At 68.7% G+C, this 45053-nt stretch carries 28 protein-coding genes and 10 pseudogenes; 9 read left to right on the top strand and 29 right to left on the bottom strand.

What is annotated here, in order from left to right; all coding sequences use genetic code 11:
* Window positions 1-232: 232 nt before the first annotated feature.
* The 9 genes and pseudogenes from RBJ77_RS21430 to RBJ77_RS21390 form a co-directional block, all read right to left on the bottom strand.
* Window positions 233-340: pseudogene (locus RBJ77_RS21430) on the bottom strand (transposase); the annotation flags it as partial.
* Between the two features lie 230 nt (window positions 341-570).
* Window positions 571-726 (bottom strand): hypothetical protein, encoded by a 156-nt coding sequence (locus tag RBJ77_RS21425; RefSeq protein WP_372346517.1) that lies wholly within the window; start codon window positions 724-726, stop codon window positions 571-573.
* 890 nt (window positions 727-1616) lie between these two features.
* Window positions 1617-2291, bottom strand: a complete 675-nt coding sequence (locus RBJ77_RS21420; RefSeq protein WP_372346516.1) for a hypothetical protein — start codon at window positions 2289-2291, stop codon at window positions 1617-1619.
* Between the two features lie 53 nt (window positions 2292-2344).
* Window positions 2345-2581, bottom strand: coding sequence for a hypothetical protein (locus RBJ77_RS21415; protein WP_372346515.1), 237 nt, complete (start codon window positions 2579-2581; stop codon window positions 2345-2347).
* Between the two features lie 1165 nt (window positions 2582-3746).
* Window positions 3747-4201: pseudogene (locus RBJ77_RS21410) on the bottom strand (DNA starvation/stationary phase protection protein); the annotation flags it as partial.
* Between the two features lie 309 nt (window positions 4202-4510).
* Window positions 4511-5974, bottom strand: a complete 1464-nt coding sequence (locus tag RBJ77_RS21405; protein ID WP_372346521.1) for an alpha/beta fold hydrolase — start codon at window positions 5972-5974, stop codon at window positions 4511-4513.
* Window positions 5975-6031: 57 nt separating this feature from the next.
* Window positions 6032-6790, bottom strand: a complete 759-nt coding sequence (locus RBJ77_RS21400; protein ID WP_372346514.1) for an alpha/beta fold hydrolase — start codon at window positions 6788-6790, stop codon at window positions 6032-6034.
* Window positions 6791-8634: 1844 nt separating this feature from the next.
* Window positions 8635-9321 (bottom strand): helix-turn-helix domain-containing protein, encoded by a 687-nt coding sequence (locus RBJ77_RS21395; RefSeq protein WP_372346513.1) that lies wholly within the window; start codon window positions 9319-9321, stop codon window positions 8635-8637.
* Window positions 9322-9923: 602 nt separating this feature from the next.
* Window positions 9924-10229 (bottom strand): hypothetical protein, encoded by a 306-nt coding sequence (locus tag RBJ77_RS21390; RefSeq protein WP_372346512.1) that lies wholly within the window; start codon window positions 10227-10229, stop codon window positions 9924-9926.
* 230 nt (window positions 10230-10459) lie between these two features.
* Here RBJ77_RS21390 and RBJ77_RS21385 point away from each other — a divergent pair, with 230 nt between their 5' ends.
* Window positions 10460-10663: a hypothetical protein gene (locus RBJ77_RS21385; protein WP_372346511.1), complete on the top strand. Its 204-nt coding sequence runs from the start codon at window positions 10460-10462 to the stop codon at window positions 10661-10663.
* A gap of 621 nt (window positions 10664-11284) precedes the next feature.
* Here RBJ77_RS21385 and RBJ77_RS21380 read toward each other — a convergent pair.
* From RBJ77_RS21380 to RBJ77_RS21370, 3 genes are all read right to left on the bottom strand, one after another.
* Entirely contained in the window at window positions 11285-11470 is a 186-nt protein-coding gene (locus tag RBJ77_RS21380; protein WP_372346510.1) for an SDR family oxidoreductase, read from the bottom strand.
* Window positions 11409-12581, bottom strand: a complete 1173-nt coding sequence (locus RBJ77_RS21375; protein WP_372346509.1) for an SDR family NAD(P)-dependent oxidoreductase — start codon at window positions 12579-12581, stop codon at window positions 11409-11411. The genes RBJ77_RS21380 and RBJ77_RS21375 overlap by 62 nt, the downstream gene beginning before the upstream one ends.
* Before the next feature lie 189 nt (window positions 12582-12770).
* Window positions 12771-13166 carry a hypothetical protein gene (locus RBJ77_RS21370; protein WP_372346508.1) on the bottom strand — a complete coding sequence of 132 codons (396 nt, stop codon included), beginning with the start codon at window positions 13164-13166 and terminating at the stop codon, window positions 12771-12773.
* A 109-nt stretch (window positions 13167-13275) separates the two neighbouring features.
* Here RBJ77_RS21370 and RBJ77_RS21365 point away from each other — a divergent pair, with 109 nt between their 5' ends.
* Entirely contained in the window at window positions 13276-14031 is a 756-nt protein-coding gene (locus tag RBJ77_RS21365; RefSeq protein WP_372346507.1) for a cupin domain-containing protein, read from the top strand.
* A 244-nt stretch (window positions 14032-14275) separates the two neighbouring features.
* Here the strand turns inward: RBJ77_RS21365 and RBJ77_RS21360 are convergent, their stop codons facing one another.
* Window positions 14276-15157, bottom strand: a complete 882-nt coding sequence (locus tag RBJ77_RS21360) for an NADPH-dependent F420 reductase (protein ID WP_372346506.1) — start codon at window positions 15155-15157, stop codon at window positions 14276-14278.
* A 540-nt stretch (window positions 15158-15697) separates the two neighbouring features.
* Between RBJ77_RS21360 and RBJ77_RS21355 the strand changes: the two genes are divergently transcribed.
* The gene (locus RBJ77_RS21355) at window positions 15698-15868 is read left to right on the top strand and encodes a hypothetical protein (RefSeq protein ID WP_372346505.1); all 171 of its coding nucleotides are present in this window, start codon (window positions 15698-15700) and stop codon (window positions 15866-15868) included.
* A 284-nt stretch (window positions 15869-16152) separates the two neighbouring features.
* Here the strand turns inward: RBJ77_RS21355 and RBJ77_RS21350 are convergent, their stop codons facing one another.
* From RBJ77_RS21350 to RBJ77_RS21315, 8 genes and pseudogenes are all read right to left on the bottom strand, one after another.
* Window positions 16153-16539: an STAS domain-containing protein gene (locus RBJ77_RS21350; RefSeq protein ID WP_372346504.1), complete on the bottom strand. Its 387-nt coding sequence runs from the start codon at window positions 16537-16539 to the stop codon at window positions 16153-16155.
* A 187-nt stretch (window positions 16540-16726) separates the two neighbouring features.
* Window positions 16727-17497, bottom strand: a complete 771-nt coding sequence (locus RBJ77_RS21345) for a B12-binding domain-containing protein (protein ID WP_372346520.1) — start codon at window positions 17495-17497, stop codon at window positions 16727-16729.
* Between the two features lie 513 nt (window positions 17498-18010).
* Window positions 18011-18622 carry a PP2C family protein-serine/threonine phosphatase gene (locus RBJ77_RS21340; protein ID WP_372346503.1) on the bottom strand — a complete coding sequence of 204 codons (612 nt, stop codon included), beginning with the start codon at window positions 18620-18622 and terminating at the stop codon, window positions 18011-18013.
* A gap of 388 nt (window positions 18623-19010) precedes the next feature.
* Window positions 19011-19226, bottom strand: coding sequence for a hypothetical protein (locus RBJ77_RS21335; protein ID WP_372346502.1), 216 nt, complete (start codon window positions 19224-19226; stop codon window positions 19011-19013).
* Between the two features lie 1689 nt (window positions 19227-20915).
* Window positions 20916-21098, bottom strand: a complete 183-nt coding sequence (locus RBJ77_RS21330) for a hypothetical protein (protein ID WP_372346501.1) — start codon at window positions 21096-21098, stop codon at window positions 20916-20918.
* A 1211-nt stretch (window positions 21099-22309) separates the two neighbouring features.
* A complete protein-coding gene (locus RBJ77_RS21325) occupies window positions 22310-22468 on the bottom strand; it encodes a hypothetical protein (protein ID WP_372346500.1) in 159 nt (52 codons plus the stop codon).
* A gap of 159 nt (window positions 22469-22627) precedes the next feature.
* Window positions 22628-23410 (bottom strand): annotated as a pseudogene (locus RBJ77_RS21320) (SigB/SigF/SigG family RNA polymerase sigma factor).
* Between the two features lie 654 nt (window positions 23411-24064).
* On the bottom strand, window positions 24065-24436 hold the full coding sequence (locus RBJ77_RS21315; protein WP_372346519.1) for an SsgA family sporulation/cell division regulator: 372 nt from the start codon (window positions 24434-24436) through the stop codon (window positions 24065-24067).
* Between the two features lie 623 nt (window positions 24437-25059).
* On the opposite strand from RBJ77_RS21315, the pseudogene RBJ77_RS21310 reads away from it, so the two are divergent.
* The 3 pseudogenes from RBJ77_RS21310 to RBJ77_RS21300 all read left to right on the top strand — a co-directional run.
* Window positions 25060-25155: pseudogene (locus tag RBJ77_RS21310) on the top strand (SAM-dependent methyltransferase); the annotation flags it as partial.
* A gap of 61 nt (window positions 25156-25216) precedes the next feature.
* Window positions 25217-26143: pseudogene (locus RBJ77_RS21305) on the top strand (SAM-dependent methyltransferase).
* Window positions 26144-26387: 244 nt separating this feature from the next.
* Window positions 26388-26634, top strand: a pseudogene (locus RBJ77_RS21300) (IS5/IS1182 family transposase); the annotation flags it as partial.
* Window positions 26635-26674: 40 nt separating this feature from the next.
* Here RBJ77_RS21300 and RBJ77_RS21295 read toward each other — a convergent pair.
* Window positions 26675-27659 (bottom strand): annotated as a pseudogene (locus RBJ77_RS21295) (GNAT family N-acetyltransferase).
* A 42-nt stretch (window positions 27660-27701) separates the two neighbouring features.
* Entirely contained in the window at window positions 27702-28109 is a 408-nt protein-coding gene (locus RBJ77_RS21290; protein WP_372346499.1) for a transposase, read from the bottom strand.
* A gap of 2299 nt (window positions 28110-30408) precedes the next feature.
* Here RBJ77_RS21290 and RBJ77_RS21285 point away from each other — a divergent pair.
* Window positions 30409-30730: pseudogene (locus RBJ77_RS21285) on the top strand (IS5/IS1182 family transposase); the annotation flags it as partial.
* A gap of 1002 nt (window positions 30731-31732) precedes the next feature.
* On the top strand, window positions 31733-32128 hold the full coding sequence (locus tag RBJ77_RS21280; protein WP_372346498.1) for a SpoIIE family protein phosphatase: 396 nt from the start codon (window positions 31733-31735) through the stop codon (window positions 32126-32128).
* A gap of 254 nt (window positions 32129-32382) precedes the next feature.
* Here RBJ77_RS21280 and RBJ77_RS21275 read toward each other — a convergent pair whose 3' ends face one another.
* The 5 genes and pseudogenes from RBJ77_RS21275 to RBJ77_RS21255 all read right to left on the bottom strand — a co-directional run bounded on the left by RBJ77_RS21275 (window position 32383) and on the right by RBJ77_RS21255 (window position 37344).
* Window positions 32383-33579: a PP2C family protein-serine/threonine phosphatase gene (locus tag RBJ77_RS21275; protein ID WP_372346518.1), complete on the bottom strand. Its 1197-nt coding sequence runs from the start codon at window positions 33577-33579 to the stop codon at window positions 32383-32385.
* A 224-nt stretch (window positions 33580-33803) separates the two neighbouring features.
* Window positions 33804-34529, bottom strand: a complete 726-nt coding sequence (locus RBJ77_RS21270; protein WP_372346497.1) for a DUF3291 domain-containing protein — start codon at window positions 34527-34529, stop codon at window positions 33804-33806.
* Between the two features lie 4 nt (window positions 34530-34533).
* Window positions 34534-34809: a DUF3291 domain-containing protein gene (locus RBJ77_RS21265; protein ID WP_372346496.1), complete on the bottom strand. Its 276-nt coding sequence runs from the start codon at window positions 34807-34809 to the stop codon at window positions 34534-34536.
* A gap of 32 nt (window positions 34810-34841) precedes the next feature.
* Window positions 34842-35630: pseudogene (locus RBJ77_RS21260) on the bottom strand (helix-turn-helix transcriptional regulator).
* 1240 nt (window positions 35631-36870) lie between these two features.
* Window positions 36871-37344: pseudogene (locus tag RBJ77_RS21255) on the bottom strand (NUDIX hydrolase).
* Between the two features lie 1873 nt (window positions 37345-39217).
* Between RBJ77_RS21255 and RBJ77_RS21250 the strand changes: the two are divergent.
* Window positions 39218-39490, top strand: a complete 273-nt coding sequence (locus RBJ77_RS21250) for a hypothetical protein (RefSeq protein ID WP_372346495.1) — start codon at window positions 39218-39220, stop codon at window positions 39488-39490.
* Window positions 39491-43521: 4031 nt separating this feature from the next.
* Here the strand turns inward: RBJ77_RS21250 and RBJ77_RS21245 are convergent.
* Complete coding sequence (locus tag RBJ77_RS21245; protein WP_372346494.1) at window positions 43522-43779, bottom strand: DUF2382 domain-containing protein; 258 nt, start codon at window positions 43777-43779, stop codon at window positions 43522-43524.
* Window positions 43780-45053: the final 1274 nt, after the last annotated feature.

Below are 45053 nucleotides of genomic sequence, written 5' to 3'. Positions count from 1 at the left end.
GTTGTACTTCGTTCAGATGGAATGGGTGTTTAACCGTTTCGCATTTATCGTGAAACGCTTTCGCGTTTTCGTGCGCCGCTAACCGGTGATTGGAGTTGGACAGGCGTGGGCGCTGGATGGAACATCCGCCTCGGTCACCGATGAGACCGCGCTACGCGACCGCGCCAGCCGCAGCCCATGCGGGCGCTTTCCTCAAAGAACACCCAGCCCGTGCCTCCGACCGTTCCTAACATCAGGCAACGTTCGCCCTGTTCACGACCGCGCGAAGGCGTGCGTCGGCGGCGTGCTTGTTCTGCCAGATGACGTAACGGCCGATCCTGCTGCCTTGTTCTTTGGGGCTCTGAACGCATTGCTCGATGCAGAGAACGGTTGACTGGGCGTCAGTTCAAGTTCGGTTGGGGCACCTTCGGGCCGTCCAGCCTCGGCAGCGAAGAGCGGTCGGGGCGCACGCCGAGGCGGCGTCGCCGGCCTTCCCAGGAGTCAGCAGGAAAGCCCCCGGTCGTGGCCTAGAGCCGATCTCATGCGGCCCCGCAGAGACGAGACGGCCGGGCGCATAGACGTCTCTCCGGGTTACCGCGCTGGCGACTTCCATGACGATGCGGGCAGCCACCCGTCCGGGGTCATGACGGAGGTGTCGATGACCATGACCGGGATCCGCTTGAGCCGTAACCACTCGACCGCATCGTGGAAGTACACGGTTTCCATGTGGGTGTGGTTGCCCAGCACGTCCAAGTAGGTCTGCGCAGTGCCAGCGCGTCTTCGCCGTACCGCGAGCACCGGCACCTCAGCCTTCAGGACCCACAGAGATCCGGCACGAGCCAGGGCTCGCGGATCCGCCACAGGTCTCCCAAGTTGGCCGCATCGATGCGCTCATAGACCAGACACGACGCGATGTGACCGTCGCTCACCACGGTCCGGCCACGCGCCAGGGCCGGGCGCACGACGGCACGCTCCTGGTCGTGCCGGTCTGCCGCCAGCCGCTCCGCCAGCCGCAGGCTGCGAAACGGTCCGGATTCTCGCGGAGCATCCGTCCCTGCGGACTGTCGGACGGCTCGGCAACGGCCGTGCACGGTATGGGAGGCAGGCGCCGAGCAGGTCGCACACCTGCCCCGCCACCGTCGTCGTGCCGACACCCTGAGAGTCCGCCGAGGCGTCAGGTGGAAACCGCGACGGCGAGGGCCCAGCTTGATGATGATCGGTTGTGTGCCTCAGCGGCGGACGCATCCAGCGAACTCCTCGGCATCAGTGCGAATCTGCGGTCGATCCTGCGACAGATGAGGCCAGGCCGACCAGCGAGGAGGGAACCGGCCTCGGGAGCGAAACCCGCCCTACGGCCGCCGAGGGGTGCCTCTTTGACCACTTCGTCAGGGTAACGGTGTGCCGCGAGCCGTCTTGAGCACCCCGGCAGCATTCCGGTTCGGCGGGGTCCTCCGTACCAGGGTCCCGCTCGGGGCAACGCAAGAGGGAGGAGCGTCATGGGGTCACTGGGGCAGTGAAAGGCGTCGGCGGCTTCCTGGTCGAGACACTGGGAGAAGCCGTCGCCGAGGTGATCCTCAGCCTGCTCGCCTGTGCCCTGGTCGGCTGCCTGGCTCTGATCGCCCACCTGAGCTGGTCCCTCAGCCCCGCGCTTCACCACCGCGGGGGCTGGACTGCTCAGCCTCCTCCTCGCCCACGGCGCCTGGCAGACCTTCCGCACCCCCCGCGAAGGGGGCGCCGTCGGGGGCCTCGCCGCCCTGACCGCTGTCGGTTTCACCATGACCGCCATGACGGCCCTCTTCCTGCTGCTCTACTCCACAGGATGCGACTGCCTGTGAGGCCATTTGGTTCGGCTGGGCACGTCCGGGCCGGTCTGTGACTGAGCGCCGTAGATGGCCCGACGGACAACTGGGATGCATAGAGCGCAGGTAGGTGCATGCAGCGACCTCGGCCAGGGCCGACCGCTCGATGTTCACGACGATGGGGGTCAAGGGTCGTCGTCCGGTTCGGGCTCTTCTGGGTGGAGCATCCCTGCGGACGCAGCGCAGCAGCCCCGGCTCGCCGCAACCGACCGCAGTCATCCACGGCAGGGCATCCATGGCGCGGGCGCGTTCTTCGGTGGCCAGGGTGTTCACTGTCGTGTGCAGGAGGTCGGGAGCAGGCTCGTCGGTGAGGCTCAGCCAGCCGATCGCGGCCGCGAGGCGGGCTTCAGGGACCTGCGCCCGGTCCTGCCACAGCCCTCGGAACCACGCGGTGTCCAGCTGGTGCGGATGGGCACGTGTGATCTCGGCGGTAGCGAAGACCAGGGCGGCCAAGGCGATGGGGTCCTGTTCGCTTGGCGAACTGGGCAGCAAAGGCGCTGCGGACCCTACGGCCGGGGTCGGCCCGCGGTGGCGAAAGCGTAGGAGGCGTTGATGCGCACGGCGGGGTCGCAGTCGTTGATCAGGGGAAGGAGCAGGCCGGCTCCGGCAGTGATCGAGGCTCGTGCGGCCGCAACCGACCAGCCCGCCGGGTAGCCGGTCACCTCGACGCCGTAGTCGTCGTAGCCCTCGCGTCGGGAAACAGAGCGGTGGACGAGGAGTTCGTCGCGGGCGGCAACGACCAAAGTGACGGGCGCGGGCCGGGGCGACGAGACTGCCGAGGGCGTCCGCGCGCGGTGCGGATGGCGGGGGTCAGTGGCGATCCCGATCAGGAACGGGACAGCGAGGCTGCCGCGGCCCGGCTGTCGTCGGCACACATACCGACCAGCAAACACCCAACGCATGACGTGCGGACGTGTCGCCCGTGCACAACAGCCGAACAGCATCCCGGGCCTGCTCGCCATGCGGGAAGTTCCCCAGGAAGTTCGTCGAGGACGGGTCGGCCGACGATCCCAGGGCGGACAGTCGCCGCCACCGCCCGGACTCGAACGGGCCTCCAACGAACGAAGGCCAGATCCGCCCCGTCCACAAGAGCCCGACACATCGCGAACGCCGGATCGGTCCGCCAGTCTCCCCACAACCCACACCCCACATCGAGATCCACAGAGGTCCGACCATGCGCAATCTCCGGACGACGCAGAAACCAACCAGCTGACAGCCAGCGAGCTCCACGCCGCGCACCGCGCACCATCGTGAACCCAAAACCCAACCCGGCATCGGCCCCTGCCCCCACGCGCGCGGGCCGTCCATCGCACACAAGGACAAAGGAGCGCGCTCCAGGGCCAACTATCGCGCTCAGTCACAAGATCGGACCGCACTGGGGGCGGCCGGACTCCCGGCCGGCACTCGCGTGGAGCTGCGGCGCCAGGCCCGACAGGAACCGCGATCGTGCCTGACCCTGACCGAGCGGCAGCGCGCCGTTCTCGGCGAACGCCTCGCATCCGCCGAGGCAACAACCGCCCGCTGTTCAGGTCAGAGGGGCGCAATACCTGATCAGGCGCTGCGAACACCGCCGCAGCGTACGCTGCGAGTCCGCGTTGCCGAGCGCCAGATCCAGCTGCGGTTCTGATCCATTCGCCGAGTGGGCGTGGGTAGTTGACCCGGGCGTTTCGGGTCGGCTCGCCAAGACCTCACCGGTTGAGCTCGGGACGTGGGTGCCGTGAGTCCCACGGCTATCGGACCGGTCACCGGTTTTCCTGTAGGGGCCGGGCAGCAGGAAGCTGTGGCGTGTTGCCGGCTGCGTGGTTCTTCGTGTCTTGGCCGTGCCGCAGCTCATCGGGACGCTGGAGGGCCAGCTGGGGCGGTGCGAAGGCTGGCGTCGCGGCTCGGGTCGTGACTCTCAGTTGTCCGTTCCAGCCCGAGCATCCAGTACTGCTTCTCCAGGGTGCCGGTGATGCCGACGAGAAGGTCCTGCGTGACCGGGTCGGTGCTGCCGGTGACTTGGGTGCGGTCATGCATGCGCTTGATGATGGTCGACATGGCGGACATCAGCGTCGTGACGGCTTCGGTGTCCTTTGATCCGGCCCGGGGTGAAGGAGGGAGGCTGCTGCTGGAGGCGATGGTCGCCGCCTGTCCGTCCGGGCTCGCCCCCGATGGTTGAGGCGCGTTCGGCGACCTCGTCTGCCTGTGCACGGACGATGGTGACGACTTCGTCGAACTGGAGGTGAAGTGAGCGGAACTGTGGGCCGTAAGAGGTTCCAGTGTGCCTGCTTGGCGAGCAGGGACAGGTCGAGCAGATCTACCAGGGTGCCCTGGAGGGCGTCTGCGGTGGCGGTGGGCAGAGACGGCGAGACGATTGCTGACAGGAGACATGGTTCTTCTTCCTTCCTCGTTCAGGGTGTGGTGCCGGGCCGTGGTGATGTCCGGTGTGGTGTACCGGCATTGATGCCAAGCCTGGGCGCACGGGGTCACCAGGTGTCTCGGGCCGTACAGGCCGGTCCAGAGGGTGACTCTGAGGGCACCGCGCTGAACCAGGCCTGGTGCAAGGCTTTCGTCGGATGTCGAGTAGGCCGGCGAGGCGGGCCGAGGGTCCGCTCGGCCTCCAGGGCCAGAGCCTCGATCTACGCCCCCGCCGGCGCAACGGCGATCCGTACGTCCGCACCGACGACGGCTGATCAGGCTTTCTGCGTGGCGCAGTGCCCACTCGAGCGCGTAGTCGGCGACTTCTTCCCAGCCTGGCTCCGCACGTCCCAGTGGGACCGTTCGAACCTCGTGGTAGTCGGTGACGGGTTCCCGGCGCCTTGTAGTGGCGGCGGTTGGACTTGTTCACCGAGGGCGGCATGATGTGGTCGCGCCCGCCGGCGATGAAGAGCAGCGGGGCCCGGTCGGGGTTGTGAGTCGACCCAGGTCTCCCGCCTGCCGGGGTGAGGTTGGCGATCAGCCCGTACGTCCACACCCAGCTTCCCGGCGCCGCGATGGCGTACCGGTCGTAGGCGGCCCTGGCCTCGTCCTCGGGGAGGGTGTTGGTGAAGGCGTAGTGGAACTGCTCGTGAAGCCCGCCGCCCTGTGGCGCTTGGCCGGGTTGTTGAAGATGGGGAAGAGGAGCGGAGCTGCGAGGGCGGGTTGACCCGGATGCCTTCCGGCGGGGCCGAGTCGATGACGACCCCCGCCGCGCCGTGGCCCCGGTCGAGAAGGAGTTGGGTGAGCACTCCGCCGAAGGAGTGGCCGACGAGGATCGGCTTCTCCGGCAGTGCGGTGATCACCTTCTCCAGATGGGCGACGGTCTCGGGCACGGTCAGCGACGCGATGGGTGAGGTGTCGGCCCGCAGTGCTTCCACCTCGACGTCGAAGCCGGGGTAGGCCGGTGCGAGCACCGTGTGTCCCTGGGCCTCGTAGTACGTGACCCAGTGCTCCCAGCTGCGCGGTGTCACCCACAGTCCGTGGATCAGCACGATGGTGCTCATTTGCCGTACCTCTCCAGGAAGGCGTACAGGTCCTCGCCGAGGGTCTGCTTGTGGGTGTCGGTCAGACCGTGAGGCGCGTCCGGGTAGACCAGCAGCTCGGCGTCCTTGGACCAGCGCGGCCGACGCCTTGCCGCCGACCTCGAACGGTACGACCTGGTCGGCGTCACCGTGGATCACCAGGGTCGGCACGTCGAAGCGGGCCAGGTCCGCGCGGAAGTCGGTGGCGGAGAACGCGGCGATGGACTCGTGGGCGTTGCGGTGCCCGGCGGCCATCGACTGCAGCCAGAAGGCGTCGCGCACGCCCTGGGAGACGGGTTGGGTGGGGTGGTTGAAGAACGGGCCGTCGGCGAGGTCCTTGTAGAGCTGGGAGCGGTCGGCGAGCGAGCCCGAGCGCAGGTCGTCGAAGACCTGCACAGGCACTCCGTCCGGATTGTCGTCCCGGCGCACCATCAGGGGCGGCACCGCGGCCACCAGTACGGCCTGGGCGACGCGGGCGGTGCCGTGGCGGCCGATGTAGCGGGTGATCTCGCCGCCGCCCGTGGAGAAGCCGACCAGGTCACTTCCCGGAGGTCGAGGTGGTCCAGGAGGGCGGCGAGGTCGTCGGCGTAGGTGTCCATCTCGTTGCCGTGCCAAGCTCTGCGTGGACCGGCCGTGGCCGCGGCGGTCGTGGGCGATGGCGCGGTAGCCGCGCTCGGCGAGGAAAAAGCTGCTGCGCCTCCCAGCTGTCGGAGTTCAGCGGCCATCCGTGGCTGAGCACGACGGGCCGGCCGGTCCCCCAGTCCTTGTAGAAGATGCGGGTGCCGTCGGAGGTGGTGAGGTAGGCCATCGTGCTGCCTTTCCGATGAGGGCGGCGGTGGTCCGCGACTGGGAGATCATCGCGACGTGGGACGCCTCGACCTCGATGGTGTGCGCGCCGGCCCGTGCGGCCATGAAGCGCTGTGCGGCCGGCGGAATGAGGTTGTCCTCACGAGCGACCAGGTAGTACGACGGAATCGTGCTCCAGGCCGGCTCGCCGGAGGCCTCGGAGAGGGTCGCGGTGTCGCCGGGGCGTTGCGTCGCCCACAGCAGGTCGGCCTCGGAGCGGGACAGGTCACCGGCGAAGACCTCCCTGAAGGCGGACCGCTTCACATAGCCGTCCACGCCTTGCGGGTGCTGGCGGAAGTCGAGTGCTGCCTCGGTGAGCTTGGTGCCCGGTGAACTTCGTCTGCAGGGCGGGTACGGTCTCCCGGCGTCAGGGGCGAAGGCGGCTACGTAGACCAGGGCGCGCACGCGCACGTCGCCGTGAGCGGCGTTGGTGATCAGGACGCCGCCGTAGGAATGTCCGACGAGGACGAGGGGGCCCTGCAGGGTGGCGAGGAACGCGGCGAGGTAGGCGGAGTCGGCGTGGACGCCGCGCAGCGGGTTGGGCGGAGCGACGACGGTGTGGCCTTCGCGCGTCAGGTGTGTGATCACGCGGGACCAGCCGCTCGCATCGGCGAAGGCGCCGTGCACCAGCACGATCGTCGGCTTCGGCCGCGCGGTCGGCCGGCCGCCGCCGCGGGGCCGCCGACGGCGGCGGTCGCAGCGGCGGCTCCGGCCTGGCTCCGGCGAGCACGGTCCTGCGGGAAACGGGGAGAGGCATGGGGAGACGGGCCCCTTTCTCGGGTCTTCGGCATCTCGGGCTTTGTCGGGTGCGGCCGATGCGGCCGTACGAGGAGGGAAAGCAGCGCCCGTTCGGCCGGACCATGCAGAACGGCACGCAGAACAGCCCTGCGTGTGATCCGGGTCGTCAGCCGCCCAGAGAGGCAAGGACCTTGGTGGCCCTCGTCGGAGAAGGCCCGGGAGTGCAGCGGCATTTCCTCGGTCAGCTCGACGACCCGGGTCAACCTCGGCGCGGGCCGCCCGGTGGTTGCCCAATCCGGCGAGCGCGAGCCCTCTGGCGAGATGGAGGCGGCAGGTCAGTGCCGGTGTCTCCCGCGCCGTGGTCGTCGCCAGGGCCTCCTGAGCCTGCTCCAACGCCTCCTCGTGCCTCCCGAGGAGACCCAGCGCGTGCGCCGAGTAGACGAGGATCCTCGCCAGCGCCGCCTCCTGGTGTGCCGAAACCGGCCGTTCCGTCAGCTCCCGCAGCGCCTTGCCGTACGTGGCGAGTGCCTCCTCGTGCCGGCCCTGGATGTCCTGCACGTTGCCCATGCGGACCAGCAGATGGACGTAGCCGTCGTGGTCGTCGGCGAGATCAGCCGGACGCAAAGCCTGCCGGAGAAACCCAGTGCCTCCCAGGGACGCCCGTCGAGGTGCACGGCGTCCGCGGCGTACTGCAACGCCCACGCCTCCTCCTTGAGGTCGCCGTCGGCCGCCGCGATGTCCCGGGCGGCAAGCGCGGCCGCCAGTCCCCTCGTCGTAGCGTCGGGCGCAGGCGCTGGCCGCCCAGGCGTAGTAGTTGAGGTGGGTCACCTCCAGCCGGCGGTCGCCCAGTGCCGCGGCGGACGCCCGGGACAGCCCGTACACCTCGTACCAGCCGCGCCAGGCGATGGACGTGTCCGAGAACCAGTGCAGCGCCTCGGCGGTCTCCACGACCCGTCGGTGCTCGTCCGCCCCGGCGGCGATCCGCAGGGCCCCCAGCCAGTTCGCCGCCTCGGACCGCAGCCAGTGGGCGGCCTCGTCGGCGGTGGCGAGCGGGCACCGGACCGGCCCAGGACGCCGGCGGCGCCGAAGCCGGGCTCGAACCAGCGGCCCGCAGTGACCGTGATCTCCAGCAGTCGCCGCGCCATGCCGAGCCGGACGGCCGCCCGCTCGCTCCTCCGGTTCCTCGCCCCGCAGCCGCTCATCGGCGAAGAGCCGCAGCAGGTCGTGAAGTTGGTAGCGGTCGACGCCGCGGGGGCTGGAGCAGCCCCAGCTCCACCCAGTTCTTCCAGCACGTCCATGGTGTCGGCCAGGTCGTCGTCGGTCACCAAGGCGACCAACGAAGCGGAGAAGTCCGCTCCCGGCAGGTGCGCCAGCCGTTGGAACACCCGCCGCGCCGCGACGGAGAGCTGTACGTGGGAGAGCGCGAGAACGCGGCGCCCCACGCTGACGTCGCCGGTGCGCAGTGCGGCCAGCCGCCGGTCCTCGTCCGAGAGCCGCTCGACCAGGTGGCGCACCGACCAGCCGGACCTCGTGGCCAGGCGGGTGCCGGCGATGCGCAGAGCCAGCGGCAGATTCCCGCACAGCCGGGACACCTCCGTGACATCCTCGGCCGCCGAGGGCCGCGCTGCCTGGTCGGCGATCGCTCGCAGCAAAGCCGCCGACTCCTCGGGCGTCAGCGGGGGCAAGGGCCAGCCGCCGCACTCCCTCCAGACCGCTCAGCACCCTTCGGCAGGTCACCAGCACCGGCCCGGCCCCCCGCGCCCGGCAGCAGCGGTCGTACCTGCGCCTCGCCTGCGGCATTGTCCAGCACCAGCAGGCAGCGCCGTTTCTGCAGTACCGCCCGCACCTGCGCGCACCGCCTCGTCCGAGGCGGCGACGGCTCGTGCCGGTACGTCCAGCGCCCGCAGCAGGCGTACGGCGATGTCGCCGGCGGAGGGCGGGGCGGGTCGACGCCGCGCAGGTCGACGGTAGAGGCAGCCACCGGGGTAGTTGCTCGGAGGGCCTCGGTGGCCCGCAGCGCGAAGGTTGTCTTGCCGACTCCGGCCTGCCCGTGGACGAGGACTGACCGGGGCCGGGCCGCCGTGGTCGCCGTCGGCGGCGGTCCGGCGGATTGCCGCCAGTTCGTCCGCCCGGCCCGTGAAGTCGGCGACCACTCGCGGCGGTTCACACAGTCCTGGACGGGACCCGGTGCCGCTGCGGCGCAGCGCGCGGACGTCCTCCTCCAGCCGCCGCCGCTCCTGATCACCTTCACTTTCAGCGCGGCAGCGAGCGCGGCGAGCGTGCGAGGCTGCGGCGTGCGACTGTGCCCCCTGTTCCATGTCGCTGATGGCCCGGGCGCTCACCCCCGACGCCTCAGCCAGTTCCTCCATCGTCAATCCGGCTGCCCGCCGCAGCTCACGAAGCCGTGGTCCCAGTTTCATGATTTCCTCCACCCAGCCGGGCGGGCCAAGTTCTTGCAGCGTGGGAACGGCGTGCGCTGTGGTGCGGAGCTGGCGGGTCACCGCGCACCCCGGTCCCGGACAAGGCACGGAAGCAGTCGCGCCGTGCAGGAGCAGGGTGGACACCGTGCAAGTTGACGGCGGCGTACAGGGTGAGGGGCAGCCCGAGGCGCCAGACCTCCAGCCCTTTCCGCATGCCGCCCCGGAGTTGCCTCCTGGTCGATCGAGCAGTTACCCGCCTTCTCCCACCGCCACGGCGTGCAACGCCACGGCCCGATCGGCGACCGGAAGACCAACCGTGTCGAGAACCAGCACATCGCCCCCCAGGCGTGATGACGGCCGCGGCCCGCCGCCGGCTTCCTTTCCCGATGTGGTCGCCGAGCCCTGGCAGCACGGCGAACGGACACACCAGGGCTGCCGACACCGCGGACTCTAGGCACCCGATCCGCCGCTGAGCTGGCTGTCACCGCACTGTCCCTGGCTGTCGGCGCACGACCCGAAGCCCGGACAGGGCGATTCCTAGCACGCCGTCCGGCGCCGAGTCCGCGGTCGCTGCCCGCCGCCGGCACCCGAGGGCCGCACCACTACCGGACCTGTCGATAAAGTGACCCCAGCAGTGAACGGCCGTCGCGTTCCGGGGGGTTGCTGATGGTCACGGTGCTCGACACGGCGAACATCGCGCCGGCCGACCGTGCCGAGGCGATGTACACGGCCATGGTCAGCTCCAGCGCTCCCTGCTTCTTGTTGCAGGAGGAAGCCGGCGCCGGCATCCGGGCCAAGATGGACGTCTGGCCGATGAGGACAATGCAAGTCTTCAGTACGGAATCCACCGGAATCCGTCTGGTGCGCACCGCCAAGCAGGCCAGGCAGGACGACTCGGCGCCTCTCATCGCCTTCGCCGTGCAGACGGCCTCCCGAGGACGCCAGAGCCACCTCGGTCATCAACGGCTCGTGCCACGAGGACACTTGCTGATGATGGACCACTCCGCCCCCGTACGACTACGCGTGGTCGGGCGACGGCGCCTCACGTTGCATCCAGGTCCCCTCGACCAGCTGACACTTCCCGTCGACGTGCCGTGCGCAGGGCACTGCCCCCATCTGACGGCCAGCCTCTACCCCCATGGTCACCGACCACATCGCGCACCTCACCAGCAGCATCGACGACCTCCTGGACGACCCGGCGAGTTCAGGCATCGAGGAGATCACCATCGCCCTCGCGCGCGCCTGGTCGCCTCCGCCGTCCGGCAGGACTCACACCACACACGCACCGTCCTCGCCGAGACACGGCTCACGCAGATCCGCGCCTACGTCCGGCGCCACCTGACCGAACCCGGCCTCCGCCCCCGCCCGCATCGCCGCAGCCCACCACATTTCCGAACGGCACCTGTACAAACTTCTGCGCCCAGGCGGGCTTCAGCCTCACCCAGTGGATCATCGAACAGCGGCTCGAAGGAGCGCGCGAGGAACTCGCCCGCCCTTCGACCAGCGACCACACCATCGCCGCCGTCGCCCGCCGCTGGGGCTTTCAGTGACCTCTACGCACTTCAGCCACCGCTTCAAGACGACGCCTACGGCATGTCCCTCGCGACTGCGCGCCGCGGCCCACGAGAAGAACTGACGTGACGGACCAGGACGGCGAACCCTTCGGCGGCCATCCCTGTCGAACCATCGTCCGACCCCGAACGCCGACTACGTCCGCAGCAGGAAGACGACTCAGTGCGCCTGCGGACCCGCGCTGGGACGCCATCGACCACCCAGAGATCATCCATCTCGTGTCACTGCACGCGGCACGACAGATTTGCTGGGAGCCCGGTCGGCGGGCCTGACCTGTCGGCCCTACGGGAAGGAGGAAGGGCCTGGTTACCGCGCCTGTTCCTGGCCTTCGAGCACCTTCGAGGCTGTCCGACGTCGTCGTCGGCCAGATCCAGCGAGGCCGGCCCCCCGTTCACCCCGATGCCTCTGCTCGAGTCAGAGCTTGTAGCCGCCACTCGCCCTCAATGACCTGCGCGGTCACCCAGCGGCCCGCGTCGGACGCCAGGAAGGCCACGACCGAAGCGATGTCGGAGACTTCACCGAAGCGTCCCAAGGCAGTGTCCGCTTTCGATCGCCGCCGCCAGATCCGCGTTCTCACGGACGGCAGCGTTCATGTCGGTACGCACCCAGCCGGGCGCGACGGCGTTCACCGTGATACCTCGGGGCCCCAGCTCCATCGCGAGGGCGTGGGTGAAGTTGTTGATGCTGGCCTTCGCCATGGAGTAGACGGGGACCGCCTGCATCGGTCGCGATCCTGCGCCGGAGGAGACGTTGATGATCCGTCCGCCGTCCGCGAGGCGACTCAGCGCTGACTGGACGATGAAGAAGGGCGCGCGAGCGTGGACCGCGAACATCGTGTCCCAGCTGTCCGGTGTGACGTCCGCGAGGCCGCCCCAGCCCGAGCTGCCTGCGTTGTTGATCAGCAGGTCGAGGTATCCGGCCCCGTTGCGCCGCATGAGTTCGTCGTCGAGACGCGTGAACAGGTGGGGGATGGATTCCGCGTCGACGAGGTCCGCGTGGAGGGCAAAGGCGTTCCCGCCGGCTTTCTCGATCGTTGCGACGGTCTCTTCGGCACCGTCCTTGCTGGCGTTGTAGGTGAGCGCGACGAGCGCGCCTTTCCTTCCGCGAGGCGTTCGGCTATCGCGCGCCCGATACCGCGCGAGCCTCCGGTGACGAGGGCAGTCTTTCCAGCGAGCGACTTTGACACAGGTAATTCCCTTACTGAGAAGAGGGTTTGTCTGATCGTGGCGGGTTGCTACGCGCTGATTCGGGCGACCTGGGCAGCGAGCACAGAGAAAGGGGACGGCAGGCTGCGCCCCCTGGCGGGCAGGTCGTCCTGAGCCCGTCCCGCGAACGAGCTCAGGACGTCTCGGCTGACTCAGTTGCCGCGACGCTCGCTCTCGCGGTCGCCGAGCCACTTGATGACCTCGCGGTTGAACACGTCGGGGGGCGTTGCGGGCGATGAAATGGCCTGCTCCGCCGATGCGCTTGAGAGTGAAGGGGCCCTTTGATGAACTCGCGGCCGGTGATGAGCTGTTCGGGGCCGATGTAGGCCGTTCATGGAGTAGAGCTGCAGGACGGGCACCGTCACGTCGGGCAGCAGGCTCCGTCTTGGGGGCGTGGTCGGGATTGACCGTGGCGTGGTACCAGTTGAGCCAGCTGGCCTGGAGTCCGTTGGGCCGTTCCCAGTCGGCGATGATGTGCTCCATGTCCGGGTGCCAGTCGAAGAACCTCCTGGCCAGCGCCCAGTCGCTTTGCTCGCAGCGCCTGGTCCGCGGCCTCGAACTGGAAGTAGGACATGTACCAGGAGCGCCTGCGCTGATCGAGGGCGGGATCGATGAAGAAGCCGTTGAGGTGGCTGACGTTCTCCGAGATGAGACCGAGGACCCGCTCGGGGTTCAGGGCGGCAAGCATCCACAGCGGGGAGGCTTCCGCGGTCGCCGCCTTCGACATAGAAGGTGCCGATGCCCAGGGCGTCGACGACCGACAGGGCGCGCTCGTAGTCGTGGTGGCCCGAGTACAGCTCGACGCTCCTCGGGTCGGTCGGATCCGCCGGCTCCCAGGTGCTCCGGGATGACGACGCGGTATCCGGCCCGGACGAGCGCGGGGACGTTGAAGCGGAATTCGAGCGAGTTGTGCGGGCTCCGTGGAACATGACCAGGGTCGGGGGCGTCGGCCGGTCCCTCGTCGTACACCCGCAGCTGGTGTCCGAGCGCGTCGATCATCTTGTAGTTCTTGCGCGGCAGTGCGTTCAGGTGGGTGCCGGTTGCGGGCACCGTCTCTGTGTTGCTCATGGAGTAAACCGTAGGAGCGCACGTGCGTATGATGAATAACGTGGATTCCGAGAACGTTACGCATCGTCCAATCGGTGGGCCTGTCGGATCAGGCGACCCGATCGTCGATGTGCTGCGACTTCTGCGCACGCAGGCGGTCGTCCCGGCCCGGGTGCACGCCGCCTCCCCCTGGGCCGTGCGCTTCGATCCCCATGCGCACGTGAAGCCTGGCGTCGTCCTGAGTGGCGAGTGCTGGATGGCCCTCGACGGCTGCGAACCGGTGCAGCTGCGCCAGGGCGACTTCTTCCTGCTGAACAACCCGCCCTCCTACACACTGGCCAGCCTTCTCGACATGCCGCCGGGCCAGGCCGCTGCTTTTCACGAGAGCGAGAACGACGGCGAGGTGCGTATCGGCGCCAGGGCCCATGAGGACACCTACGTGTGCTGCATCGACTTCGTCTTCGAGGAGACGAACGCCTCGGTGCTCTTCGACGTACTGCCGCCCATCGTCCTGGTCCGGGCCGGGGACCCCCGCGGAGCACTCCTGGCCAACCTCTCCGCCCTCACGGTCGCGGAAATGGAATCCGCCGGCGTCGGCCGATCCCTGGTCCTGGAGCACCTCGCACAGCTCATCCTCGTCCACATGCTGCGCGTCCACGCCGATCAGACCGACCGGCCCGTCGGCTGGCTCGGCGCCCTGGTCGAGGACGGCATCGGAGCGGCCCTGCGCGCCATGCATGCGGACGTGGCCCGACGCTGGACGCTCGACGAGCTCGCCGCGGTCAGCCGCATGTCACGGTCCGCGTTCGCCGCGGCGTTCAAGGCCAAGGTCGGCACAGCCCCGCTGACCTACCTCATCGAATGGCGGATGAGTTCTGGCCCGTGACGCGCTGCGCAGCGACACCCGCTCCATCTCCGAGCTGGCCGCGGCGACGGCTACGAATCCGAGAGCGCCTTCAGTACGGCATTCCGGCGCGTAGTCGGAACTCTCCTCGGTATTTCCGCGACGAGGCACGCCAACAGGCACGGGTGGGATAGCGGCCTTCGGGTCACACCCTGCGGGAGTTCGCGCCAGAGGCCGAGGAATCGGCGCGCCGAGTGCCGCAGGACGGCACCCGACGCGCCCGGGGTCACTTGTTCACGGTACCGGCGCTCGCCTGGTCCATGAAGATGGCGACGTGGGCGGGAGGCATCCCGGCCAGCGTGCCACCGACGGGCGCCGGTCGCTCCGCGCTGGCGATCATCGTGCGGGCGGCTTCGGGAGAAACGGGCGGCACCGGGTGTTCGAGGTAGTAGCGCTTCTCTTCATTCCCGTGATCCCGTCCGGGATGGCAGGGGCGTACGGCCAGAAGTAGATGGGCGTCTCGGGCTCGATCCGCCAGCTCTGGGCGAGCGATCCGGCATCGACCACGTCGTAGCCGACCGCCTCCAGAAACAGTGTCACCGCCTTCTTGGCAGCGGGAATCGTTGCCCGCGATCGCGCAAGGTCGTCCGCTCGGCGTCGCCCTTCCGGCGGGCGTTGAGTACATGTGGTTCCAGTCCAGATTGTGCAGGCCCTTCACCACCAGGGAGTCCTTGAGGTGCCGCTGCACGAGTTCTGACGAGGTGAGCTCGCCGGCATCGAGTTCGGCGCTGCGCCAGAACTCCGGGTAGTAGTCCGTCTGGTCCAGGACGACCTTCCCGGCCAGCTTGTCGGCGGGCAGGGCCTCGAAACTCGCGAGCGGGACAGGAAGGGCAATGATGTCGCCGGCCGCGATCGCTTCATCGACCGTTGCGGCGCGCGCCAGCGGACCGAGCTCCTGGACGAGTTCCGCGATCGATTCGGGGATCCCGGTGAACTGCTGAGCACAACGCTGTAGCCGGCGTCGACAGCCAGGCGAGCGACGGAGCCGCCGACCAGACCAGAGCCGATGATTCCGATGGTGGGAGTCATCTTGGGTATCTCCTTGTACAGAGGCGCTGCCAGAAGTCGGCAAAGGTGCCGCCGTGCTCTGACGCGCTTTGACTGACACGTCGATACTCGGCCGGGCCGCAGGGTGCACCAGGCGCTGTCGTCCCTGGTAGCGCCAGTACCACCCAGCTCCTCACCAGCAGACTCATACTGGATCCATGACCACCCACACCGAGCTCGGCCCAGCACTGCGGGCGTGGAGAGACGCATAGACCCGGCCGCGGTCGGTCTGCCGGTGGCAGGCAATCGACGAGTTCCCGGCTGCCTGCGCCGTGAGGAGCTGGCGGTTCTGGCCCGGGCATCTCCGCCGACTACCCTCGTACAGCTCGAACAGGGCCGCGCGAGGAACCCCTCCCGGCAAGTCCTCGCGGCCTTCGCCCGGACTTTGAGACTCAATGCCGTGGAGCGCGAACTGCTCCTACCGACTGGCCGGCGCGGTCGTCCCGCCGTCCGGGACAGTGCCACGTAGTGCCACCCGGCGTGCAGCGCATGATTGACCGGATGAGCGACACCGCTGGCCGTCTTCACCGCTTCCTGGGACATCGTGCAGAGCAAACCCCGCTCTGGGCCGAGCTGTTCAGGCAGTCCCGGCCCTAGGCCGATGCCCGGTCGAGCAATCTGGATCTGGGGGCACTTCGCCGCCTCGCCCGCACCGGGCGCCTCCCGCATCGAGCGCGGCGCCGCACACGCCGACGCCTTCGAACGCATGATGGTGTCCGACCTGCGCCGGGCCGCCGACCGGTACCCGACGACCGCGCCGTCACCGAGCTGATCGACGGACTGCGAGAGACCAACCCGCGCTTTCGCCGACCTCTGACCTGCTACGAAACCCGGCCGATCGGGGCGCTCGCACAAGACAGTTGTCCACCCCGACCTCGGCGAGATCGTCCTCGACTGCGACATCATGACCATCGAACGCGCCGACCCGCACATCGTGCTGAACTGGGCCGCTCCCCACACCGGCGCGGCCGAAAAGCTCGCCCTGCTCCGCGACCGCGTAGCCACAGCAGCACAGTAGTCATCCGCCTGGCCGTCCTCGATCGGGTGGGTGCGGTTTCAGGAGTACGGGCTGGGATGGCGCGGGAGTTCGAGGGCAGGCACGGTTTTCCACCGGGTACCAACCCGGTCCGCCGGGTCCCTGACCCGGTTCGTCGCCACGGAAAGACCTGGGAATCTCTGGTTTCCAGGCAGGCCGATTACGCAGGGGCGTCGGTGTCGAGCTGTTCTGGTCTCGTTCCGAGTGTGCGGGCCGGGGTGGTCTGCTGCGGGCTCGGGTGCTGCACCGTCGCCCGCAGCCCGTACCCGAGGCTGGAGCGTGAGGTAGTCCAGAGTGCCCGTGATCTCCAGGAAGCGGTTCAGACGCGGTGGGCGGTTGCTCAGGGCGAGCGCGGCCCCTGCCTCGTCGGTGCGGCGCCGCAGGCCGAGCAGGACCGAAAGGCCCATGGGAATCGATTCCGGTGAGGCCGGCGCAGTCCCACGGTGACCGTCTTCACGATGGCCTGAGCGTCTTCCATGGCGGCCTTGGCGTAGTGGGTGAACTGTTCACCGGTGTCGTAGTCGAGGCATCCGGTGACGTGGAGGACGAGTACGCCGGGTCCGTCGCTGGAAGTGATCTGCAGCTGTTCGCCGTTCATGAGCGCTGTCCGGGCACAACGACCAGCGCTTCGTGTGCCTGGGCGAGGGCGGTCTTGGTGCGGAGGGAAGTCGCCTCAGCTGGCGGCTGAGTGAGGCGAGGGCGGGCAGGGAGGCTGTGGGCCGGGACGCCGCGTGCGGTGAGGGATGCCGGCGGTCCAGGCGATGAAGCGGGTGAAGAGCGCGGGGTCGTCGACGTAGAGAGCGGCGGCGAGATGGTTGACGATGTGGTCGAGGTCCCTCGACCGCGCGATCGCGCTGGAACGCGGTGTAGTCGCGCATCGGCGGGAAGCTCTCTTCCACGTCCGCGAAGGTCTGCTTGACGAGCTGGCGGCGGCTCTGGCGGACCATGGTGTATTCCTGGTCGTTCAGGTGGGGCAGGTCCGCGCCGGCCAGCCGGGCCGAGGCCGCGGAAGGGGCGCGTGAGGCCGTGGGTGAGGGCGGTGTCGGCTCCCACCGCGTCGGGGGCCCAGTCGGCCTGCATCATGCGCGCGTAGGAGCCGTCGGGGCCGAAGCCGGCGCCGCCCGCGAGGACGGGGATGCCGGCGGCTTGGCAGGCGCTGATCGCGTTGTGCGCGACGGGCAGGTGCGTGGGGGATGGACGAGGACAGCAGGACGGCGTCGGAGCTGCGTCGGTGCAGGTGCGCGACCACGGGTGGTCGGTGGGGACCTGCGCGCCGAGGTAGTCGACGTGCCAACCGCGCAGGCGCAGCACTTCGGCGACCAGGCGGGCCGGCAGGGCGTGCCATTCGCCGTCGACGCAGGCCACCGTGACGTGTCCGCGTGCCGGCCCCGGTGGCGGGGGTGTCGCTGCAATCGTCGCCACGCAGCGTTCGTTGATCGCGGTGGCGGCGTGTTCCTGGGCGACGGTGAGCCTGTTGGCCGCCCACTCCCGCACCGACGCGTGCCTGTGCCGGTGCCACGATGCCGAGAAGAACGCGCTCGCCCGCTTCCTGAGGGGTCAGTCCGGCGGTTCGCGGTGTCGAGCGCCGAGTGCACCACGGCGGCCGCGCGTCTTTCGTCGACATCGCTCAGGCCCTCCACAGCTGATCGCGCAGCTCGCCCGGTGCGATCGTGCCCGCGTGGGTCATGCGGTGAACCTGCCTTGCGTGTGTCCGTCGCCCGCGGTGGGGCGGGCGGCCTGGGGGCGCTGATGGCCAGCAGCGCCATGTCGTCCTTCGGACCGTCATCCACCCACTGGGTCGCGACCATCTGCACGTGCTCGGTGAGTGCTTCGGCCGGAAGTCCCGCGCACTTGGTGAGAACGTCGTGCAGCCGGGTCTCACTGAACATGGAGTCCCCAGCCGCCGTGTGCCTCGGTGATGCCGTCGGAATAGAGCAGACAGGTCTCCCCGGGCGCAGTTCGACCTTGACGGTCGATGCGGTCACCTCGGGCAGCACCCCGATCAGCGTGCCGCGTCGTGGTCTCCTCGACCCGTCCGTCACGGCGCACGATCAGGGGTGGCGGGTGTCCGGCGCTGGTCACGCGGAGCCTGACGATGTCACCGACGCGGGAAGCCGACGCGAACGCCATCGTGGCGAAGCGAGTGTGGTGCGAGGACAGCAGGGCGCTGTTGAGCAGCGACAGCATGCGGGCGTGGTCGTCGGCGAACGGCAGCGGGGCCTGGAGCGTGTTGCGGATCTTGCCGGTCAGGACGGCCGCTTCCAGTCCCTTGCCGCACACGTCGCCCAGCACGGCGAACGTCTCTCCGTCCTCGTGGCCGGCGGGATGAACGTCGTAGAAGTCGCCGCCGATGCGGTCGGACGAGGCGGAGGCCCGGTAGCGGCCGGAGAAGTCGATGCCGCGCACGCGTTCCAGCGGCGGTGGCAGCAGGTCGCGCATCAGCACTTCGGTGATGTGCGCCTGTTCCGCGTACAGGCGGGCCGCTGACAATGCGGCGCCGCGCGCGCGGCGAACAGCCGGGCGAAGGCCTCTTCCTCCTGGGTGAAGGCGGTCTCGGTGCTGCGGCGCAGCAGGATGATCGCCCCGGCGGGCAGTCCGTGTCCGGGAAGCGGCACCACCACGACCGAGCCGATGTCGGCGACCGGGGCCGTCCTGCAGTTCCTCCGGTACGGCCCAGTCAGGTACGGAGGCGGGGTCGATCCAGCGGGAGGGCACCGGCGGGAATCCGGGCCAACGCCTCCGCGAGGCCGGGCAGTTCCTGCGTCGATGGAGATCAGCCTCCGGCGCACCGGTCCGCCGCGGACAGCCCACGTCACCGGATGGGACCGGCCGCTGCCGACGCCCACGACGACGGCGACGTCCGCGAGGTGGTCCGCGGTCATGCGCGGGTCACCTCCATGCACCGCTCGATGTTCAACGAGGCCAGTAGTTCCGTGAAGATGTCCTGCAAGAGGCGGCTGCGGTCGCGTTCCTCGTCCAGCTGTGCCCGCACGAGGCGCAGGTCACGGTGGTCCACCAGCCACCATGTCACCGCATCACTGCCGGAGAGACTGGGAATCGCGTCCACCTGCTGGTCGCCGACGGAGCCCTGCACGGTCTCCAGCAGGTGCGCGCAGGGCCGGTTCCGCGGATGCGATCCGTTCGTGTGCTCGGACCAGCCAGTCGGGAGCGACATCGCGCAGCAGGGTGCCCGTAGTCAGCCCGGTGAGCAGCACGGTGGCCACGTCGTCGCACGCGACGACCACGCCTTCCGCGTCCGCGATCACCTTGGCGCACGGGTGGTTCGTGGGGGATTCGGTCAGCCCGGCGCCGGGCGAACTGAGGGGGCTCCGGAGAGGAAATCATCATGTGAGGCCCACGCAGGCGAACCTCCACCACCTTCCAGTTGGTTGCCAGGGTTGCACGCACATCACGGCCTGTTGCAGGAGGTGCCCGCTCGACCCGACCGCCGATGCTAACCACGCCCGGTACCCGGCTCGCAACCAGCGGAAGACCGCTACTCTCAAACCCGTTTCAATCCTTAATGAATTGCGGAGAAGCTGCGAACGGCTGTGCCCCGATCGCCGGGTGAGGGCTGGTTCGTCCAGGTGGCGGGGGTCGGTGCGGCCGGAGTGGTCTCCCGTCCACCGCCCGGCCGGCAAGTGGCGGAGCGGGGTCAGCGCGGCGCGCCTTCGACTGTGCGCTCAGTCACAGGGAAGGCTGCCCCTCATCGAGCGGGGCTTCCTCGGAACGCCGAAAGCATCGCCCGGTTCTCCGCGACTTCCTCGACGGCCACGCACAAGCGAGGGAGGCGCTCTTCGACGTCGCCCACGCCGAACGTGAGCGACCCGTAGCAAGGCTGAACAACGGCGCAGAACCTTCGGTTGGGCGCCGCCAGCCGATGGGGAACAGGCGGAAAGGGCGCGTTCGTCCGAAATGACCGGCACCTTCGGCTCGGCAGGACCCTGAGCCCTGTATACCCATGCGCCCACGGCATCGCATCTCTCGTGGGCGGGAAGGTCCATGACGCAAAGGCACTTGTTAAGGTCCGGCTTCACAAGCATGGGCGTAGGGACCCCGGGGGACGCATGAACATCCGTACACGAGTCGAACAGGTCGGAGACCTGCCGCCGGGGGCCGCAGCCGCACTCGGCATCGTGTTCCTTCTGCTGATCATCGGCTTGGCGTGGGCGCTGTTCCGCCCTGCCGGACCACACCAAACTCAGGAGCCCCGCCGCCCGCGAGCGCGCAGAGCGCCGCAAGGCCAGCCAGAAACGCCAGAAGAAGCTCCGCTCCCGGCGCGAAGCTCTGCAGCGCAAGGCGTCCCAGCGCTGACGGGGCCGCGTCTGAGCAGTGTGCGGTTCGCGGGCGCGCAGGCCTGGGCGAGGCCGTCGTCGGCCTCCCGGGTGCGGCTCGTCGAGAGGCTGATCGCGCCCGGGTGGGTGCGGCGCAGGCCGGACGATGCGGCGGCGGGTGATGTGGGGCGGCCACGTCGCCGCTGATGAGCATGGCGCACGGGGTGATCGCGGCGGGATGGGCGAGAGCGAGGCTGATCACGAGGTTCGTGGAGTTCCTGCCGCCGGACAGCTGTGCGGTCGTGCGCTGGGACACCCATCGCGACGGGGCGCCTGGCATCAACGCTGCCTGAAATGTGTGGGTATACGCGGTCGATCGGGTCCTGCGCCTGCGCGTCGTCACACCGGGTCCGTTCCGCGCGGCCTCCCGCCGAATGCGGCTGGCTACAGGGGGCGGTGCGGGTTTTCGTTCTGTGAGCGCCGTCTTGCTGACCGGTTGGAGACCAGGGTCACAGACGAATACGAGGGGCGATGCCCGCCGTGACCGTGATCTTCCCTGGGCTGTCTCCGTCGACGATGCGCCAGACCAGCAGTGCAACGGTGAGGCAGAGCATGGGCCAGCATACTTTGGAACCCAGCTGGATCCTGGTCTGGCCCAACCCTGGCGCTTCATGTTTCGGCAGGTGTGACATGTGGTCCTCCTGCCTGCCGGATACCCACGCCTGTCACACACACTCGCGGCGAGGCGCTCAAGACGGAACGGACACCGATCCAACCGCTGTGCCACCACGATGGACGGCCTGGATGACGGACTGATGGTCGGCCCCTGATCCGTGCTGAACTTGGGTCTGGCCGTGGGAACTTCACCTGACCCTGCACGCGAGTGCGACGCCGAGGGCCGCTGTCGCGTGCGACATCTTCGGCACTGGAGGGAGAACGCTCAGGCCTTCTGCCAGGAGCGGCGCGCCACGAGGCGCAGCATGAGCAGGAGCCACGCCACCCACAGCCGCCAGGACAAGACCCCAGCATCTCCGGTGGGCGGGATCCTGGTGGGCAGTCAGGTCGGCCTGACTGCCCACCAGATGCCTCGCCCACTGGCCTGAACCATCCCGGCACGGAGTTGGCGTCAGGCGGGCACGTTCCGCGCCGCCTCGATGTCGCGCAGCGCCTCGGCCGCGGTGCCCTCTCTTCCCTCACCGTTGCCTGCCTCGGCCCCTGTACGCAAGCACGCATATGCCTCTGGGGAGTACCTATAACTGACGTACGTCGGGGAGCAGTTCGATCAGGACATCGAGGCGTACGGCCGCTGGCTGACCAGTGCTTCTTCTTCTCCGTCAACTCGAAGTGGCGGTACTCGATGTACAGCACGAACACCTGTAGTTGATTTGGTGGCGGGCTCGTCAACCAGCGACGAGTCCGCTCTCCCGTTCACCCGCCGCAGCCGCGATCGGGGCCGGCCTCGCTGCGCGCATCGCGCTGTTCTCCCGCAGGCGCAGGGTTTCCCACGGTCTCGCTGGCGCAGCCTTGACGAACTTGTTCAATCGGGAAGTGGTTCACGGCTCGCGCGGCCACCGCATTGCGGAGCTCTACGGCTTCGGATTCGAGGCGTTCGCACCGCCGGCCAGATCGGTAGCGGACAGCAGCTCAAGGGATCGGGAGGGGAAGACCGCGAAGAAGACCACAGGGTGATCGCCCCGGGCGCGCGGGCGCGAGGTCTCATGTCGCTGCTGTGGCGCTCAGCGCTGCCGCCAAGTCGGAGTAGACCGGCAGCCGTGATGCTGCTGGCAGCTGGGCCAGCAGCCTGCGTCACCGGACGCGAGGGCGCTATCAGCATCACCGGGCGGGTGCGCCGGAGTGCTGACAAGATGGCAGGCCAGTGCGGCATCGCACCGATCGACCTGGCTCAGCGCGAAGGCAATCGCGCGTGCCGGCCCAGCGCGGTGGTGGTTGCGGCGTAGAGGCTTCCCAGTTCGTGCTCGGTGACCGTGCCGGCCAGTTCGATGAGCCACAGATGGCGGCGCGCCTGGGACGTCACGACGGGCTGGTGCGCAGGATTTCTCATGGATGTTCCGATCACGCGATGGGACGGCGGCGGGCGCCGCAGCCGCTATGAGGGGCCGCGAGCGAGCGCCCTGTGGTCCCAAGCGCCGACTGTCTACACGGTAGCCCTGGGCTGCGGCACGTCACGACGTCGCCGGCCCGGGGAGCGCACCTGCGGCTGCTAAGCGGCCGCACCAAGCGCATGGTTGCGGACCTGCGCACAGCTCCGGGCGATCAGCCGGGACACGTGCATCTGGGAGAGCACCGATCTTCTCGCCGATGCGGGCCTGGGCTCATGTCTTCGAAGTAGCGCAGGTAGAGGATCTCGCGCTCGCGCTCCGGGAGGGCGCGCAGACCTTCCTTGGCGGCTTCGCGATCATCGATGCGGTCGTAGGCCGCCTCAACGGTGCCGAGAGTGTCGGCCAGGCTGAAGCCGTCGTCCGTCCCGGTCAATTCGACGTCCAGGGACAGGGCCCTGTAGCTCTCAGGGCTTCCCATGCCGTCACGGACCTGATCCACCGTCAGACCCGCCCGCGCAGCGCCACTTCTGCGGTCGGCTCACCCGGGGTGGCCGGGCCGGTTGAGCAGGTCGCGGCGTACGGTGCGGACCTTGTTGCGCAGGTCCTGCACGCGGCGCGGCACCCGCACGTCCCAGCCGTGGTCACGGAAGTGACGCCGGATCTCCCCGGTGATCGTCGGGATCGCGTACGCCTCGAACGCGCCCTGGTCGGGTTCGTAGCGCTCCACCGCCTTCACCAGCCCCATCGCCGCGACCTGCCGGAGATCCTCAAGGTTCTCCCCGCGGTCCCGGAACTTGGTGGCGAGGCGGTGCGCCATCGGAAGCCAGGCCGTCACCAGTTCCTCCACCAGCAGCTCGCGTTCCCGGCCCTGCCGGCGCGACAGCAAGCCGGCGAAACGCCTCGGTGGTGTCGGGAGCATCATCGTGGGTGTGGCGGGTGGCCATCAGGGGTCCTCCAGTCGCTGCTCACGGATAGGTCCGCGGTGAGCAGCGACAGCCCCAGCATCTGGATGCACCACTCCCGCAGATGCGCCTGTTGTCCCAAGCACTCAAAGCCCGGCTGCCCGGCAGCCTTGCCCTAAACACCCCAGGCCAACAGACGCGACCTAGGGGCAGCCGCGTCTGCCACGCAGTCACCCCCATCACCCGGGGCGAGCGCATCACCCTCGCCGTCTCCCCTGTTCGGTGCCCTGCTGGACGACCACGGACGAAGACCGCTTCTGACACAGCGCGAAGAACGGCTTAAGCCGGGTGGAGGTGAGCCTTCCTCGGCAAGGGGCAGGACGCGTGGATGCCCGACCGAGGCGGGTATAGCCGGCGCATTCGCGCCAGGGAGGGCGGACGGGCCCAGGGGTGAAGTGGAGTTGGCGGTCGGCCATCGCGGGCCCCGCCGAGTCGCGCACGCCGGTCGCTGCTGTCCCGGCACACGCCTGTCGCCAGCCCATCCGTCATACCGTGCGAGGGAGACTCACTCTTCCCCACTCCCCCACCAAGCCCCAGCCCCGTCCACCAACCAATCTCGCAGCACACCCTCCTCCACCTACCCAGCTGCCAGGGGCCCTCAGACACCACCTCCGGCCGGCCGGGGGAAGGGGCCCGTCACGGGAAAGGCGGTACGGCGGTGGCTGCGTCACAGGTCACGCGCCAGCTGCCGCATCTCCTCCGACCAGTCCACCTCGCCCATCTCCGATCCGGCAGGGACGGCAATGTAGGTGCTGGGCGAGCCAGTGCCTCAAGGGGCCGCGGCGGACCTCGATAAGTGCGTTGGCGTCGTCGGAACAGGCGCAGCAGCAGTACCCTCGTTGCCCGAACCGTCCAGGAGGGCCACACCAGTACGTCACCGTGGACCGTGTTCGGCCTGGAGCCGGTCATGAGCAGGTCCCTGGACCACCACTGCGTGCTGCACCCGCCGGGGCCGTGGAACGCGAGGCGAACGGCGAAGGGGTCGTGCCGGTCGTAGCGGAGCGCCATCAGGAGCGGCACCAACTGGCCGTCCTCGCAGTGGAGTCGGACCGGAAAAAGCGGAGACCGGCATGCGGGGCAGGACCGGCGTCCGGTGCGAGGAGAACGAGACGCGCTCTGCGCGGGTCGCGGGGTTGCGGCGACCGAGTGCGACGACGGCCTGGGTGCAAGCGGTGGCGGAGGGCGCGCAGGAAGGGCATAGGGCGGTCCTGAAGCGGGACGTGGGAGGAAGACGGCCACCGGTCCGGACCGAGAGACACACGTTGCCCCTCTCGCGGTGCCTCACGCACCGAAGGCGCCCTGGGTTCCTCTGGCGGTCCACGCGCGGTGGGGCACTCCATCAGGGGATCCGAGGCTCGGGGCTGCCGTGGCGCACCCGGGCCCTGTGCCGTCCACTGCGCCGGCGTCAGGTGCCGACAACGCCGTCGTCACGACGCCCGTGTGGCCAGAGCACGGCGCAGGGGTGCCGGCCCGCCGTCACTCATCACTCTGATCACCGAGCAGTTGGAAGCAGGCGGACCCTGCGCCACTGCCATGCCTGGTTGTTCCCGGTGCAGGGCGACGCGACGTGAAGAGGGCATCGTTGTCGCGAGTTGACCTTGCGACTCCTTGCTCCGTGTGAAGCTGTGCCCATGGATGACATGAACGCTGATCTGAAGAGCAGACTGCAGACGGACCGCCCGCACTCGGCGCGCGTGTGGAACTACCTCCTGGGCGGCAAGGACAACTACCAGGTCGACAGCGAGGCTCGGCGACGCCATTCTGTCGACCTTCCCGGAGTTCGCGGCCGTGGCACGGCTCCAGCGAGGATTCCTCGTGCGCGCCGTGCGCTACCTTGCGGCCGAAGCGGGCATCCGGCAGTTCCTCGACATCGGCACCGGGCCGCCCACCGCCGACAACACCCACGAAGTGGCCCAGCGCATCGCCCCGGACAGCAGGATCGTCTACGTCGACAACGACCCGCTCGTCCTCGCCCACGCCCCGAGCCCCGCTGACCAGCACCCCGGAGGGGCGTGCGCCTACCTGTCGGAGGACGCGCAATCCCGAGCGGATTCTGGCCGAAGCGGCGCACGCGCTGGACTCTCAGCCGACCGGTCGGCCTGACCCTGCTCGGCATCATGGGCCACGTTGTCGGACGCCGACCGCCCCGCGGGAACTGATTGCCACGCTTCTGGAGGCGTTGCCGTCCGCAGCTACATCGCACTGAGCGACGGCATCAACACCAACGAAGCGCTGAACGCAGCCGTGACCGCGTACAACGCGCAGTCGGCGAACACCTACCACCTGCGCTCACCGCAGGAGATAGCCGACTACTTCTCGGGCCTGGACGTCGTGGAACCGGGCGTCGTCGCCACGTCGGCCTGGCGCCCGGACGCCACCTTCCCGCCGATGACGCGGTGGACGTCGCGATGTGCGGCGTGGCCCGCAAGCGGTGAACGCCGAGCGGCGCGGCATGTGCATGGGGTGCGACATTCCTTGATCCCAGCACGCGAAGCGCGCCGCACTGCTCGGTTGCCCAGTCCGATGCGTATTCCCTTCATCTTGTGGAGCAGGCACGAAGCTCAGGAATTCCCTGGAAGGAGAGCGACGAGTGAGGCGCTCAGCACCATGGGCCACCCCCGCAGAACCGGCCAGCAGGCAGTCCCCGTCCGAACTGCAGGCCTGCTCTCCTCGGTGAACAAGCTGACAGTCAACGGAGTTCGCTGGACGACCTGACGAAGAGAGGTCGACCCCGACAAAACGAGCAAGGACGAGGCCGTAACCATCCCTGGCCGGCCTGGGCTCGTTGATCACGCCGACCGCCATCACGTTGGGCATCATTCGCTGATCACTGAGCTCGTTCAGAGTGACCCCTGATCGAGTGTCCCTGGCCGAGTCAGGATGAGGGACCAGTGCACAGGGCTCCCGGGCCGTTGAGGAAGGTGCTCGACGATCTCAACCCATAGGCACAGGAGCCCTGTTGGTACCCCAGCCTGCTGCACTCGACCTGCCTCACGCTCTGGTCGAGTGGGTATCCATGCTCATCCTCATCCGTGAGGGTGACCAACGCTGCAAGCTGCCACCCCACCAGCCCGGCCTTGATCGGCCGCGTCTGCCTACACCGGCACGACACGCTCGCACAGATCGCCGCCGGCTGCGGAGTATCCGTCGGCACCGCCCACGCCTACGTCACGGCCGTCGTCGGCCACCCGTCCTGGCGGGCGCCAAACCCCTGTGGACTGGCCCGACAGCCCCATGGCCGGTCGATCAAGCAAGCGGCTTGCGGTAACGGACGTACTCGTTCCGCCGCCGGAACCCCACACTCTCGTAAAGGTCGTAGGACCGGTGCGGATTTGCCGTGCCCGTGAACAGCCGAGCGGTCGTTGCACCTGCTCGCGCAGGCTCCCGCAGCCCGTCCAGCAGCAGGACCCGGCCGATTCCGAGGCGTCGCTGGTCCATCCGGACACTTCAGCTCTTCCACCTCGCCCACGGTGTGGTCGTGACGGCGGATGGAGCACAGGGCGACGCCGACCATGTCCTGCCCGTTCCAGGCAGCCCTCCAGCATGCCGGGTCGGCGGTGTCGACGAAGTCCTGGAAAGGCCATCTCTGAGTGAAACCGCGGTCCGCGTACGAATCGACGACCGTCCTCCAGGCTGCACGGTAGTGGCTTGTCCCGGATCGGCCCTGTCCGTATCCCGGTTGGCGCCTCCGCTCCCCGGCTCGGGCACCTGCTGCAGATCGTCCAGCCCGCTCACCGACCAGGCTGAAGACATGTCGGTAGCCGGCTGCCCGCAGAAGTGCCGTGGCGTCCTGCTCGGAGGCCACGGCGTTCGCGCCGATCACCGCCGTCCGCGCCGTTCCATGCTGATTGACGAGCTGGCGGATCCGCTCTTCGGCCCAGCTCAGCATGGCTGGAGCCGATGCCCTGGGCCGCGATGCTCGGGCAAGAGTAGCCGCGGTGCAGGTACAGCCACGTATCGTCCCGCTTTGCCACCACCGGATCGTCGCGCAGCCGACGACGCCTCGTCGATCACCACCAGGATCTGGTTCTTGGACGGCTCCTCCGACTTGGCAGAAGCTTCGGCGATCTCCGCCGCTGTCGGGAGCCCTTCCACTACCGAATGGACATCGACCCGGTCCCGTTCGACACACCCAGCCGCACCGCGGCCATGGCGCCGTGGTCTTCGTCGCCGCATACGGCCGGAACCCGAGGCCGACCGGAAGGCCCTGTCCTGCCGTGCCATCCAACATGACCGGATGTTCTCGAACTTCGAGGCAGGTCCGCCACCCTATTCACGCTGCGGTCGTCTGCGACCGGTCAAGCGAGCTGGCCGCGTTCAAAGCGGGCCCCAGCGCGGACGAGGGCGACAAGGTGGGTGCATTCACTCGGCGGGGGAATCGCAGAAACGTCAGCAGCTCATCCCTCGTCATCGACGATCTTCTTGACGGCCTTGGGGGCTTCGCGCTGTACTTGGCGAACGCCTTGACCGCGGCGGCCGCACGCTCCTTGTCCCCGGCGTTGTAGATGTTCTGGATGGCCTTCTTTGCCGCGTGGGCTGACGCTGACGGGAGGCTGTCGAGGCAGTTGGCCGTTCCTGTGAACCCAGATAACTTTGGTGGCGCGTTTCGGGAATACTCGTTCAACGCGTTCCAAGCCCAGGGCTCCGTCGCCGACGGCGAGAACGGGAGCGCGCATGCCACGCCGCTGGCAGGTCCCGGGCAGTGGGTTTACCGCATGACCGCCCTCGCCGCCGTTACCTCACCCTGGAGCGTCGGCGCTGATGCATCTCATCGCCGTTCCAGGGCGAGGACGGATCGGCGACGGCCGATCATCCGGTGAAGGAGCTGTCTCACGACCAAGCAAGTCGCCCTTCGGTGAACCGACAGACCGGGAGCGTCCATCGGCGATCCTCGCCAGCATTTCCACGGAGTCGAAATACCGGGCCATCAGACGGTACTGCCCGTGACCGTGGGCTCCTACGAACCATCTGCCGACACGCGCCCGTCCCGCACATCGACGAACTTTTCCCTCCAGCCGTCCTGGTCCGAAAGGAACGGGATCCATTCGTGCGCCAGAACGGGTGGTCCGGCTGATCCGGCGGGTCGAATCCACCGGGCCTGGAGCGGTTCGCGTACAGACTACTCCATCGCCCGGATGCCCAGAAAGAAGCTTCCACGTCGAACCTGTCGAAGCCGCAGCACATCACGTCGTCGTCGGCGTCTTCCTCCGGCGAGATCGGAACTGTTCCGCAACAGCCACGTGCGCAGGTCCCCATGGAGGAGATGCCCATCCGTTCCTCAGCTGCCGCGAGCATCTGCTCCGTAGCAGCCGGCAGATCCGCGTGATCGGCCGGCGCGTGCTCCCGAAGAAGACTCATCGCACGCGACCAACTCCTCAGCCACAGTCATCGCGCTCTGCCTCTCTACAAGGGATGTCTCCGTCCGACCACGCCACTGCGAAGGTGGGGAAGTACCGGCCGGAGAGCCTTGCGAGGATGGTACTTCGGCGTATGTTCCATTCCCTCCCAGCGATCATCTTCCGCAGGCGGCGTCAGCAATGGAAGAAGTCGCCCAGAGCGTCAGAAGAGCGGGCGGGGGCCTCCTCGGCTCACATGATGGCCGGAGTCGATGCCATAGCCCTGGACATCGTCGGCCCAGTTGCGCCAGATGGTGCGCGGGGTCCCCGTACAAGGTCCTCCAAGTCGTCTCGTAGCGACCACAGAACCGGCACCGGGCAAAGCCGATCCGTGCACCCCGGGCACGGTCCCGCTTTTCGTGGTGGAGGTCCACGGTGAGCCCGGCGCGGTAGTCCTCCAGCATGGCGCGGACGACGTCTCGATCGCGGGTGGCGGCCCTCCACTCGTCGTGATTCTCCTGCCCCATGACTTCGGGGGTCACCGCGGTACCAGGCGTCGGATCGGCGTTGATGACGCGTTCGGGGATCTCCGGCTGGGCGAAGAAGAACCAGTGCCACCACGCGGTGGCGAACCGGGCATCCGCGCGGGTCAGGGTGCTCGCTCAGAGAGAGGCCGTCCAGGAACGCCACTTCGGGTCACTGCGGAGGGGCGGTCCAGGACCAGGCGGAGGGCCACGGCGACCCCCGGTCGTGGCCGACGAGACCGAAGCGCTGGTGGCCGAGCGTCTGCATGACCTCGACCATGTCCCTGGGCCACGGCGCGCTTGGAGTGCGGAACGTGATCCGAAGCAGGCGCCGGGCCGCGGGAGCGCCCATACCCGCGTAGGTCGGGGCAGATGACGCTGAAGCCGCGGCGCGAGGACGGGCGCGACCCGGTGCCAAGTCGCCGACGTTCGCGGGTGGCCATGCAACAACAGGAGAGGCGGGCCCTCCCGCCGTACCGAACGAAGACGGACGCGTCACTGGTGCGCACCGTCCTGGTGGCGAACCTCGAACACGAAATGGCCCTTCCACTCTGAAGCCGGGTCTGGGCTACCTCACCGTCGCAACTGCCCGTGATAGACCCCAGCACACCGCCAACTGTCGAACTCAGTCACGACACCCTTGAATAGGCTGTGCAGTTGGCACCATTCGCCAACCAAGGGCTGACCTGTAAAGGCCGGTTGACGACCAGGTCAGGTGCTGAGCCGGATACTGCGAGCCGTCGACGCGGGGCTGTGACAGTCTGCGGACATGCCAGAGCTGCGCGTCCATGCGGGTCGTCACTATGCCTTCAGTTCCACTACGCCTTGCCGTGGACGATCGCATGGTGTGTGGAGCTGAGCGAGGCTGTTCGCGCCGGCGGCGTGGGCTGAGATCCCCAGTGCGGAAACCCATTTGCCTGGGACGGCCTTTCGTGGTGGCGGTGATCCCCGACGAGGATCCGCACCAGGAACCCACCGTCCACATCCCACAGCCATGACGAGCATACGTCATCCCCCTACGAGATCATGCGCTGGTTCATGGATCACGTGGCCGAGCAGGTCGAACGTTGCCGCATCGCGTCCGAGCAGGGAGAACCTGAAGCAGTGGAATGATCACGGTGTGCTTGGTGCGATCACGGCGTCGGAGCCGTCCTGAGAGCCCGCTCACCGGGCTGAGCCCAGCGCCGTTTCGGCAGGCTGGTGACGGTAGTGCGTCACGAGATCGCGAACGAGACGCAACTCGGGCGACCGTGGGGCCTGTCATTGGAAGACCCGGTGCTGCTGGTGGCGGCGTATTGGCGCACGAACTCGCCTTTGCGCCCACCCGCGATCACACCGTCGCTGAGCAGTCGAAGAACTGTCGATACTCCACCAACCACCAGGTCGTCGATGCCGACTCCCGCCGCGTCGTAATCGTCCGCTGGCCACTGCCGGGCAACCGCCCGGCCGACTGCGACTCCTGCGGGCCAGACGCAGAATCCTGCTTCGACCACGAGGAAGCGCTCGACTACAACGGCCGCATCGTGACAGGATGTTTAAGGCCCGGGGTTCCGGGAGCCCGGAACCCCGAACTCGATGTCCGGGCGGGTCCCGATAGCGCCGACTCTGCGAACAGACGGGACGGAGATCACTCACACGAGGGCTGCGGGGGCTTGTGCGGCCCGGTCCAGCCCCGTAGTTTCCGCGCGTGACGATTGCCGAGATCCACGTTAGGGCCGAACGCCACGATTCTGGTGGTCGACGCACCATGAGCCCAACCGGCCTAGCCTTGGGAAGTGTGCTCCGCCGGGCCGGCTACCGAGTCAGCGGAAGCCGCCTCGGCCTCCGAAACCATGACGGCTCTGCACCGCTCCGAACTACCGCCGGAGATGGCGATCATCGATGTGCGGCTGCCGGTGACGAGCGGCTTCGAGCTCGCCCGGCAGATCGCTGCGGGACCCCAAGCTGCCTCCCTATCCCCATCGTCCACATCTCGGCGGAGGCCAACGGCTGTGACCGCATCCGCGGTCTTGAGGGCGGCGCCAGCGCCTATCTGGCGTCTCCCGTCGCGCCCGAGGAGCTCTTGTCCACCGTGGAGCGGGTACTCCGCACGACGCGAGGAACAGGCCGCCCACGACGAACGCCGCTTCGCTTCCGACCTCCAGCACGCCTTCCTCCCCGGCCGCAGAAACTGGCGGCGCTGGAGGGGGATCGACCTCGCGGTCGGCTACGTACCCGCCATGGACCGCGCACAGTTGGGCGGCGATTTTCACGCCGCGTTCGCCGTCGAACGCGGTGTACTGCTGCTGGGCGACGTGGCCGGGCACTCGCTGGCCGCGGCGACCGTCATAGGGTGGAGCTGCGTCACGTCCTGCGCGCCTACGCGTTGGAGGGCCATGAACCGCATCGCATCCCGCAGTTGATGGACCGCCTGCTCGTGCACTTTCACCCCGAGATCACCGCCGATGTGTCTTCTGGTCCTGGACACGCGCAGCGGCACGATGGACATCGTCAACGCCGGGCACCTGCCCCTCGCTCGTCATCTCACCCGACGGCGGCGCGGACTACTCTGCCCGTCCATGGCCCGTTGCTGGGCCTCAACCTCGATCACAAGCCCGCCACGCCCGCCCTGGCCTGACGACGGTGACCTGCTGCTGATGGTCACCGACGGACTGATCGAACGGCCCCGCATCGACCTGGCCGTGTCCCTGGAGGACCTTCTGCCGGCGCCGCCGCCCTCTCCCGCACCCTGCAGTCCCTGCGCGACGCTGTTGCGTCACTACAGCGAGGACGCCGAGGATGACATCGCCCTCCTGGCCGTGCGCAGAAGGCCACCGCCCTCGCCTGAGGCAGGGGGCTGACGGCTCCGGCGCCAGGATCTGGCGCGGACGCGGACGTCCTCCACGATCAGGCCGAGGGGAGAGCAGGTGCCGGACGACCCGTTCCCCGGGCCAGGTCCCGCTCGTCATAGACCCGTTGGCCGGTCGCCGTACGGTGCGGTGGCGGGAAGGAGACCACGTCCTCGCAGAAGAAGCACAGCGCGAGGGGCGTGGTGCATGCTGCGGCCGCGGCGTCTGCGATACGCATACGAGGTCTCCCTCGTCACCGGGTCAGGTCAGATCTGCACCACCAGGGTGTCGAAGTGACGTCCCTGGTGCAGTTCCCGCAACGCTCCCGGCGCGCGATCGACGCTCGGCAATGCACCTGCAGGATGGGGACGATCTCTCCTGTGCGCGGCCAGGCCGTCAGGCCTTCGCGCCACCCTCCCACTCCGGGGCGATCGCAGCCCTGATAGCCGAGCACTTCCACCGATTGCCGGATGAGCAGGAGCGTCCCTGTACGCCGCGGACGCCGTGCACAGCAGCGCGACCAAGGCAGGGACACCCGTCGGGACGGCTTGCGCCGCGTCCCCGCCTCGGCGAGCGCGTACTCCCGCCATCCCGGCATGTGGGTGACCAGGACGTCCCACGGGCACGACTCCCGAAGCCCGGACGGGCCTTTGCTGAATCCGCGGCCGATGGACGGTACGGACATAGGTGACCTCCGAGATCGGCCCGGTGCTGGGCGAGCGAGAACGCGAACTCCCTCGCCTTGGCAGGGTGCACGGGCTGTCGGGTCCGGAGCACTTCCGGGGCGCCGAGATGCCCCGTGCTCGTCCCCCGCCGCACGGCAACTCCTCGTACGCAACTGGCAGTTTCCTCGTGGCCACCCGCCGGCGGGGCCGGCGAGCGGCCGGCGAATGCTCAGCGGGTCGACGGACGCCACTCGAACATGACGATCGTGGCGTCGTCACGCAGCCGGTTGTCCTGGGCGTCGACGAGGAAGTGGATGAGACGGCGCAGGGTCTCCGGCGCGAGTTCACCGGTCGCGGTGGCACGGATGATGTAGTCGGCGAACCGGTCGAGTCCGAGTTCTCCGCCGTCCCGGTGCGGGCTTCGGTGACGCCGTCGGTGTACATCAGGACGCGGTCGCCGGGCTCCAGTTCCAGGGGTGTGGACGCTCCGCGGCGGTGCGGCGACGGCGGCCGCCAGTCCCAGGGCGGGTCGGCGTCGCGTTCCATCGCGTCGACCATCAGGCGCTGGTCGCGGATCAGGAGCGGCGCGGGGTGACCGCAGTTGATCCACCGCAACTCGCCGATGGCGAGGTCGAGTTGGGTCAGGACCCCGGTGCAGAACTGGTCGGGCAGCCACTGGGCCAGAGCCTGGTCGACCGATTCCACCAGCTCGGCCAGGTCGGCTCCGGTGCGGCGCGCGTTGCGACAGGCGGCCAGGGACACCACCGTGGTCAGCCCGGAGGCGAGGTTGTGTCCCATCGCGTCGAGGATCCCCGCGTGGAGCGTCGTCTCGGTCAGGGCGTGGTCGAAGGCGTCCCCGCCGATCTCGTAGGCCGGTTCCATGACCGCCGTCGAGACGGCGTGGGTGGTTCCGATCGTGCGGGGCGGGAGGTAGGCGCGCAGCATCTCGGCGGGGAGATGCATGGGCTCGGTCCGGGCCCGGCGGACGTAGGTGTCCTTGTAGGCGCGCTTGGAGGTGACCATCATGGCGCACAGGTGGGCAAGGGTCTGGCTGCGCCGGAGGGTGACCGGGTCGAGTGCGGGTGAGCGCACGGCGAGGACGCCCAGCCGTTCCCGCCCCGTCCACCATGGGCAGCCAGGCGATCATCCCTCCCAGTTCCGACTCCTCCACGCGCAGCGCCTGCGTGCGGTAGGCCCAGCCGGCGAGCGAGTCGTCGACGGGGAGGGTCTGTGCCACCTCGTTCAAGGGAGCCAGCTGGCGCTGCTGGAGGTCGGCGAGGTAGACGACCGCGCCGTGCAGGCCCAGCACCTTCGCGCAGTGGGCCACGGTCGTCGTCAGGTCCAGGGCCGCGTTCCGCGGATCGGCCAGGAACTCGCCCAGGGCGCTGTCCGCGGTCTCGGGATCCGTCACACCGGCACTCCTTTCCCCGGGCCGCCCGTACGGACGGCCGCCCAGGCAGTCTCGCCCCGTGGCGAGGACTCCGCAGCCGGGGGCGGGCCGCTCGGTCACCCGTCGGTGGCACCGGCGAGTGAGGGCCGCACGTCCGGCCGCACGAGGTACGCGGGGCTGCCTCGGCCGCGGTATGGGACGAGGCGAAGGTGAACGCGCGGGGCGAGGGGCCGTGGGACCGGAGGTCCGCGAGCCTCTCCAAGGCCTCGTCGACGGTCGGGATGTGCCCGGCGGGGATCCACCACAGGACCAGGTGTGCTTCGAGATGTCGGTCGAACCACTCGCGGCGCCGTCGCATCACCTCAGGTGTCCGCTGCGGTAGGTGAAGTCCCACAGGGCCTCGGGGACTCCCACACGGACAGGTTGACGACGACGTCCTCGCCCGCGGGGCTGCAGCCGGTCGCATCCTCGGCCCCCTCCTCGACGAGCCGCCACACGAAGCCGGGGGCGCCGTCGGCTTCGGCGTTGACCGGGTTGAGCAACTCGACGAACGACGCCATGCGCGGGTCCTCGAAGGGGTGGCGGAGCGTGACGACATTGAGTTCGGCGAGGTGTGCGGCGGGCACGGCTTGAGTCATGGCCTCATCCCAACACGTCCCTCATTTCTATGTCAATGATCGTTATTTTTAGAATGCTCCAGCACCACGCAGCACTCCCCCGGCCGCGCGTCCATGCGGGCACGGACCGGGCCGTCCGATCCGATCAACCCTTCGAGAAGAGCGAGGTTCATGCCGCACACGAGGGGTGGGAAGCGCTCGGCGACGGCATGGAAAGGGCAGTTGCGCAGACGCACGACCGCGAGCCCCGCGCCGTCACCCTGCCTCTCCGGCGCCTTCGGCTTCGGCTTCGGCTTCGGCTTCGGCTTCGGCTTCGGCTTCAGCTTCGGCTTCGGCTTCGGCTTCGGCTTCGGCTTCGGCTTCGGCTTCGGCTTCGGCAATGTACGGCTCGTAGCCGCGGGCCCTGAGCAGCTCCATCGCCGCACCCAGATCGCCACAGGGCGCGGCCGACCCGCGCAGGGCCTCGCCCCGGTGGCGCGCGCGGCCGCACCGAGCCCGACATCGAGCCCCGCCTCCTCGGCGGCCTCGGCGAGCAGTTCGGCGGCCGTCCGGTAGTCCCGGCCGGGCAGAGACACCGACCGCTCGGCGCGCGTGCGGGTGTACACCTTGGCCGGGCGCCCCGCTCCAGGCCCCGACCGGCCCGTCAGGCGGCGACTGCCGCTCTCAAGCAGCCCGGCCGCCGTCAGCTTGTCCAGGTGGTGTGCCGCGAGCGTCCGCGCCACCCCGGTCGCCTCGGCGGCCTCGTTGCGGCCGACCTCACGCCCCTGCGCCACCACGAACTCGTACAGTCGGCGCCGCACGGGGTCTTGGAGCACCGCGATCGCATCAATGTCATCCGTCACGCGACCATTCTAGAAACAACACAGATTGGATATAGAACAGCGCAGGCATACCGCCATGCGGGCCGAACACTTCTCCCGCACCGAAATGCCGTGGGCTCCTGGTTGCTCATCTTCCGTACGCCTGCAGCGGCGGGTTACCACGTGGCTCCGGGAAGCTTGCCGGAGCGGTCTCCCGCCCCCGAACACGATCGGCTCTGGCCTGGGGCGATACCCCAGGCCTTGCAGCAGTGGTCACGAACAGCCCACCGCTCCAGCGCGCTCTCTCCGGCGATGGCGGTTGCCCTTTGTGCGACCCCTTCTGCACAACCGACGAGCAGGAAGTTCTGAAAGCTGCCTGCCCGCCCCTTCCGCCACAGGCGGCGGGTGAGCTGCGGCGTCTGGTGAAAACGTTCCTCGCCGTTCTCCCTGACTTCGCCGGTCCTGCACCAACTGACCGCTCGGCCTCTCAGGTGTCGTACTCACCGTTCCATGGAGCCGAGAAGCCCAATCGATCTGGATAGAGTTCAGCCAGTCGTCCTCGCCGTCCTCGCCCTCGCCATGGCACTCCGTGATGAGGCCGAACACCACACCATCAACGCCGAGCTGGAACGGCGGACTGCAATATCGCAGTACTCACGCTCAGGAAGGCGAGGCAAGGGCGGAGGCCAGCCAGGCTTCCCGCGCGGGCAACCACGGAACGCTCGTCTTGCGGACGCCTGATCTGCTCTGCCCAAGTACCCGCGCACCAGATGTCGGACTCCTGGTGGTGTCCGTCGTGGTCAAACTTTGTGCAGCACGGCGAAGAGTCGCTTGCTCCTCCCAGCCGTCCCCCATCACGAACGCATCGCGGAATGCATAGGTGACCGAAGCGAGAGCTGGCCGCCGCTGAACCGGCCGACGGCGTTCGTTCGACGGTCCGGCTCATGGGCGATGGGGATGATCTCAGGGACAGCCATGTTCGCACTCTAAGCACCAGGGTGAGCCCTCCTCTCACTGGATCTGAGATCTGCATCAGGCCCTGACAAGCGGCTGGTGAACGCCACGCCACGCGCGAGAGGACGGCGGTGGAAAGAGGGCCGTGAGATGGCCTTGGCAGCCACAACGACCGGACTCAGCACGTTCGTTGGCCGGTGATCCGGCTCCTCTGCGGGGCTGAGGTGGCCTGTTCGCTCCACGCAGGACAAGTCGTGGATGTGCCGGCCGCTCCAGCGGCGCGCCAGACTGCCTGGGGAGCGGCCGACTCCCGGATGTCGATGGGGCCTCAGTGCTGGATCAGGCCACCGACCGGGACGGCAGCGACATGGCCGGTCGCCGGAAGCATCTGGGCCAGAGCGAGGCCGATGTCGACCAGTGACGATCGCCGCAGGCGAATGACGTCGGGAATCGGGGGTCCAGACGGACTCGGCGACTTCGCCGTTCGGCTCCGGGCGCAGTTGGCCTGCGGTGATACGCGCACCTGGTAGAAGACGCCGACATTCTGATGCTCGGGTCCGCCGGGGGACGGCTACGTTCGGCCGCGGGAATCACCGGGGTCCACCCCAACGGGCGCTCGACCAGCGCGGTGCGGCCGGTCTCCTCCGCGACCTCCCGGATCACCGCATCGAACGGATCCTCAGCATGCTCGACCCGGCCACGGGGAGGGTCAGTTGCTTTCCCCTTTCGGGGACACGTGACGGGCAAGCAGTACCTGCCCTTCCTCGATGCACACGGCGTACGCCCTCCAGTCGAAACTCATTCCCCTGTACCTCCCGCGGACCGTACCTCCACGTCAAGACCCCATCCGGCGCCGCTGGTACGAGGTGAAGCCGGATCAACTTCGCTTGACAGTTCGGTTCCGTGCGCTGGAGTCCCACGGCGCGAGTGGCATCGCGGGTTGAGGGCTGACGGCTGGTGGCATCACAGGTTGCTGATGATCAGCCAGGCGGCTGCGCCGATCACCACGATGCGCCGATGGAGATCACCTTTCCAGCAGCTCCGTGGCCGGCGTCCTCGATCCAGTTGCCCACGAGACCGACGAGCGGGGCGCCGAAGACGATCAGGAGAAGGCCGATCAAGTACCCATCTGTCCCCCATCACAGATCACCCCACCGGTGACAGGAATGCGATGGTAGCGGCTCACCGCCCGCAACAATGCTTGTGCGCGCCTACGCCGCTACGTAGTGGTGGGCGCAGGCCGCCGCGCCACTCACTTCACCCATGACGGGTCATCGAGCGCTCGGCGTCCGGGAGTCCGGCCCGCCTCAGGAACTCGATGACGTCCGCGTCTCGGAGTGCGCGAGGCCGAGGATCTGCCCGCGCGCCGTCACCCGCCTGCCCCCGGTTCCGAGCGGCGGGTGGACGATGATGGCGCGGTGGGCATACCTCCAGAGGTGCGACCACGGACCGGCTGTGGCATGTGGATCTCCGCCTTGCGCTTCGGACAGGCGAGGTCAGGTGCTCCCCCGGCCGCCGACAGCCGGGGAACACTGATCATTCAGCGCCCGAGACCCGCAAGTGTTGCACCTGGGAGTGCGCCGACTACAGAGAGCCGAGCATCAAGTCCCGGCCGACACTCCGCGCACGGCGGTACCCCTCGGCGAGGGCCCGCCGCCTGATCCTCGGTGACACCCCGAAGACAGGTCCCCTTGCGCGCACCAGCAGCTAGCTGCGTGGACATGAGTGGCCGGCTGGTCGCCGAAGCCTCGTTCGATGAGCCAGTCCGGTTCGGGTGGCCGGTTGGCCACGCCGCGGGCATGCTCCGCCTGCCGTCGCTCCTCGTCCGCGATCCAACGGCGGGTGCGCGCCAGGTCCCGCTCCTGCACACGCTCCAGGAAGCGCAGCAGGTCGAGGCGGGCACGCGGGTAGAATCGTTCACGTGTTCGAGTCTAGATCGATAGGAGAACCCCGGCCCAGCACCGCAACTGTGCTGTGTCATCGAACCTTGCATCCCGCTGACGTACTGGCGGGATTGTGCGGCCGTGGTCGAACTACGCTGAGGCCCCGTCTCACCAGATCAGGGAGCCTCGTGCCGCCGCCCTTCGCACACCAGATAACCAAGTATCGATCCCCGCTGACCGTGACGAGCACGGGTACTACACGGGAGCCGAGGACACCGTGAGCGATCACGGACCGGTCGAGGCGGCCTACTTGAGGCGATCACCGCTTTCGCCCGGGAGGCGGGCATCGACACGCTGGCGATCCGTGACCCCGAGGTCACCGGCTTCGTCAATTTCGGCCTGGCGGAACCGGCAGAAGACCACGGCCTCGCCGGCCTGTTCCCGCCGGACCTGACCGGCTACCACGACGGCGCCGAAGTTTCACTGTCTGCCGCCCTGGAGCTAGTGCGCGTCATGCTCCGCGACGGGGGTGCTTGGTGCAGGCTGGAGCGCGAGGACACGTTCACCATCCACGTCGGGTGGGACCAGTACGTGTACGTCAGCAGCGACCAACCCTGCGACAGAGCGGTCGCCCAGATCCGTGAACTCGGCCTGTTCGCACAACCGATCAACGCCTCCCCTACGCCGCAGATCTTGAGGAACCTGAGGTGACCGAGGCTGCCGACGAGACTTCTGGGGACGGGTCCGCACCGAACTCACCTCGTCGCGGACCCTGCTCCTGAAGAGACCCACGTGCGAAACGCGACCCGCTGGCACCGCCTCACCACGGGCAATCTCGACACAGTTCGCGCCCTGCTCGGTCCTCGCGCGCCCCTGACGGTCTGGCCCGACCTCAGCCCTGATGTCGACGCGGTCCTTGCTGCGCTGCCCGCTGATGCGTCCATGGACTTCGTCTGGGAAGAGCCGACCGGAATGATCCGCCACGTCACCATTGACGAGACCGATCACCATCACGCTCGCCATCCTGGTCGCGGGCGCGCAAGCGGCCTGCGCATTGCCCCCTGAGTCTCGACGAGCGACATCCGTTGTTTCATGCCGCCCTGCCTGACAGCGACGGCGTGCTGCGCGCCAGATGGTGACCCGGCACTGCAAAGGGATCTGCGCCACTCACAGTTCGATGACATCGCCCTGACTTCCATGGGACAGGGATCACCAACCGGTGTGCCCTGACATGCGATCTTGACCAATGTCAGGCCTCTTCGACCGGTCAGGGCACGTAGGGGGTACAGCTCCACCTTGTACGCCTCGATGCTGATCTCTACCCAGGTGTTGTCGGGCGGTGGCGGTGAGCCGACATCGAACAGCACCCGCGAGTCGCCGACCTGAAGGACAGCTGAGCCGTCTTCGGTGCGTTGGAGCAGCCCTCGCAGGACTGTCCGGCCGGCCTCCTCACCCACCCACGGTTCCGGCGAGCACGGCCGACGACGGGTCATACGGCGCCGGAAGTAACTCAAATCCTTTGCCGTCAGGGCCTCGGGTACCAGCCGCAGCCACACAGTCCCCCGGTCACTGGGACTGTCGTGAAGGTAGCGGACAGAAGCGTCGTCCCAATGGGACTCGTCCGCGCCGAGGTAGCGGACGAGCGCGCCGGCCTCGCGGTACGTCGAAGGGCACGAGCTCGGCATCGCCCGGGCAATCACCTGGCGGACGCAGGCCCGTTGCGATGTCGCAGACGTCGACCACGAGGGCGACCCTGGGGTTCGACGTGACGCGTGATCGAAGAGTCACGGCCCACGGTCCCGTGAGGATTCCAGAAGGCTCCAGTCCCTCCCCACAGAAACCAGGCGGGCGCACTGTCGGGCCGTGAGTCGCGATGCGTGCGGTGAGCGGCGCTGGCTGAGAAAAGAATCCACGTCGAGCGCAGGAGGTTCACGCGTTCATTCTCGTCTGGGCCGACGCGTCCGCGGGAATCCGACTTACGGACCTAGGTGGCCGACGCGGGGCAGGTGTTGAGACCCTGCGCAGGTCTTGGAGAGCTCATGCCGCGTGCTCTGTGACTTCGCGAAGGAGAGCCCTGCACGCCGAGACTGCGGCGGCGGGACCGGGCGGCGGCACTGCTGGAACGCGACGCGTTCAGCAAGCTTGCGCTGGACGCCCCGGCCACGTGCGGCGGTGGCCAGAGCCATCCCGTGCGGCCCACCGCTTGCGAGGATCGAAGCGGGCCGTCAGGTCGGCCCTGCAAAGGTGCGGACGGCCTGACGGCGTGCCATTGATGACCTCCGCGTTGGGCGTGCCAGGCGTAACGTGACGGCTGTGGCCCCCCTGGGTCAGGGGCGGGCTCCGGAGCCGCCGGCGTGCGGGAAGGGGACGCTTGTGCGGGCGGGGACGTTCTGGAAGGCCCGCTATGAGCTCGTGAGGCCTCTCTGGGAACCGGCGGCTTCGGCGAGGTCTGGAAGGCTCCGGGACCCTCGGGTCGACCGGCACGTCGCCGTGAAGATACTCCACCGTGAGCGCGGGAGAGCAGCCAGGATGGCTCGCTTCGCCGCGCAGCGAGGCGGCCGCGGCCGGCCGGCTGCGCGCGCGAAGCTATCGTGACCGTCCATGCAGCTTCCAGCTCCACCGCCTGGCACGAGGGCCGCCCGCTGATCTACCTGGTGATGGAGCTCGTGCCGGGCCCGGCCGCTCCAGTTCCCGGATCGCCACGGGGGCGGCTGGCGCCGGCAGAGCACCGTCGGCTCCCTGCCCATGTGTCGCGCAGCCCTGACCGCCGCACGCGCGGCCGGACTTGTTCACCCGGGACATCAAGCCGTCGGACGTGATCCTGTGCGGGGTCGGCGAAGGTGGTGGACTTCGGCATCGCCCGAGGCTACCCAGCTGCACAACATCACCACCGGGGGCGCATCGTCCGGGACGCCGGCCCTACATAGCGCAGTGCTTCTCCGGGCCGCTTCGATCACCGATCGATCTCCTACTCCCTGGGCTGCCTCCTGTTTCCGAGATGTGCGCCGGCTCCCCGCACTTCCGCGCTGTGGGACATCATGCGCCAGCAGCTGTCCGGAAGCCTCCCGCCTGCCGCTCGCCTCCGTCGCTCTGATGTACCGCCGGAACTGCGGCAGTTGGTCGCGGCTCCACCCTGGCCAAAGGCGAGCGAGCCGGTTCAGCGACGCGAGCGCGGTGGCGTCGTCTCGGCTGGTCAAGGCTGACCGGCTACGGCGCGGCGACTCGTGAGGAACGCCTCGGCGACTGCCGGCGCTGGGTCACCACTGGCTGGACCGAAGGCGGCCGAGGCGGCAGGACCACGGCGCTCGCGGCGAACCAGGGGAACGGGCACGCCTACCCTCGCGAGAAGCGGAAAGACATCGAGACCAGAAGTCGCCTCGACGGCGCGGCCGAAGCCGCGGACGGCTGCACGTCATCCCTCTCCAGAATCACCGGCGAAAGGCCCCTGCGAAGCCTGTTGCGGGCACCTGTCCGCCACGGCCGCGCTCCGAGACTGTGTCCCAGGCGCATCGGAGTCCGGCGTGACCGCCGGTCCTGGCAGTTCTGTCGTGCTCTGCTGCGAAGGCCGGGGACTCATCGCGTTGGACTGCGGGACCTGTGCGGGCCGGGGGCCGCGCCAGACGTCGCACGATCAGGCGCGCTTTCCCGCCAGGGATCCGCACAGGTCAGCGCATCCGTCTGGCAGGGGCAGGGCGCCCCGAAACCAGGCGAGGGGCGAACCCGAGGGATCTGTCACGTTCACGTCAAGGTCGACGGGTAGGGGCCGATCTCCGATCGGCTCGGAGACATGCTCTGAGACGGTGTGGGCCGAGGAGGAACAGGGCGGGATTCAGCTCGGGTCGGTGCACCCGTCGCGTTCAGATGTCCTCGCGCAGTGCCGCCTTCTTGGCGGGGGCGCTTCACGCACCTCCGCGTTGACCCGCAACGCACGAACCTTGATCGTTTCCTGCTCCCGGCTCCCAGGTTCGGTCTCGAACTCCTCCACCACCCCCGTCCGGCAGGTTTCTCCAGGGAACGACACTGCGTCTGCCGCAGCCACTCGTGGGAGTCCTGTCACGAATCCCATCCATTGCATCGACACGACCCCGTCGGCTGGGCCGCTCGCTTGCCGGACTTGTCGAACTCACTGCCGCGAACGGCGCAGGCGTGAGGGGACCGTTTCGCTGCACGGGGCCCAGGGTTCGGCAGTTCGACGTAGAGGCCCCATATCGCCGTGGCTCCTTCACCCGCTTCGACGCGTCGTCCGGCACGACCTTCTCCACGTACAGGCCGAGCGACACGCCGGTCGCAGATCGGGCGACCTGTTCATGATGTGCAACCGCAGGGTGTCGCGACCGGGTTCTCGGTCCAGTAGGAGACCCTCATCCGCCTGCCCGCGTCGGTCGCGTTCCGCGTCGGCCTGGGACTGCGTCAGCTGGTCCTGCGCCACCACGGCGTTGAAGTAGGTGGCGACCGCCGTGAAGACGAGGCCGCCGATGGCCGCGGCGGCGCAACACGGCGCCGACGTGCGCCCACGGGAAATGCGGCGCCATGGCCTCCGTGACGGTTCTGGTCGGGAGGCGCGCCGCAGCGCTCGAACGCGGTCGGGTCGTGGCTGTCGGCCGGCCCGTCGCGGCGCGGCTGCGGCGTTGTGGACTGCCGACCATGTCGCCCCCCCTCCCGTCGCCTGCTCGGCCCTGGAGGGCGGAGGCACGGCATAGCGGCATCACGGGGGGTGCCGGGACCACCCCGTCGGCCCCCGCGACTCCCCCGCCGCCTCCTTCGGAAGTACCGGTCGGAGTCGTCGATGGCAGCTCCTCGGCCCTGCGGGTTCTCTGCTCCTCGCGTGGGGCGGGAGGCATTCCCCGATGCCGGATGCTCGACCTACGGCGCCCCCGATCATGCACGGCTGGGCCTCACCGCGAACGAGGTGGGTCCAGCAGGCTCACAGCCGCCTCACTTACTGAACGGAGGCCTGCGGCCACAGCTGGTTGTGTGAAGCGCTCGACGCGGATGGACGGCCTCGGTGCGGGGTGGCGGGCACGTGTGGATGACCCCCGCTCGCGGCTGGGCCCCCGGTCGGGTGACCGGGGCCCAGTCCTCGATGTGCGAGCCGGTCAGTGGCGCGGCCTTGCGGCCAACTTGCCCTCACCGGGCATGCCGCCGTCATCCTTCGGATTCTCGTACTCGATCTTCTCCTTGCGCACCGTGTCGGAGACCTCCCTCGTCTCCGTGACCTTCTCGGTCTCCAGCCGGACGCGCTCCACCGGCACGGCCTCCTTGCGAACGACAGGGCGCTCCGCGTGCAGGGTCACCTCGGTCTCCGCCTCCCCCGATCGTGGTGCGCTGCGCGTCACCGTCACGGATCGGTTCACGTACGACGCGCACCTCCTCGTGGGACACCGGGACCGACGTGGTCACGTCTCCGTCTCGACGACCTTGCGCAGCCGGGCGCGGCCGACTTCCGCCTCCTCGACGCCGACCCAGCCGCTCACTCGGGAGCGGATGAGGTCATCCGCTTGCCCCGGTCCCTCCGGTGCGCCTCGCATCGCGGGTTCGCGGGCGCCGGCGCCGGCGGCGTGCCGGCCATGGGACTCGCCGGCTGCGGTGCTGCCCGGCCGCGCCGGCGGATCGCGGATCCGGGCGCACCGAGCCGGGCGTGCCCGCGTGGTTGCCGCTGTCGCCGGTCGGGCGGCGGGTCGCCAGTCAGGCCGTAGTGCGCGTAGGGCTCCCGCTTCTCGGACTCGTCCAGATGCTGGTCGGCCTCGACCCGGGGCGCGTCCTTCACCCGCCTCCTTTAGGTGTACATCACCTGGAGCCTGTCGTCCTTGACGGAGGCGCCGCCCAGTGGCACGAAGGTCTCCTTCATGCCGAGACAGTCCTGTCTTGACCGTCGCCCAGTCGGGCCCTGCCGGTCGTGTCGTCAGATAAGACCCGCTCGACGCTGCCGATCTTCTCCCGGTGCGGTCATAGGCCGTCAGGCCGACAAGGGCATCGGGGTTGTTGATCTCGCTTGCGTCATGCGTGACCACTCCCTCCCGGGACATGGGGCGGCTGTCGGCCGCCCGGGTAACCATGTGCCTCGTATCCATCGCGCGGCGCCGCGGCAGGGCACGCAACCAGTGGCTTCACTCTCCGTAGCACCGCGACCTGCTCGGGCGCCGTCGGCGGCGCCCGCAATGGGGCGAGGGCGAATGCAGGTCAAGCACACCCGTGACCGCCATTCGGATGAATGGTTGGCGTTTGCCACTTCGTGGTCGCGATGGTCGCTGTCAGTCACCTTCCGTCCGGGGGCGCCCCAGCCCCCGGGGCGAACAGGTCGAGCAGGTGCCGGTTAGCCGGCGGGCGCCGCACTGCTCAGTGGCCCAGCCCGAAGTGGAGCCCCATTCCCACGCAGAGCAGGAATGGAGTTCAGGAATTCCTGGAAGAGAGCCGGGAGTGAGGCGCGCAGTACCGTGGCCACCGCAGAACCGACCAGCAGGGGGAATCGTGGGCATCGGAGGAGGCGTGCGTGCGCGGCGGCGAACGATCAACAGAAGCCATAACAAAGGGCGTGTTCGAGCCTCGCCTCAGAAAGCTGAACCTCACCGGGAACAGCTGGAGACTCAGTCCCCTGTCCGAACTGCAGGCTTCATTGGTGACGATCAAT

The organism is Streptomyces sp. KL116D, assembly GCF_030766975.1.
Classification (GTDB): Bacteria; Actinomycetota; Actinomycetes; order Streptomycetales; family Streptomycetaceae; genus Streptomyces; species Streptomyces longispororuber_A.
This window is presented reverse-complemented; position numbering and strand designations above follow the sequence as displayed.

Coding starts and splice junctions, on each gene's coding strand:
- RBJ77_RS21395 (WP_372346513.1), bottom strand. CDS start 9,321: ATGAAACTGGGACCACGGCTTCGTGAGCTGCGGCGGGCAGCCGGATTG.
- RBJ77_RS21390 (WP_372346512.1), bottom strand. CDS start 10,229: ATGAGAGGCGCCGAGTCGTCCTGCCTGGCCTGCTTGGCGGTGCGCACC.
- RBJ77_RS21385 (WP_372346511.1), top strand. CDS start 10,460: ATGGTCACCGACCACATCGCGCACCTCACCAGCAGCATCGACGACCTC.
- RBJ77_RS21375 (WP_372346509.1), bottom strand. CDS start 12,581: ATGGAGCACATCATCGCCGACTGGGAACGGCCCAACGGACTCCAGGCC.
- RBJ77_RS21370 (WP_372346508.1), bottom strand. CDS start 13,166: ATGAGCAACACAGAGACGGTGCCCGCAACCGGCACCCACCTGAACGCA.
- RBJ77_RS21355 (WP_372346505.1), top strand. CDS start 15,698: ATGCCCGGTCGAGCAATCTGGATCTGGGGGCACTTCGCCGCCTCGCCC.
- RBJ77_RS21350 (WP_372346504.1), bottom strand. CDS start 16,539: ATGGGCCTTTCGGTCCTGCTCGGCCTGCGGCGCCGCACCGACGAGGCA.
- RBJ77_RS21330 (WP_372346501.1), bottom strand. CDS start 21,098: ATGTCACACCTGCCGAAACATGAAGCGCCAGGGTTGGGCCAGACCAGG.
- RBJ77_RS21325 (WP_372346500.1), bottom strand. CDS start 22,468: ATGAGAAATCCTGCGCACCAGCCCGTCGTGACGTCCCAGGCGCGCCGC.
- RBJ77_RS21315 (WP_372346519.1), bottom strand. CDS start 24,436: ATGGCGCTCCGCTACGACCGGCACGACCCCTTCGCCGTTCGCCTCGCG.
- RBJ77_RS21280 (WP_372346498.1), top strand. CDS start 31,733: ATGTGTCTTCTGGTCCTGGACACGCGCAGCGGCACGATGGACATCGTC.
- RBJ77_RS21275 (WP_372346518.1), bottom strand. CDS start 33,579: ATGGGACACAACCTCGCCTCCGGGCTGACCACGGTGGTGTCCCTGGCC.
- RBJ77_RS21270 (WP_372346497.1), bottom strand. CDS start 34,529: ATGCGACGGCGCCGCGAGTGGTTCGACCGACATCTCGAAGCACACCTG.
- RBJ77_RS21265 (WP_372346496.1), bottom strand. CDS start 34,809: ATGACTCAAGCCGTGCCCGCCGCACACCTCGCCGAACTCAATGTCGTC.